This window comes from Proteus sp. HMSC14B05 (assembly GCF_001808035.1).
Lineage (GTDB): Bacteria > Pseudomonadota > Gammaproteobacteria > Enterobacterales > Enterobacteriaceae > Proteus > Proteus mirabilis.
The window spans coordinates 122,952-179,666 of the sequence record NZ_KV791961.1; the positions used below are offsets into that span (position 1 = coordinate 122,952).

Annotated in this window: 64 protein-coding genes and 1 pseudogene (2 of these 65 running past the window's edge); 48 read left to right on the plus strand and 17 right to left on the minus strand. The window is 39.9% G+C overall.

Annotated elements, in window-relative coordinates:
* From holB to umoD, 10 genes are all read left to right on the plus strand, one after another.
* On the plus strand, positions 1–571 hold the 3' portion of the coding sequence (holB, locus tag HMPREF3129_RS01095) for a DNA polymerase III subunit delta' (RefSeq protein ID WP_004247092.1). It extends 416 nt beyond the left edge of the window; only the last 571 of its 987 coding nucleotides appear in the window; its start codon lies beyond the left edge, outside the window; its stop codon occupies positions 569–571.
* A 67-nt stretch (positions 572–638) separates the two neighbouring features.
* Positions 639–1,424 carry a metal-dependent hydrolase gene (locus HMPREF3129_RS01100; RefSeq protein ID WP_004247093.1) on the plus strand — a complete coding sequence of 262 codons (786 nt, stop codon included), beginning with the start codon at positions 639–641 and terminating at the stop codon, positions 1,422–1,424.
* A gap of 64 nt (positions 1,425–1,488) precedes the next feature.
* Positions 1,489–1,839, plus strand: a complete 351-nt coding sequence (hinT, locus tag HMPREF3129_RS01105; protein ID WP_004247827.1) for a purine nucleoside phosphoramidase — start codon at positions 1,489–1,491, stop codon at positions 1,837–1,839.
* A 41-nt stretch (positions 1,840–1,880) separates the two neighbouring features.
* Positions 1,881–2,282: a YcfL family putative periplasmic lipoprotein gene (locus HMPREF3129_RS01110; RefSeq protein ID WP_004247095.1), complete on the plus strand. Its 402-nt coding sequence runs from the start codon at positions 1,881–1,883 to the stop codon at positions 2,280–2,282.
* Positions 2,283–2,296: 14 nt separating this feature from the next.
* On the plus strand, positions 2,297–2,878 hold the full coding sequence (locus HMPREF3129_RS01115) for a penicillin-binding protein activator LpoB (RefSeq protein WP_004247096.1): 582 nt from the start codon (positions 2,297–2,299) through the stop codon (positions 2,876–2,878).
* The gene (locus tag HMPREF3129_RS01120) at positions 2,871–3,782 is read left to right on the plus strand and encodes a phosphotransferase (RefSeq protein WP_036918193.1); all 912 of its coding nucleotides are present in this window, start codon (positions 2,871–2,873) and stop codon (positions 3,780–3,782) included. Before HMPREF3129_RS01115 ends, HMPREF3129_RS01120 begins: the two co-directional genes overlap by 8 nt.
* Positions 3,783–3,820: 38 nt before the next feature.
* Entirely contained in the window at positions 3,821–4,840 is a 1,020-nt protein-coding gene (nagZ, locus tag HMPREF3129_RS01125) for a beta-N-acetylhexosaminidase (protein ID WP_004247099.1), read from the plus strand.
* Complete coding sequence (gene ycfP / locus HMPREF3129_RS01130) at positions 4,837–5,382, plus strand: alpha/beta hydrolase YcfP (RefSeq protein ID WP_004247100.1); 546 nt, start codon at positions 4,837–4,839, stop codon at positions 5,380–5,382. Before nagZ ends, ycfP begins: the two co-directional genes overlap by 4 nt.
* A 395-nt stretch (positions 5,383–5,777) precedes the next feature.
* Positions 5,778–7,085 (plus strand): NAD(P)/FAD-dependent oxidoreductase, encoded by a 1,308-nt coding sequence (locus HMPREF3129_RS01135; RefSeq protein ID WP_004247101.1) that lies wholly within the window; start codon positions 5,778–5,780, stop codon positions 7,083–7,085.
* A gap of 889 nt (positions 7,086–7,974) precedes the next feature.
* Positions 7,975–8,475, plus strand: a complete 501-nt coding sequence (umoD, locus tag HMPREF3129_RS01140; protein WP_036908097.1) for a flagellar biogenesis regulator UmoD — start codon at positions 7,975–7,977, stop codon at positions 8,473–8,475.
* An 88-nt stretch (positions 8,476–8,563) separates the two neighbouring features.
* On the opposite strand, the gene mfd is transcribed toward umoD, so the two are convergent.
* Complete coding sequence (gene mfd / locus HMPREF3129_RS01145) at positions 8,564–12,019, minus strand: transcription-repair coupling factor (protein ID WP_036894688.1); 3,456 nt, start codon at positions 12,017–12,019, stop codon at positions 8,564–8,566.
* Between the two features lie 194 nt (positions 12,020–12,213).
* On the opposite strand from mfd, the gene lolC reads away from it, so the two are divergent.
* From lolC to pepT, 5 genes are all read left to right on the plus strand, one after another.
* Complete coding sequence (lolC, locus tag HMPREF3129_RS01150; RefSeq protein WP_012367767.1) at positions 12,214–13,416, plus strand: lipoprotein-releasing ABC transporter permease subunit LolC; 1,203 nt, start codon at positions 12,214–12,216, stop codon at positions 13,414–13,416.
* Entirely contained in the window at positions 13,409–14,113 is a 705-nt protein-coding gene (gene lolD / locus HMPREF3129_RS01155; RefSeq protein ID WP_004247832.1) for a lipoprotein-releasing ABC transporter ATP-binding protein LolD, read from the plus strand. Before lolC ends, lolD begins: the two co-directional genes overlap by 8 nt.
* The gene (lolE, locus tag HMPREF3129_RS01160) at positions 14,113–15,360 is read left to right on the plus strand and encodes a lipoprotein-releasing ABC transporter permease subunit LolE (protein ID WP_036918195.1); all 1,248 of its coding nucleotides are present in this window, start codon (positions 14,113–14,115) and stop codon (positions 15,358–15,360) included. Before lolD ends, lolE begins: the two co-directional genes overlap by 1 nt.
* Positions 15,361–15,450: 90 nt before the next feature.
* Positions 15,451–16,308: a Sir2 family NAD+-dependent deacetylase gene (gene cobB / locus HMPREF3129_RS01165; RefSeq protein ID WP_004247834.1), complete on the plus strand. Its 858-nt coding sequence runs from the start codon at positions 15,451–15,453 to the stop codon at positions 16,306–16,308.
* 51 nt (positions 16,309–16,359) lie between these two features.
* The gene (gene pepT / locus HMPREF3129_RS01170) at positions 16,360–17,604 is read left to right on the plus strand and encodes a peptidase T (RefSeq protein ID WP_004247111.1); all 1,245 of its coding nucleotides are present in this window, start codon (positions 16,360–16,362) and stop codon (positions 17,602–17,604) included.
* Positions 17,605–18,185: 581 nt separating this feature from the next.
* On the opposite strand, the gene HMPREF3129_RS01180 is transcribed toward pepT, so the two are convergent.
* From HMPREF3129_RS01180 to rluE, 8 genes are all read right to left on the minus strand, one after another.
* Positions 18,186–19,307: a ribosomal protein uL16 3-hydroxylase gene (locus HMPREF3129_RS01180; protein ID WP_004247836.1), complete on the minus strand. Its 1,122-nt coding sequence runs from the start codon at positions 19,305–19,307 to the stop codon at positions 18,186–18,188.
* Positions 19,308–19,501: 194 nt separating this feature from the next.
* Complete coding sequence (gene phoQ, locus HMPREF3129_RS01185; RefSeq protein WP_004251833.1) at positions 19,502–20,965, minus strand: two-component system sensor histidine kinase PhoQ; 1,464 nt, start codon at positions 20,963–20,965, stop codon at positions 19,502–19,504.
* A gap of 1 nt (position 20,966) precedes the next feature.
* Positions 20,967–21,641, minus strand: a complete 675-nt coding sequence (gene phoP / locus HMPREF3129_RS01190) for a two-component system response regulator PhoP (RefSeq protein ID WP_004247114.1) — start codon at positions 21,639–21,641, stop codon at positions 20,967–20,969.
* A 190-nt stretch (positions 21,642–21,831) separates the two neighbouring features.
* Positions 21,832–23,202, minus strand: coding sequence for an adenylosuccinate lyase (purB, locus tag HMPREF3129_RS01195; protein WP_004247115.1), 1,371 nt, complete (start codon positions 23,200–23,202; stop codon positions 21,832–21,834).
* Between the two features lie 32 nt (positions 23,203–23,234).
* On the minus strand, positions 23,235–23,864 hold the full coding sequence (gene hflD, locus HMPREF3129_RS01200) for a high frequency lysogenization protein HflD (RefSeq protein ID WP_004247840.1): 630 nt from the start codon (positions 23,862–23,864) through the stop codon (positions 23,235–23,237).
* A gap of 2 nt (positions 23,865–23,866) precedes the next feature.
* Positions 23,867–24,970, minus strand: coding sequence for a tRNA 2-thiouridine(34) synthase MnmA (mnmA, locus tag HMPREF3129_RS01205; RefSeq protein ID WP_004247117.1), 1,104 nt, complete (start codon positions 24,968–24,970; stop codon positions 23,867–23,869).
* Positions 24,971–25,075: 105 nt separating this feature from the next.
* On the minus strand, positions 25,076–25,528 hold the full coding sequence (locus HMPREF3129_RS01210; protein ID WP_070486577.1) for an NUDIX hydrolase: 453 nt from the start codon (positions 25,526–25,528) through the stop codon (positions 25,076–25,078).
* Positions 25,521–26,150 carry a 23S rRNA pseudouridine(2457) synthase RluE gene (gene rluE, locus HMPREF3129_RS01215; RefSeq protein ID WP_004247119.1) on the minus strand — a complete coding sequence of 210 codons (630 nt, stop codon included), beginning with the start codon at positions 26,148–26,150 and terminating at the stop codon, positions 25,521–25,523. The genes HMPREF3129_RS01210 and rluE overlap by 8 nt, the downstream gene beginning before the upstream one ends.
* A gap of 138 nt (positions 26,151–26,288) precedes the next feature.
* On the opposite strand from rluE, the gene icd reads away from it, so the two are divergent.
* A complete protein-coding gene (gene icd, locus HMPREF3129_RS01220) occupies positions 26,289–27,542 on the plus strand; it encodes an NADP-dependent isocitrate dehydrogenase (RefSeq protein WP_004247120.1) in 1,254 nt (417 codons plus the stop codon).
* 120 nt (positions 27,543–27,662) lie between these two features.
* Here icd and HMPREF3129_RS01225 read toward each other — a convergent pair whose 3' ends face one another.
* Positions 27,663–28,790 (minus strand): site-specific integrase, encoded by a 1,128-nt coding sequence (locus HMPREF3129_RS01225; RefSeq protein ID WP_049217409.1) that lies wholly within the window; start codon positions 28,788–28,790, stop codon positions 27,663–27,665.
* Positions 28,771–29,013 (minus strand): excisionase, encoded by a 243-nt coding sequence (locus tag HMPREF3129_RS01230; protein WP_036894694.1) that lies wholly within the window; start codon positions 29,011–29,013, stop codon positions 28,771–28,773. Before HMPREF3129_RS01230 ends, HMPREF3129_RS01225 begins: the two co-directional genes overlap by 20 nt.
* Positions 29,014–29,526: 513 nt before the next feature.
* Between HMPREF3129_RS01230 and HMPREF3129_RS01235 the strand changes: the two genes are divergently transcribed.
* Positions 29,527–30,000, plus strand: coding sequence for a hypothetical protein (locus HMPREF3129_RS01235; RefSeq protein WP_070486579.1), 474 nt, complete (start codon positions 29,527–29,529; stop codon positions 29,998–30,000).
* Between the two features lie 19 nt (positions 30,001–30,019).
* Here the strand turns inward: HMPREF3129_RS01235 and HMPREF3129_RS01240 are convergent, their stop codons facing one another.
* From HMPREF3129_RS01240 to HMPREF3129_RS01255, 4 genes are all read right to left on the minus strand, one after another.
* The gene (locus HMPREF3129_RS01240; RefSeq protein WP_070486581.1) at positions 30,020–30,223 is read right to left on the minus strand and encodes a hypothetical protein; all 204 of its coding nucleotides are present in this window, start codon (positions 30,221–30,223) and stop codon (positions 30,020–30,022) included.
* Between the two features lie 239 nt (positions 30,224–30,462).
* Positions 30,463–30,852 (minus strand): ASCH domain-containing protein, encoded by a 390-nt coding sequence (locus HMPREF3129_RS01245; protein ID WP_070486583.1) that lies wholly within the window; start codon positions 30,850–30,852, stop codon positions 30,463–30,465.
* Positions 30,830–31,909 carry an N-acetyltransferase gene (locus HMPREF3129_RS01250; protein ID WP_070486585.1) on the minus strand — a complete coding sequence of 360 codons (1,080 nt, stop codon included), beginning with the start codon at positions 31,907–31,909 and terminating at the stop codon, positions 30,830–30,832. The genes HMPREF3129_RS01245 and HMPREF3129_RS01250 overlap by 23 nt, the downstream gene beginning before the upstream one ends.
* A gap of 55 nt (positions 31,910–31,964) precedes the next feature.
* On the minus strand, positions 31,965–32,639 hold the full coding sequence (locus HMPREF3129_RS01255; protein ID WP_070486589.1) for an XRE family transcriptional regulator: 675 nt from the start codon (positions 32,637–32,639) through the stop codon (positions 31,965–31,967).
* 95 nt (positions 32,640–32,734) lie between these two features.
* Here HMPREF3129_RS01255 and HMPREF3129_RS01260 point away from each other — a divergent pair, with 95 nt between their 5' ends.
* From HMPREF3129_RS01260 to HMPREF3129_RS01320, 14 genes are all read left to right on the plus strand, one after another.
* The gene (locus tag HMPREF3129_RS01260) at positions 32,735–32,962 is read left to right on the plus strand and encodes a helix-turn-helix domain-containing protein (RefSeq protein WP_036900931.1); all 228 of its coding nucleotides are present in this window, start codon (positions 32,735–32,737) and stop codon (positions 32,960–32,962) included.
* A 38-nt stretch (positions 32,963–33,000) separates the two neighbouring features.
* The gene (locus HMPREF3129_RS01265; protein ID WP_036900998.1) at positions 33,001–33,459 is read left to right on the plus strand and encodes a YmfL family putative regulatory protein; all 459 of its coding nucleotides are present in this window, start codon (positions 33,001–33,003) and stop codon (positions 33,457–33,459) included.
* Positions 33,460–33,546: 87 nt separating this feature from the next.
* Positions 33,547–33,720: a hypothetical protein gene (locus HMPREF3129_RS18600; RefSeq protein WP_004251659.1), complete on the plus strand. Its 174-nt coding sequence runs from the start codon at positions 33,547–33,549 to the stop codon at positions 33,718–33,720.
* On the plus strand, positions 33,717–33,896 hold the full coding sequence (locus tag HMPREF3129_RS01270) for a DUF4222 domain-containing protein (RefSeq protein WP_004251656.1): 180 nt from the start codon (positions 33,717–33,719) through the stop codon (positions 33,894–33,896). Before HMPREF3129_RS18600 ends, HMPREF3129_RS01270 begins: the two co-directional genes overlap by 4 nt.
* A 12-nt stretch (positions 33,897–33,908) precedes the next feature.
* Positions 33,909–34,970, plus strand: a complete 1,062-nt coding sequence (locus HMPREF3129_RS01275; protein WP_070486592.1) for a conserved phage C-terminal domain-containing protein — start codon at positions 33,909–33,911, stop codon at positions 34,968–34,970.
* Positions 34,970–35,608, plus strand: a complete 639-nt coding sequence (locus tag HMPREF3129_RS01280; protein WP_036901006.1) for a phage N-6-adenine-methyltransferase — start codon at positions 34,970–34,972, stop codon at positions 35,606–35,608. The genes HMPREF3129_RS01275 and HMPREF3129_RS01280 overlap by 1 nt, the downstream gene beginning before the upstream one ends.
* A complete protein-coding gene (locus HMPREF3129_RS01285) occupies positions 35,605–36,006 on the plus strand; it encodes a hypothetical protein (protein ID WP_017827292.1) in 402 nt (133 codons plus the stop codon). Before HMPREF3129_RS01280 ends, HMPREF3129_RS01285 begins: the two co-directional genes overlap by 4 nt.
* Before the next feature lie 62 nt (positions 36,007–36,068).
* Positions 36,069–36,452 carry a RusA family crossover junction endodeoxyribonuclease gene (locus tag HMPREF3129_RS01290; protein ID WP_070486595.1) on the plus strand — a complete coding sequence of 128 codons (384 nt, stop codon included), beginning with the start codon at positions 36,069–36,071 and terminating at the stop codon, positions 36,450–36,452.
* Between the two features lie 18 nt (positions 36,453–36,470).
* Positions 36,471–37,274, plus strand: coding sequence for a KilA-N domain-containing protein (locus HMPREF3129_RS01295; protein ID WP_070486597.1), 804 nt, complete (start codon positions 36,471–36,473; stop codon positions 37,272–37,274).
* Positions 37,271–38,296: a DUF968 domain-containing protein gene (locus HMPREF3129_RS01300; protein WP_070486599.1), complete on the plus strand. Its 1,026-nt coding sequence runs from the start codon at positions 37,271–37,273 to the stop codon at positions 38,294–38,296. The genes HMPREF3129_RS01295 and HMPREF3129_RS01300 overlap by 4 nt, the downstream gene beginning before the upstream one ends.
* Positions 38,297–38,323: 27 nt before the next feature.
* Complete coding sequence (locus HMPREF3129_RS01305) at positions 38,324–38,995, plus strand: bacteriophage antitermination protein Q (protein WP_070486601.1); 672 nt, start codon at positions 38,324–38,326, stop codon at positions 38,993–38,995.
* Positions 38,996–39,162: 167 nt separating this feature from the next.
* A complete protein-coding gene (locus HMPREF3129_RS01310; RefSeq protein WP_049210579.1) occupies positions 39,163–39,357 on the plus strand; it encodes a hypothetical protein in 195 nt (64 codons plus the stop codon).
* A gap of 73 nt (positions 39,358–39,430) precedes the next feature.
* Positions 39,431–40,453 (plus strand): DNA-methyltransferase, encoded by a 1,023-nt coding sequence (locus tag HMPREF3129_RS01315; RefSeq protein WP_070486603.1) that lies wholly within the window; start codon positions 39,431–39,433, stop codon positions 40,451–40,453.
* A 113-nt stretch (positions 40,454–40,566) separates the two neighbouring features.
* Positions 40,567–40,788: a hypothetical protein gene (locus tag HMPREF3129_RS01320; RefSeq protein ID WP_070486605.1), complete on the plus strand. Its 222-nt coding sequence runs from the start codon at positions 40,567–40,569 to the stop codon at positions 40,786–40,788.
* Here HMPREF3129_RS01320 and HMPREF3129_RS01325 read toward each other — a convergent pair.
* A complete protein-coding gene (locus HMPREF3129_RS01325) occupies positions 40,763–40,999 on the minus strand; it encodes a hypothetical protein (RefSeq protein ID WP_070486607.1) in 237 nt (78 codons plus the stop codon). The genes HMPREF3129_RS01320 and HMPREF3129_RS01325 overlap by 26 nt on opposite strands.
* A 139-nt stretch (positions 41,000–41,138) precedes the next feature.
* On the opposite strand from HMPREF3129_RS01325, the gene HMPREF3129_RS01330 reads away from it, so the two are divergent.
* The 3 genes from HMPREF3129_RS01330 to HMPREF3129_RS01340 all read left to right on the plus strand — a co-directional run bounded on the left by HMPREF3129_RS01330 (position 41,139) and on the right by HMPREF3129_RS01340 (position 42,482).
* Positions 41,139–41,408: a hypothetical protein gene (locus HMPREF3129_RS01330; RefSeq protein ID WP_004250558.1), complete on the plus strand. Its 270-nt coding sequence runs from the start codon at positions 41,139–41,141 to the stop codon at positions 41,406–41,408.
* Complete coding sequence (locus HMPREF3129_RS01335) at positions 41,408–41,878, plus strand: lysozyme (protein WP_064506373.1); 471 nt, start codon at positions 41,408–41,410, stop codon at positions 41,876–41,878. Before HMPREF3129_RS01330 ends, HMPREF3129_RS01335 begins: the two co-directional genes overlap by 1 nt.
* Positions 41,879–42,020: 142 nt before the next feature.
* Positions 42,021–42,482, plus strand: a complete 462-nt coding sequence (locus HMPREF3129_RS01340; RefSeq protein WP_070486609.1) for a lysis protein — start codon at positions 42,021–42,023, stop codon at positions 42,480–42,482.
* Positions 42,483–43,146: 664 nt separating this feature from the next.
* Here the strand turns inward: HMPREF3129_RS01340 and HMPREF3129_RS01345 are convergent.
* Complete coding sequence (locus HMPREF3129_RS01345; RefSeq protein ID WP_070486611.1) at positions 43,147–43,695, minus strand: YfbU family protein; 549 nt, start codon at positions 43,693–43,695, stop codon at positions 43,147–43,149.
* 459 nt (positions 43,696–44,154) lie between these two features.
* Here HMPREF3129_RS01345 and HMPREF3129_RS01350 point away from each other — a divergent pair, with 459 nt between their 5' ends.
* The 14 genes and pseudogenes from HMPREF3129_RS01350 to HMPREF3129_RS01415 all read left to right on the plus strand — a co-directional run.
* Entirely contained in the window at positions 44,155–44,667 is a 513-nt protein-coding gene (locus tag HMPREF3129_RS01350; RefSeq protein WP_070486613.1) for a KilA-N domain-containing protein, read from the plus strand.
* Positions 44,668–44,679: 12 nt separating this feature from the next.
* The gene (locus HMPREF3129_RS01355; RefSeq protein ID WP_070486615.1) at positions 44,680–45,174 is read left to right on the plus strand and encodes a DUF1441 family protein; all 495 of its coding nucleotides are present in this window, start codon (positions 44,680–44,682) and stop codon (positions 45,172–45,174) included.
* A complete protein-coding gene (locus HMPREF3129_RS01360; RefSeq protein WP_070486617.1) occupies positions 45,171–47,273 on the plus strand; it encodes a phage terminase large subunit family protein in 2,103 nt (700 codons plus the stop codon). Before HMPREF3129_RS01355 ends, HMPREF3129_RS01360 begins: the two co-directional genes overlap by 4 nt.
* Positions 47,270–47,485: a hypothetical protein gene (locus tag HMPREF3129_RS01365; RefSeq protein ID WP_004247869.1), complete on the plus strand. Its 216-nt coding sequence runs from the start codon at positions 47,270–47,272 to the stop codon at positions 47,483–47,485. Before HMPREF3129_RS01360 ends, HMPREF3129_RS01365 begins: the two co-directional genes overlap by 4 nt.
* Positions 47,482–48,972 (plus strand): phage portal protein, encoded by a 1,491-nt coding sequence (locus HMPREF3129_RS01370; protein ID WP_070486623.1) that lies wholly within the window; start codon positions 47,482–47,484, stop codon positions 48,970–48,972. The genes HMPREF3129_RS01365 and HMPREF3129_RS01370 overlap by 4 nt, the downstream gene beginning before the upstream one ends.
* Positions 48,938–50,926 carry a ClpP-like prohead protease/major capsid protein fusion protein gene (locus HMPREF3129_RS01375; protein WP_070486625.1) on the plus strand — a complete coding sequence of 663 codons (1,989 nt, stop codon included), beginning with the start codon at positions 48,938–48,940 and terminating at the stop codon, positions 50,924–50,926. Before HMPREF3129_RS01370 ends, HMPREF3129_RS01375 begins: the two co-directional genes overlap by 35 nt.
* An 88-nt stretch (positions 50,927–51,014) precedes the next feature.
* Positions 51,015–51,356 (plus strand): DUF2190 family protein, encoded by a 342-nt coding sequence (locus HMPREF3129_RS01380; protein ID WP_070486627.1) that lies wholly within the window; start codon positions 51,015–51,017, stop codon positions 51,354–51,356.
* 11 nt (positions 51,357–51,367) lie between these two features.
* Positions 51,368–51,640, plus strand: a complete 273-nt coding sequence (locus tag HMPREF3129_RS01385; RefSeq protein WP_063073894.1) for an ATP-binding protein — start codon at positions 51,368–51,370, stop codon at positions 51,638–51,640.
* A gap of 9 nt (positions 51,641–51,649) precedes the next feature.
* A complete protein-coding gene (locus tag HMPREF3129_RS01390) occupies positions 51,650–52,213 on the plus strand; it encodes a phage tail protein (protein ID WP_070486662.1) in 564 nt (187 codons plus the stop codon).
* The gene (gene gpU, locus HMPREF3129_RS01395) at positions 52,213–52,608 is read left to right on the plus strand and encodes a phage tail terminator protein (protein ID WP_036973524.1); all 396 of its coding nucleotides are present in this window, start codon (positions 52,213–52,215) and stop codon (positions 52,606–52,608) included. Before HMPREF3129_RS01390 ends, gpU begins: the two co-directional genes overlap by 1 nt.
* Positions 52,609–52,619: 11 nt before the next feature.
* Positions 52,620–53,081, plus strand: a pseudogene (locus tag HMPREF3129_RS01400) (phage tail tube protein); the annotation flags it as partial.
* A 71-nt stretch (positions 53,082–53,152) separates the two neighbouring features.
* Complete coding sequence (gene gpG / locus HMPREF3129_RS01405) at positions 53,153–53,542, plus strand: phage tail assembly chaperone G (protein WP_070486629.1); 390 nt, start codon at positions 53,153–53,155, stop codon at positions 53,540–53,542.
* Between the two features lie 65 nt (positions 53,543–53,607).
* Positions 53,608–53,883, plus strand: a complete 276-nt coding sequence (locus tag HMPREF3129_RS01410) for a phage tail assembly protein T (RefSeq protein WP_239477051.1) — start codon at positions 53,608–53,610, stop codon at positions 53,881–53,883.
* Positions 53,852–56,715: the 5' portion of a phage tail tape measure protein gene (locus tag HMPREF3129_RS01415; RefSeq protein ID WP_070486633.1), read on the plus strand. It continues 154 nt past the right edge of the window; the window shows 2,864 of its 3,018 coding nt (coding positions 1–2,864); its start codon is at positions 53,852–53,854; its stop codon lies off the right edge, out of view. Before HMPREF3129_RS01410 ends, HMPREF3129_RS01415 begins: the two co-directional genes overlap by 32 nt.

A 56,715-nucleotide genomic window follows, 5' to 3' on the forward strand; every position in this document is an offset into this window, starting at 1 on the left:
CTATTTTTTATTGAATTGTCAACAACCTGAAATATTGCTAGCAACACTACGTAGTCGCTGTTTCTATTACCATTTAGCACCGCCTGAGATGAATTATGCGATACATTGGCTACAACAACAGCTACCTAATATGGCTTATGCCGATGGTGTCACAGCATTAAACCTATCTCAAGGTGCGCCCGTTTTAGCGTTATCATTACTAAAACAAGAATGGCAAGAAAGGGAAGCCTTCTGCCAAGCGTTATATGTTAGCTTACAACAACAAAATTTATATGGGTTGTTAGCTCAGTTCAATCAAGATAATGCTGAACGTAAGATCTATTGGTTATTATCATTACTGTTGGATGCTTTAAAACGACAAACTCATGCTGAAGTGTATTGTGTCAACCAAGATAAGCAGCCATTAATTATGGCGTTATCACAGTTGCCTTCTGCAATGTTGTTAGCGGTGAGCGAAAGTTGGAAACAGTGTCGCCATCAATTAGTTACCATTCCAGCAATCAATAAAGAGCTATTGTTGGCAGAACAGTTACTTGATTGGGAAGCCCAGCTAGTTGCTCTAGGGAAATAATTTCCCTTTCCATTTAGCAGACAAGTAAAAGAAATAATATAAAGTTATATAACGATGAGAGTACATTATGTTTTTAGTTGATTCACACTGCCATCTTGACAGCTTAGATTATGAAAAACTGCACAAAAATATTGATGATGTTGTAGAAAAAGCACAACAGCGTGATGTCAAATATATGTTAGCTGTCGCAACAACATTACCTGGCTTTAAAAATATGCGCGAACTGATCGGCAAGCGTGATAATGTGGCTTTTTCTTGTGGGATTCACCCATTAAACCTTGATGAGGGACACGATGTCGCTGAGCTTGCGCGCCTTGCAGCTGAGGCCGATGTTGTTGCATTAGGCGAAACAGGTTTAGACTACTATTATCAACAAGAAAATGCGTCACTTCAGCGTGAAATTTTCCGTGAACATATTCGCATTGGGCGCCAAGTTAATAAACCTGTTATTGTACATACGCGTAGCGCTCGTGAAGATACGCTAACTATTTTAAAAGAAGAAAAGGTTCAAGACTGTGGCGGTGTATTGCACTGTTTTACGGAAGACAAAGAAACAGCAATGGCGCTACTTGATCTTGGTATGTACATCTCTTTTTCAGGCATTGTGACATTTAGAAATGCCGAGCAAATTAGAGAAGCTGCACGTATCGTACCACTTGATCGTATTCTGGTTGAAACGGATTCGCCATATTTAGCGCCAGTGCCTCATCGTGGTAAAGAGAACCAACCCGCTTATGTACGTGATGTTGCTGAGTATATGGCCGTATTAAAAGGGGTGAGCATAGAAGAGCTTGCTCAGCAAACCACCCGTAATTTTGCAACACTTTTTCAAATACCAAACCTCGCAGACTAAGTTGTTCAATAGAAATATTGGCGAGTGATGGCTAGGAATTAAAATAAATAATAAGGTGATAAAAATGGCAGAAGAGACAATTTTTAGTAAAATTATTCGTGGTGAAATTCCTGCAGATATCGTTTTTCAAGATGATACTGTCACTGCATTTCGTGATATTTCACCCCAAGCGCCTACTCATATTTTAATTATCCCCAATAAACTTATTCCAACGGTAAACGATGTTACTGCACAAGATGAACAAGTTTTAGGTCATCTATTTGTTGTGGCAGCTAAAATTGCTCAGCAAGAAGGTATTGCAGAAGAGGGATATCGTTTAGTAATGAATTGCAATAAACATGGTGGGCAAGAAGTTTTCCATATTCATATGCATCTTTTAGGTGGAAAACCATTAGGGCCATTATTAAGCAAATAATCTAATGTGATAATAGATCATCATGGCAACAAGGTAGCAGCATGATAAAACAAGCTAAAAGGGTTTATTCATTACTTATAGTATTGTTGATGACAACGTTATTGGCTGGATGTTTTGCGTCTCATTCAGACAATAAACTCTATTTTAATCGTCAACAATCTATTGTGATGGAGCCGTCGGTTTTAGCTGTAGGTATTGTGGCAGGCAAACCATTATTGACGCGTTATGAACAGGGGAGTCGCGCCACGGTGACGTTATCGAATACGCGATCTTATCCTGTCTCTATTCGTTATCGTTTTTATTGGTATAACGAGCAAGGACTGGAAATTTCGCCGGCAGGCCGCGTAAATGATGTAATGATTTTGGGCGATGGTGATACTGAGATCAGTGCTGATATACCCAATAAAACAGTAAGTTATGTCAGAGTCTATCTCTTTACTTAGGATAAGGTAGTCATATGAAAAAAATGCTATTTGTGGTGGCAGCGGTATTTTTACTGGCAGGTTGTCCATCGATGTTACCACAACAACCCCCAGCACCTGTAGAGCCTGTTACTCCCACAGAGCCAACAGAGCCACCTAAACCTATCGAGCCACCCATAGAGGTTGTACCAACACCGCCAAAAATAACCAGTATTAATTGGAACGCGGCCATTCAGCCATTAATTAGAGAGATGTCTGTCACTGATGATTTAGCAACTGGCAAATTATTAGTGGTTGATAATGTAAAAAATAATTCGGGCGGAAACATCCAAGCTGTTAATGCTACTAACACAATTATCGACTCGGTAAATAGTATTAGTGCATTACAAACAGTTCCTTATGCACAAATGATGTCAGCAAGAAAAGCATTAGGACTATCCGGTGAAGATAGCTTAGGATTGCGCAGTGCGGCAATTGGTTTAGCGCGTTATTTGCAAGCAGACTATATTTTGTTTTCTACTGTCGATGGTAAGAAAGATAATCGTGTGATCAGCATGCAATTAATGTCGGTTGCGAGCGGAGAAATACTCTGGAGCGGGCGCCATAAGGTTGAGTAAGTCTTATCAACAACAGTTATTGAGCCTATTGCGGGAATGGTTTCCCGCAATACCCTTATCACAGTGGCAAATAACCGCCTTAGCGGGATTAGGGGGCGGTACTTTTCGTTTGCAAAGTAATGGGATAGATTGGGTCGCTCGTTATTATGGTTCTGAAAAAACGGCACTTTTTGTCAGGGCTAAAAAAGAGTCTTCGATTTTAAAACAGTTATTAAATACTCAGCTTGCACCAAATATTATTAAACGCCATGGTGCATGGTTTTTTTTCCAGTGGCTAGAGGGTGAGCATCTTACTCATCAGCAGTTATTTGGCTCCCATCTCAAATTATTAGCTCATCAAATTGCTAAGTTACATCAGCAAAAACCTTTTGGGCTTCCTCTTGATTTGTGGCATGAACTTTCAGTCTATTGGTATCATATTGACAGAAAACGATTATCACCAAAGTGGTTACGTTTACATCACGATTTTTTACGTCAACCTCGACGTACACTCATAAAATACGCGCCAGCTCACATGGATCTTCATCCTGAGAATATTCTTCTGAGCGATTCAGGTATAAAATTTATTGATTGGGAATATGCTGCTGATATTGATACGGCAGATTCATTAATGACATTTTTTGCCGCAAATCAGTTAAACAGCGCACAACAAACAGCATTTTTACATGAGTATTGTGCATATCATCACTATACTGAATTAAATAATGATCAGCAAAATAGGCAACACCCACAACAGCAGCCGTTTTATTCGGTTAACGTATTAAAGCAGCGTATTTTATCAAGAGAACCCTTTATCTTGTATATGATGCTGATGTGGTATGAGGTTCGTTGGCAACAAACCAAAGATAACGCGTTTTTGGCTATGTCTGAACCTTTACGTCGCTATTTTAGTCTGATGAATTGAAAAGATTTTATTATTGCAATAACAAAGAGAGGAATGTTATGGGTCCTGTAATGCTTGATGTTGAAGGATATGAGCTCGATAACGAGGAGCGTGAAATTTTAAAGCATCCCCTTGTTGGTGGTTTGATCCTCTTTACCCGCAACTTCCACGACGCTGAGCAGTTAAATGAATTAGTGCGCCAAATCCGTGATGCTTCCCATGAGCGTTTAGTGATTGCCGTTGACCAAGAAGGAGGGCGAGTACAGCGCTTTCGTGATGGTTTTACTCGCTTACCTGCTGCGCAATCTTATGCTGCGCTTAATGAGCGCTATCAAGCTAGCCGCTTAGCACAAGAGGCCGGTTGGTTAATGGCATCAGAAATGATCGCAATGGATATTGATATTAGCTTTGCTCCTGTCCTAGATCTTGGTCATGACTGTATTGCTATCGGTGAGCGCTCTTTCCATGAGTGTCCAGAAATTGCTATGGATATGGCGGAAAGCTTTATTAAAGGAATGCGCTCTGCAGGTATGAAATCAACAGGTAAGCATTTTCCTGGTCATGGTGCCGTCAGAGCCGATTCCCATAAAGAAACGCCACGTGATGAGCGCTCTTTAAACGATATTCGTCAACGTGATATGGCTATCTTTAAAGATTTTATCCAACGTCAATTATTAGATGCCATTATGCCAGCTCATGTTATTTATTCTCAGATTGATGAGCGTCCAGCAAGTGGCTCTCCTTATTGGTTGAAATCAATTTTACGTGAACAACTCGGTTTCCAAGGCGTTATTTTCTCAGATGATTTATCTATGGAAGGTGCCGCTATTATGGGAAGTTATGCGCAGAGAGCACAACGTTCATTAGACGCGGGTTGTGATATGCTTTTAGTGTGTAATAACCGTAAAGGGGCGGTAAGTGTGTTAGATAACCTGTCCTTTGTCAAAGCAGAACGCATTTCGGCGTTGTACCATCACCGAGGTCGTTACACATTAAGTGAACTGCAAGCATCTGATCGTTGGAAAAAAGCGAATCAAATGCTGACCCAATTACAGGAGCAATGGCAGGAGCGCGCATGATTATATATTTACATGGCTTTGATTCCACCAGTCCGGGAAATCATGAGAAGGTATTACAGCTACAGTTTATTGATCCTGATGTCCGTTTTCTCAGTTACAGTACGTTGCATCCACGTCACGATATGCAACACCTACTCAAAGAGACGGATAAACTGATTAAATCGACAAAACAGCCGGTGCTGATTTGTGGTGTAGGATTAGGTGGCTACTGGGCAGAGCGTATCGGTTTTTTATCTAATATTCGCCAAGTAATGATTAACCCCAATCTTTTTCCATATGAAAATATGACTGATAAGATTGATAGACCTGAAGAGTATTTAGATATTGCCACTAAGTGTATTCAAGATTTTCGCTCTAAAAATAGAGACAATGCATTAGTGATTTTATCCCGTCATGATGAGATTTTAGATAACCAGCGTTCTGCTGATGAGTTATCACCTTATTATTCGATTATTTGGGATGAAACGCAGACACATAAGTTCAAAAGCTTGTCAGAACATCTTTTTAAAATTAAAGCATTTAATAGCAAAATCCCCGCTTAAAATTGGCTTATGTAAGATGGACAGAGTGCATTTTGTCCATCTTTTTTTGATTTATATTTTTTCTTTTCTTTATTATTTTAAGCCCCTCTCATATTCCGACTGAATTATTCACTTATATCCTCTATCTAATTGATAGTTATGGTAAAAAATAGCCATATGTCAATAAGATGTTCTATTGGCGAATGAAAAACAACCTAAATGACTCGATTCATCAAAAAACAGGTATGAAAATTCAAATTTTTTTGATATAAATCAACTTTGGTATGACCATATTGCCAATGAGCTTTGGCTATTATCAAAATCATTGACTGAAACGTTTTAACTGTCGTTATTTAAGTGGATTTAACCAAGATGACTTAAATAACAACAGTAAATATCTTTAGGAGTGACGTTATATGTCATTAACAAAAATTGTTATAGTCGGTGGTGGAGCTGGTGGATTAGAACTAGCGACTAAATTGGGTGATAAGTTAGGGCGCAAAAAAAAAGCAGAAATTACCCTTGTTGATAGAAATAATAGTCACTTATGGAAACCTCTGTTACATGAAGTTGCCACAGGCTCATTAGATGATGGTGTTGATGCATTAAGTTATCTCGCTCATGGTTATAACCATCACTTTAATTTTCAATTAGGCACTTTAACAGGGCTTGATCGCCAACATAAAAATATCACTTTGGCTGCTATTTATGATGAAAATCAAGAGCTATTAGTTCCAGAGCGTCAACTCGATTATGATATTTTAGTCATGGCCTTAGGCAGTAAATCTAATGATTTTGGCACCCCAGGGATCAAAGAGCACTGCATTTTTTTAGATAGCCCACAGCAAGCACACCGTTTTCATAATGAAATGCTCAATTTATTTTTAAAATATTCAGCAGACTCCAACGCAGAAGCTGAAAATCGTAAAGTAAATATTGCGATTGTGGGTGGTGGTGCAACTGGAGTGGAATTATCTGCCGAATTACACAATGCTGTTCGCCAACTCAATAGTTATGGTTTAAAAAAATTAGCGCCATCAGCTCTTAATATCACGCTTGTTGAGGCGGGTGAGCGAATATTACCTGCATTACCCGTGCGTATTTCAAGTGCAGCACACCAAGAGCTGACTAAGTTGGGTGTGCGCGTGATGACGAAAACCATGGTAACAAGCGCCGATGAAAAAGGGTTAAATACCAAAGATGGCGAGCATATTGATGCTGATCTGATGGTTTGGGCTGCGGGGATCAAAGCCCCAGACTTTATGAAAGATATCGCTGGATTAGAAACCAATCGTATTAACCAATTAGTCGTTAAGCCGACACTACAAACAACATTAGATGATGCGATTTTTGCGATTGGTGATTGTGCATCCTGTCCGCGAAAAGAGGGAGGATTTGTTCCGCCAAGGGCACAATCCGCTCATCAAATGGCAAGCCGTTGTTATAGCAATATTTTAGCCATGTTAAAGGGTAAAACGTTAAAAGAATATGTGTTTAAAGATCATGGCTCGTTAGTTTCGCTCTCTAAATTTAGTACGGTAGGGAGTTTGATGGGCAACTTAATGAAAGGCGATATGATGATAGAAGGGCGTATTGCACGTATCGTTTATATTTCTTTATACCGTATGCATCAAATTGCGTTACATGGTTATCTTAAAACAGGTTTGATGATGTTAGTTGGATCAATCAATCGTGTGATTAGACCAAAACTAAAACTTCATTAGTGAATAATGGTTTATTTTTCTAACTTTTGTTTCTTTTAGCAAACAAAAGTTTATTTTAACCCCCCGCAGTATTTATATTGTCGGGGGGTTTTATCTATCTAAAGAGTAGTAATAATTGTGAACAGTCAAAATAAGAATCTCTGAATTAGATGATTAATTCAGTAGAAAATATTTATGTGGATATCGAATTAATTTTTTAATAATATTAAGCTTCAATTTCAAATAACTTTATGAAAAATATAGTGTTATTTCTATAAATTTAATTATTTATATATAAAAATAATCTTCAATAGAATAGGGGTTTTTCATAAATTAAGATTTTTCTTAAATAGAAATAGGCGCTTTTAAGAATTTATTTAGGTCATAAAATGTTATGGTATTTAAAGATACATATTAAAACTTATAAATAATATATGTGAATAAAAAACATGTATTTAATCTATTATTTTTATTATCTTTATGTACAAACCAGTCTGTTACGCATAGTGAAAAGCAAATCGACTATGTAAAGGTTAATGAAGAAGTTTCTTAAAAGAGATTACATTTGTTAACTTGATGTTATCATTACGCTATATTTATAAATATGTAAATGAAATCAGCTTTCATTGATGAGATAAGAAATATTTAAGTTCATTCTTAATATTTTTGAAAATAATTAGAAAATAGCGCGTATTTAATTAACTGATTAAAACAATAATTAGTGGTGTATTTACCATGTTATAAGTACATAGTTTACTTATGATGTTAATCAGCAAGGACGTAATAATATATTTTTTCATATAAGCTTATTCATTCAACATATTGAATTACAACATGGTGATAAAAGAGTGAAATCCGCTTATAACAAAAAAATAGTAAAATAGGGATAAACGCATAAAAAGGGGAAAAAGTGAGTGTTGATAGCAAAAAGTTCACACTAATAGGACTAATCCTTGTATTAGCTATTCTTTTATTTGTCGCTTGGAAGTGGATATTTCCACGGCCACAATTTGCCCATGTGGTTTCAGCAACACCGATTAAATCAACCGTTTTTGTGACAGAAGAGTATTGCCATCGTATTGGACTGCCTACACAATTTACACCAGAAAGATTATCGCGTTTTCATCCCGCAGAGCAAGAGTGCCGTGTTTTCTATATGATAGAAGCGCTAAACAATAAAAGTATTGCTCACTTCCCTTATGCTCAATTCAGAGAATGTATTCCCATTTACCGCCAAGAAAGGCGAGTTATCGGTTATGATGTGCTTTACACAATTGATGGTACACCGGGTAAAGTGAGAACGACATTTAAACCGGGCGATATCATCGCGCTAGATAGCGATGGCCGACTTGTTTTGGAGCAAGAGCCATATTGTTCTATGAATGAAAATATTCCTTGCCGTAAAGAGTAACGGTTTTCTTTTTAGCATTAACGCTGATAACTGATAAGATAAAAAAGGCCTAATATTTATTATGTTAGGCCTTTTTGCATTTTATTATCTAAACAGACAATGCGTTTATTTTGTGTTCACTAAAAGCGGTGAGCATATCGTCGATAAAAGTGAGTCGTTTTTCTCGATCGGTTAGGCTTATCATAAATTTCAATTTGGTAGGGCCATCTAAACGGAAGACGCTCGGTTGCTCTTGCAATAAACCGATTAAATAAGTCGGGTCGACATTATTTTTTTCACCAAACTCAATAAAGCCACCTTTGTCATGGGCTTCAATGCGAGATATACCTAAACTCATGGCGCTTAATCGAATAGCCGCATTACGTAATAAGTTGCGTCCTGCATCAGGTAAGGTGCCGAATCTATCAATAAGCTCTGCCCTTAGATCATTAAGTTCATTTAAGTCTTTGGCACTGGCAATACGTTTATAGAAAGAGAGTCTTACATTGACATCAGGAATATAGTCATCGGGCAATAGCACCGGCATTCTTAATTCAATTTCGGTTTGCTGATTGGTCAGATCTTCTAATGATGGCTCTCGACCCTCTTTTAATGCTTCAACTGCACTTTCTAGTAACTCCATATATAAAGAGAAGCCAACGGTATTCATTTGACCGCTTTGCTCTTCACCTAATAACTCTCCCGCACCACGAATTTCTAGATCATGTGTGGCTAAAGCAAAACCTGCGCCGAGATCTTCTAGGGAGGCAATCGCTTCTAAGCGTTTATGGGCATCTTTAGTCATTGCTTTGGGATGAGGGGTTAATAGATAAGCATAGGCTTGATGGTGAGAGCGGCCAACGCGTCCACGTAATTGGTGTAGCTGCGCTAAACCAAAGTGATCAGCACGTTCAATAATAATGGTATTGGCACTCGGAATATCAATACCCGTTTCTATAATGGTGGTGCAGAGCAATACATTAAATCGTTGATGGTGAAAATCGTTCATCACACGTTCAAGCTCACGTTCACGCATTTGCCCATGGCCAATACCAATACGAGCTTCAGGTACTAACTGTGCTAGCCTATCACGCGCTTTCTCTATATTTTCAACATCGTTATATAAATAGTACACTTGCCCGCCACGTAATGTTTCACGCAAGATAGCCTCTCTAACAACCAGATCATCATATTCGCGGACAAATGTTTTAACGGATAAACGGCGAGCGGGTGGGGTGGCAATAATTGACAGATCACGCATACCACTCATCGCCATATTTAGCGTACGAGGAATAGGGGTGGCCGTTAAGGTTAATATATCGACATTGGCACGCATTGCTTTAATACGCTCTTTATGACGTACACCGAAGCGATGCTCCTCATCAACAATTAATAACCCTAAGTCTTTCCATTGAATGCTCGGTTGTAATAATTTATGTGTACCAATAACGATATCAATGGTGCCTTCTGCTAATTTTTCGGTGATCTGCTGCTGCTCTTTGGCACTACGAAAACGTGAGATCATCTCAATATTGACCGGCCAATTAGCAAAGCGATCACGAAAGTTTTCAAAGTGTTGTTGAGCCAGTAGGGTAGTAGGCACCAAAATAGCCACTTGCTTATTGTTGCTTATTGCAAGAAATGCCGCACGCATAGCAACTTCTGTCTTACCAAAACCAACATCACCACATACTAACCTATCCATTGCAATGGCTTGGCACATATCACTTAATACGGCATTAATTGCCATCTCTTGATCGGGTGTGGTTTCAAAAGGGAAGCTTTGGCGGAAAGTGTGATATTGTTCTTTATCTAATTTAAACGCAAAACCAGATTTTACGGCTCGTTGAGCGTAGACATCTAATAATTCCGCCGCCACATCACGCACTTTTTCAGCTGCTTTTTGGCGCGCACGAGTCCAAGCATCACCCCCTAATTTATGAAGAGGTGCATTTTCATCCGCCCCACCAGAGTAGCGACTGATCAAATGCAGTGACGAAACAGGAACATAGAGTTTGTCATCTCCCGCATACGAGAGGATCAAGTACTCTGCTTTTACGCCACCCGCTTCTAAGGTGGTCATACCTTGATAACGACCCACCCCATGCTGAAGATGGACAACAGGTTGTCCGGGACTTAATTCTGCCAGATTGCGGATCAGTGTATCGGTATTGATGGTGCGACGATTATCTTGACGGCGACGGTGGACTCGCTCACCTAACATATCACTTTCGCAGATCAGCGCTAACTGACGATAATTGTCAATAAAGCCATGCTCTGCAGAGCCAATAATAAAATAACACCCTTTCTCTTTAGCATCCGCTAATTCAATAATTTGTTTGGGGGCAATTTTAATTCTAGATAAGAGCTCTTGAACGGTTTCCCGCCGGCCTTCACTTTCAACCGAAAAAACAATACTGCCAGAAAATTGCTCTTGGAAACGGCGTAGATTATCAAGCGGTGATTTACTTTGTGCATTGACTGATAAATCAGGCAGTGGTTGATAACCTAAATTGGTATAACCCGCTTTTTCCGGCAGTGCTTGCGTTTTAAGTTGAATACGTGGCCACTGTTTCAACTGTTGATTGAGCGTTTCGACATTAAGCCAAATATCATCTGGTGGCAGTAATGGCCGCATGGGATCAACACGACGGCTTTCATAACGTTGGTTGATATCTTGCCAAAATTTATCAGCGCAATCTTGCAGATCTTGCGTCACAATTAAGGTGTTTTGTGGGAAATAAGCAAATAAATTGGATAATGGCTGACTAAAAAAGAGCGGTTGCCAGTATTCAATCCCTGCGGGTAATACTTGCTTACTTACTTGTTGATAGATATGTTCAGGATCACGTCTTACTTCAAAACGTTCACGCCATTGGCTACGAAAGAGTTCAATCGCATTAGGATCAGTTGGAAACTCATGAGCCGGTAATAGTTTGATCTGCTCGACTTCTGTTAAGGTGCGTTGCGTATCAACATCAAAAGTTCTTAGGCTATCTATCTCATCATCAAAAAAGTCAATTCGATAAGGAAATTCACTGCCCATCGGGAATAGGTCAAGTAATGCGCCGCGTGTTGCATACTCGCCATGTTCTAACACTTGTTCTACATGACGATAACCCGCTTCATCAAATGTTTTGCGTAAATTGTCGCGAGAAAGTTGCTCTCCTTTACTCATTATTAATGCATGACTTGCGAGATAATCTGTTGGGCAGACTTTTTGCATTAACGTATTGACGGGTAAGATTAAAATTCCCTTGAGAAGTGATGGAATACGGTATAGCGTAGAAAGGCGGTTAGAGATTATTTCTTGATGGGGAGAAAAACTGTCGTAAGGCAATGTTTCCCAATCAGATAATGTCTCTACAGGATAATCACAAAACTGACGGATTTCATCTTGTAAACGCAGTGCATTTTGCATATCACGAGTGACAAGAACGACTAATCCAGCATGACGTTTGATGATTTCTGCACATTCTAGGGCGCAAGCGGCACCTGTCAGCTGACCCAGCTGGCGAGTATCCCCTTGTTTTACAGGAAGTTGATAACGATATTCTGAGGACATAAGCGTGTAATGTGAACTCTTGGTTGTAGTTAACTCCCAACACATCTTTAGCGACATCGCCAAAGCTTAAACTGGCGGGCAGGTTAAGATAAAAGAAAAAACCACAGTTTGGGAATAGAGTGGTTCCATTCAGTAAGACTACCCTTTATTATCCCTGAACACTTAGCATTAGCAACAGGAACAGCACAGTTTTCATGTACAATTCTGTCTCATTTTTTATAGGGCTCCGTTATATGCGGGGTCGCGCAGTCGACAAATTTGGTCGATTCGTCTCATGGCTATCCGCTTTAGGGATTATGCTGGGTGTTGCGGCATTGATCACAGTGACTTCTGTGATGAATGGCTTTGAACGCTCATTACAAAACAGCATTTTGGCCTATATTCCACAAGCTGTTATCACAACACCCAATGGGCAGCTACCCAAACAAGATAGTACTGCACAAATGTTATTAAAACGAGAAGATGTTATCAATGTCGTTCCTTTAGTTGAAGGGGATGTGGTATTACAAAGTAAAGATAATATCGGTGTTGGCGTGATGTTAGGGATTGATAAAGCACAAGATGAACCCCTAACACAGTTTATTCGCTATGGCGATTTCTCGTTATTAAAACCGGGAGAATATGGTGTGATCCTCGGTAGTGGTTTAGCTAAACAGCTAAAAACCAAAGAAGGGGATAGCATTCGCCTTATTGTTCCCGGCGTAAGCCAACTCACCCCAATGGGCCGAGTGCCTAGCCAACGACTGTTTACTGTCAAAGGTATTTTCCAAAGTGGTGGTGATGCGGATGCTTCTCAACTTCTGGTCAATCAACAAGATGCGGCGCGTTTGATGCGCTATCAACCCGGCAATATTACCGGATGGCGTCTATTCTTCTCAACTCCCCTTAATATTGAAAAATACAGTGCTGAACCTTTGCCAGCAGGTTTAAGTTGGAAAGATTGGCGTGAACGAAAGGGCGAATTTTTCCAAGCAGTGAAAATGGAAAAAAATATGATGGGCTTATTGTTAAGCCTAATTATTGCGGTAGCCGCGTTTAATATTATTACTTCGCTTTCATTACTGGTGATGGAAAAACAAGGTGAAGTGGCAATATTACAAACCATGGGCTTAAAGCGTTCGCAGATAATGTCTATCTTTATGCTACAAGGGGCAGGGGCCGGTATTTTAGGTGCTATTGCCGGAGGTTTGTTAGGGGCGTTACTATCAAGCCAACTAAATGTGATTATGCCTGCGGTAGGGCTTATTCCTCATGGGGTAGAATTACCCGCGACTTTAGAGTGGAGCCGAGTCTTTATGATTGGTTTTGCCGCTATTGTGATTTCACTATTATCGACTTTATACCCGTCTTGGCGGGCCGCAACTATTCAGCCAGCAGAGGCGCTACGTTATGAGTAATACCCCTTTATTACAATGTCATGCACTTTGTAAGCAGTATCAAGATGGTGCTATTTCAACACAAGTCTTAAAATCCGTCTCTTTCGCGATCAATCAAGGTGATTTTATGGCGATTGTCGGTAGCTCAGGTTCAGGTAAAAGTACCCTATTACATTTATTGGGTGGTTTAGACTCTCCAACCTCAGGTGAAGTGATATTTAAAGGGCAATCGCTCAATAAATTAACTTCAACGGCAAAAGCAGATTTACGTAATACTCAATTGGGTTTTATCTACCAATTCCACCATTTATTACCTGATTTTACTGCATTAGAAAATGTTGCAATGCCTTTAATGATTGGTGGAATGAGTGCAGTAAAGGCTAAACAGAAAGCGATGTCTTTACTTGATGCTGTAGGATTAACTGCTCGTGCACATCATCGTCCTTCTGAGTTATCTGGGGGAGAAAGACAACGTGTTGCTATTGCTAGAGCCTTAGTAAACGATCCGGCGTTAGTTTTAGCCGATGAGCCGACAGGTAATCTTGACCAAAAAAATGCGGAAGGTATTTTCGAATTACTCATGAAATTAAATAAAGAAAAGAAAACTGCCTTTTTGGTTGTTACTCATGATTTATCTCTCGCGGCACGCTTTCAACGTCAACTTGAAATGAAAGATGGTCAATTAGAGTCTCAAGAAGCGATTTCAGGAGTGGAATAATGGCGCAGTTGCCACTTGCTTTAGTTACCGCATTACGTTTTTCAAAAGGACGAAAACGTGCTGGTATGGTGTCATTAATTTCGATTATCTCAACGCTGGGCATTATGTTGGGTGTAGCGGTATTGATTATCGGATTAAGTGCCATGAACGGTTTTGAACGTGAATTAAAAAACCGCATTCTTTCTGTGGTTCCCCATGGACAAATTTATTCGGTAGAACAACCCTTTATATCTTGGCAACCGGCACTATCGCGGATTGAAAATACTGAGGGTGTTGTTGCTGCTGCCCCCTATATTTTATTAACCGGATTACTTGAAAAAGGAACAGAATTAAAAGCGGTACAAGTGATGGGGGTTGAACCGAATAAACAAAGTGATATCAGTTTATTACCGAGCTATGTGCAAAATAATGCATGGCAACATTTTCAAGCGGGTCAACAACAAATCATTATTGGCCAAGGTGTTGCCGATGCCTTAAAAATCAAACAAGGTGATTGGTTAACTATTCTGATCCCTAACAATGATGATCCGAAAAAGCTATTACAACCTAAACGCATTCGTTTACAAGTCAGTGGCATATTTAAACTCAGTGGTATGCTCGATCACCAATTAGCGTTAATTCCATTGGCAGATGCGCAACAGTATCTTGATTACGGCAAAGGAATTACGGGTATTGAAGTGAAAACAAGCGATCCATTTCTAGCTAATGAAATTATTCATAATGCAGGCTTAAATAGCCAAGCCTATGTTTATGCTAAAAGCTGGATCAGCGATTATGGTTATATGTATAGCGATATTCAGATGATCCGCAGCATTATGTATCTCTCAATGATTTTAGTGATTGGGGTTGCTTGTTTTAATATTGTCTCGACGCTGATTATGGCGGTAAGAGATAAGAGCGGAGATATTGCTATTTTACGAACGTTAGGTGCAAGGGATAGCCATATTCGCAATATTTTCTTATGGTACGGACTGTTGTCAGGCATGATCGGATGCGTGGCCGGTGTTATTATGGGGGTAGTTGTCTCACTAAATTTAACCCCTATTGTCTCGGTAATTGAATCCATGACAGGGCATAGAGTGTTATCAGGAGATGTCTATTTTGTCGATTTCTTACCTTCAGAAATACATGCAATTGATGTTTTCTCCGTATTTTTGACGACGGTTATTTTGAGTTTGATTGCCAGTTGGTATCCTGCTCGTCGAGCAACTAAACTCGATCCTGCTAGAATTTTAAGTGGACAGTAAGTTTATTGACATAAAATGGATATAAACGGAAATAAGACAGTAAAGTTATCAATTTTTATTGATTGTTAAATATAAAAACCAAGGATTGCCATGATGAAACTTAAACTTCGTCATCGTCGGCTTAGGAAGTTTCGTAAGATAAAAAGTTTACGTAGACAACACTCACGTTGTCGTTATTTTCATTTAACCCATAAAACGGAACATGAAATGAATTTACCCAAAGTAGTGGTGCTAACCGGGGCGGGCATTTCGGCTGAATCAGGTATAAAAACCTTTCGATCAGAAGATGGATTGTGGGAAGAGCATCGCGTTGAAGATGTGGCAACGCCAGAGGGATATCACCGCAATCCTAAGCTGGTTCAGCAGTTTTACAATGAGCGCCGTCGTCAATTACAACAACCCTCAATTCAACCTAATGAAGCACATTATGCATTAGCAAAACTTGAGCAATATCTTGGAAAGGACAATTTCCTGCTGGTCACGCAGAATATTGATAACTTACATGAAAAAGCAGGGAGTAAACATATTCTCCATATGCATGGTGAGTTATTGAAAGTCCGCTGTCCGCAATCAGGTCAAGTTTTTGAATGGAAAGGGGATTTATCAACGACAGATTATTGCCATTGTTGCCAATTTCCCTCTCCTCTACGTCCGCATATTGTTTGGTTTGGTGAAATGCCAATCGGCATGGATGAAATTTATCACGCTTTAGCACAGGCAGATCTCTTTATCGCTATTGGCACTTCGGGGAATGTCTATCCTGCGGCTGGGTTTGTCCATGAAGCACGGTTAACAGGGGCTCATACGGTTGAGCTTAACCTTGAACCTAGCTTAGTGGAGAGTGAGTTTGAAGAAAAACATTATGGCCCCGCAAGCCAAGTGGTTGATGCATATGTCCATAAATTGTTTGATTTAATTAATGATCCTAAAGCTGATTTGACGCAATAATTATTTTATAGAGTTCCCTATTATTGTTATTAGAGAGATTTAGGGGGCAAAATGGATAAATTATTAGAACGGTTTTTTGAATACATTAGTTTTGATACACAATCGAAACCATCATCGAAAATGTCACCAAGTAGCGATGGTCAGCTAAAATTAGCGAAGGCACTGGTACAAGAATTAAAAAAACTGGGTTTTTCTGATGTGACACTCAGTGATAAAGGATGCGTTATGGCGAGTTTGCCCTCTAACGTATCTTGGCCTGTACCTGTTATTGGCTTTATTTCCCATCTTGATACTTCACCTGATTTTTCAGGTAAACATGTAAAACCTCAAGTGCTTGAAGATTACCGTGGTGGTGATATCGCGCTAGGTATTGGTGATGAAGTATTATCACCGGTTATGTTTCCAATTTTACACTCAATGATTGGTAAAACATTAATTACAACGGATGGTAAAACTCTATTAGGTGCTGATGATAAAGCCGGTATCGCAGAGATAGTCACTGCGATGGTACGTTTAAAAGCACAAAATCGACCTCATGGTGATATCCGTATTGCATTTACGCCGGATGAAGAGATAGGGCGTGGTGCACATTATGTCGACCTAAAAGCATTTGGTGCTAACTGGGCATATACCGTTGATGGTGGTGGTGTGGGAGAATTGGAATATGAAAATTTCAATGCCGCTTCTGTGAGTATTAAAATCGTTGGTAATAATGTTCATCCCGGTAGTGCCAAAGGCGTGATGGTAAATGCGTTAGGACTTGCTTCGCGTATTCACCAAGAATTACCTGTTGAAGAGACCCCTGAAAACACAGAAGGCTATGAAGGTTTTTATCACCTACAAAGTATTAAAGGTACGGTGGAAAGAGCCGAAATGCACTATATTATTCGTGATTTTGATCGCAATCAGTTTGAAAAGCGTAAACAAAATATGATCACGATTGCTGAAAAAGTAGGTAAAGGTCTACATCCTGATTGCTATATTGAACTAACTATTGATGATAGCTACTACAATATGCATGATAAAGTGGTTCAGTATCCACATGTTATTGATATTGCAAAACAAGCAATGATTGATTGTGATATTGAACCTGATATTAAGCCTATTCGTGGTGGTACAGACGGTGCTCAGCTCTCTTACCGCGGATTACCTTGCCCAAATATCTTTACGGGTGGGTATAATTTTCATGGCAAACATGAATTTATCTCTTTAGAAGGTATGGAAGCCGCAGTAAGTGTTATTATGCGAATTGCTGAAATTACTGCCGAAAGAGAAAAAGCAAAAGTTATTTGTTAATAGAGCAGTTATGTAAAATAATTGCCCCATAATAGCCGACAATCTCGGCTATTATTTTATCTTTATATTTTAAATATAAGGTTTGTTTTCATATTATTTAAAATTAAACTTTAAAAATAAGTTTGTTTTTTATAAGTTATTGGCCGATTATTTCAAATAATATTCTTTATAATCTAAATAAAATGATATAAGGATATTTGCGTAATGGCTGTACTCTCCAAAATAATAATAAAACAAACAAGATCAGAATGTCTGTGTAAAAAAATACCGATAACCAGTGATAATACTTTTAGTAAACAAGAGTATAAAGCATCGTTTATTATCGTTTTCAGCTATTTTTTAATTACCCATCTTATTATATTTTCTTTATATTTATCAAATGATAAGCATACCTGGTTACTTTTAGGGCTACAGAGTGCGTTTTTTATCGTTTTGCCATGGTTATTTTATGGCACAAGAACGTTACTAAAAGAGGCAATATATTATTTAATAAGATAACAGTTACTGTTTATTAACATAGTTAAAATAACACCCAGCTATAATTAGCTGGGTGTGTTTGTATAAAAATAGTTTATTTATACTTAATCTTCAAAATACCAATAGCCTTGGTTAACAAGATGCGTCAATAAGCGTATAAATTTTGGATCTGCTAAAGCATCACCTAAATGTTGTTTATCAATACAATCATATTGGCAAAGGGCATCTGCAGCTTCAATATGATGAGTATCCATTAATTCACCATTAACAAAGCAACTATCACCAACACGCAGTGCGCGAATACCGTTTAAACGATGAAGTTGTTCACCTTGTTGCAGTAAATCGTGGATCTCAGCATTTTCATATAAAGGTTCAGGAATGGCCAAGTCAAGTTCATGGCGAGATTGAGAAATAAACTCCCCAAACCAATGACGGAATACTTCGGGTTGGGCAAGTAAGTCTTCCATCATATCATGCAACTTATTTAATTCTTGATGCTGGACTAATGCCGGATTATCTCGAGGAGTAAGATCAGGATCACTGTAACGGTAGCTTCCTAAGTCATTTGCTAAAACATAGTCAGCAAAACCGCTAAATAGCTCTCGTGCATTAGGTGCTCTAAAGCCAACAGAATAGTTTAGTGATTCTTCAATGGCATAACCTTCATGAGGAAATCCAGGTGGAATATACAGAATATCACCCGGCTCTAATTCTTCATCGATAATGGCGTCAAAAGGATCAACTTGAAGTAAATCCGGGTGAGGGCAGTGCTGTTTCATTGGGATTTTCTCACCCACACGCCAACGACGACGACCTTGCCCTTGAATAATAAATACGTCATATTGATCAAGATGAGGGCCCACACCGCCTCCGGGAACAGAGTAAGAGATCATCAAATCATCAATACGCCAATCGGGCAACACACGAAAAGGTTTCATCAATGCCGCACTTGGAAAATGCCAGTGATCGACCGCTTGAACTAATAACGACCAATCTTTATCACCCAAACCTTCAAAGTGCTCAAAAGGCCCATGTTTAACTCCCCACTGCCCATCTTGACAACTCACAAGACGGCTATCCACTTCATCTTCCATTGCAAGACCTGCAAGTTCATCAGGAGATAAAGGATCAACAAAACCAGAGAAGCCGTTTTTGATTAATAAAGGACGTTTTTGCCAATGGCTTTCTAAAAATGATTGCCAATCTAAATTAAGTTTATAGTCCATTGTGTATTTCCTGAATTTGGGAAGCCTAAAAATATCATATAATGAATTACAACTTCCTGCTAAACATTCCTTGGTGCAATGTGAGTAATAACGAGTAATATACTGACAACTGCGTAGTTATCATACATCTCGCAATCTTATTGTGATAAGACCTAAATTGAATCAGCAATAATATAAGTTGATAGAGAAGAGCGTTACTCTATTTCAGTAGTGAGTTGTTGCTCAGCAAAGGTGACGATGAGTCTCGCCCCCCCTAATGGACTATCGGTAATGGTGATATCACCGTTATACTGCTCAATAATATCAACAGCAATTGATAATCCTAAGCCTTGTCCTGGGCGCAATGTATCTGCACGTGTACCACGCTGAAAAATAAGCTCCCTTTTTTCTGGGCTGACTCCTGGGCCATCATCATCTACGGTGATAATCACACAATTGTCATCATGACTTACATTGATCTCGACAAACTCTAAGCAGTACTTACAAGCATTATCAAGTACATTTCCCATGACTTCCATAAAATCATTCTTTTCACCTAACCACATCATTTCAGGGGAAACATTTAATGTTATATCAACGCCTTTGGATTGATAGACCTTATTAAGTGCACTACAAAGATTGTCAAGTAAGCCTGATAAAGAGTGGAGCTTACGTGTTGTTATATCGTGATCGCCGTGAAGAGAAGCTCGATGTAAATAATAACCAACTTGCTGTGAAATTCGTTCAATTTGACTTTGCATAATTGGCTCAGCTTGTTCTATAGACATTTGTTTGCCAGCACGTAGAGCACGTAATGTTGATTGTAAAACAGCAAGGGGGGTTTTTAAGCTATGGGTCAGATCAGATAAACTGGTACGGTATTTACTATAACGGTTGCGTTCATTACGCAATAAAATGTTGAGATTATAAACTAATCCTTTGAGCTCTTTAGGAGGATTTTCATCTAAATTATCGCGAGTGCCTTTTTCCAACGCGCTGATCTGCTCAATAATGGATTTAATCGGCCTTAAACTCCAATGGGCTGCTAACCAAATTAATGGGATCACCAAAAGAAAATTAGCCAGTAATATATAGAGAAACCAATCCCAGACTCTACTTACATTTTGCAGACTTTGAGGAATAGGATCGATAACCGCAATGGATAGATAAGGCATATTATCCGCCGCAGGATAGTGATTAATAACCACGGAATGCGTTAAGGTATCATTACTTGAATATTCGTTGAGTTTTTTTAGATAGGCTCGATATTGAGGCAGTTGCTGTAACATAAAACGTGTCGTTTTAACATTCACACTAATTTCAAATAAGCCTTCTTTATTGCGCCATTTTGGCGCGATACTGTTTGGGATCACCTGAGGTAAATCCGTTGGCGTCCATAGCACATTGCCTTTCTCGTCGAAGATAACCACCAGCGATGTGTTGTTGTTATTGAGGTTAGTCGGAAACTCAATCTGCAATTGCCCATCTTTCCATTGCGCTAAGCTATAGTAGAGATTACTTTGGCTACGCATTAGCATAAAAGTCGTTTTATCAAAACTGACAATAGAACCGACTATGGCAACCAAACCATAAGAGAGTGTCAGTGCTAAAATAATGGCGCTGGTGGCAAGTAAAAATCTTGTTCGTAAAGAGAAGGGCGAACGTTGTTTTTTATGCATATTAAGCTTTCATATCAAAACGATAACCTTGTCCACGTACAGTTACAATGACATCATTATCATATTTTTGGAGAATTTTTTTGCGCAGACGCCCCATAAGCACATCAATGGTATGACTTTCTCGCTGCTCTGCATCAGGATAAAGTTGGCGCATTAGCACATCTTTGCTCACCACTTTGTTTTGATTACGCATTAATGTTTCTAAAATAGTATATTCGAATGCAGTGAGCTTGATTTGCTCACCTAAGATCATGAACTCTTTACGTGATAAATCCAACTCAAAAGGGGCAATAGTCAGTATTTGTGAGGCAATGCCCATGTTTCTTCGCATTAATGCCTGAACGCGTGCCACGATCTCTTCAAAATGAAAAGGCTTTGTCACATAATCATCAGCACCGGCATTTAATGCGGTCACTTTTTCCTGCCAGCTTTCTCGAGCCGTTAATACCATAATGGGAATAGTAATATTATTTTCCCGCCATCGACGAATAAGGCTGATACCATCTTCATCAGGAAGACCTAAATCAACAATGGCGACATCAGGTGTACTTTCTGCGATAAAGTGATCGGCTTCTTTCGCATCTTGTGCTGCATCAACTTGATGTCCTGCATCGCGAAACTGCACAGATAAATGATGGCGAAGTAAGATATTATCTTCAATAATTAAGATCCGCATATTCCACCTTGTGTACATCAGTAAAAATCAGTTGCTGTAAGAGAAATTAAGATAATGATAGTCAATCTAGCACTTAAAGAATACCGTAACGGACAATGTGTTTAAGTTATAGATAGTTTTTATCTTATTTAGGACGGGTAATCGATATAAAAAAAGGCAGAGATTATCTGCCTTTTAAGTATTGGATAAATTAATCTAATTTATCAACAAGTTGACTGGCAAAACCAATATAGCTTTCAGGTGTCATCGCTTTTAAGCGTGCTTTTTCTTGTTCTGGTAGCGCTAAACCGTCAATAAACACAATCATATCTTGTGCCGTGATCCGTTTACCACGAGTTAACTCTTTAAGTTTTTCATAAGGCTTTTCAATACCATAGCGACGCATAACCGTTTGGATTGGTTCAGCAAGAACTTCCCAGTTGCTATCTAACTCTTCACGAAGATGACTTTCATTAACTTCTAATTTATTTAAGCCTTTCATGGTTGATTGGTAAGCGATTAATGCATAACCGATACCGACACCTAGGTTACGTAGTACGGTTGAGTCAGTTAAATCACGTTGCCAACGCGAAACTGGTAATTTGCTGGAAAGGTGACCCATAACGGCATTAGCTAAACCTAAATTACCTTCAGAATTTTCAAAATCGATAGGATTCACTTTATGAGGCATTGTTGATGAGCCAATCTCACCGGCAATGGTCTTCTGTTTGAAGTGATTAAGAGCGATATAACCCCAAATATCACGGTCAAAATCAATTAAAATTGTATTAAAGCGGCTGATGCAATCAAAAAGCTCGGCAATATAGTCGTGTGGCTCAATTTGAGTAGTATATGGGTTCCATGTGATCCCCAATGAAGTAACAAATTCTTCACTAAATTGGTGCCAATCAACTTCAGGATAGGCAGCTAAGTGAGCATTATAGTTACCTACTGCACCATTAATCTTACCTAAAATTTCTACTTGAGTAAGTTGGCGATATTGACGCTCCATACGGTATGCAACGTTTGCAAACTCTTTTCCTACCGTTGAAGGTGTTGCCGGTTGTCCGTGAGTACGAGAAAGCAGGGGTAAATCACGATATGCTTGCGCCATTTTACTGATAGTATCAATAAGCTCGCGCCATGCAGGTAGTAGCACTTCTTGGCGTGCTGTTTCTAACATGATGGCATGGGATAAATTATTAATATCTTCAGAAGTACAAGCGAAGTGAATAAACTCAGAAACTTGCTGTAGTGCAGGGATAGCTGCCACTTTTTCTTTTAAGAAATATTCAACCGCTTTCACATCATGATTGGTGGTGCGCTCGATAGTTTTGATACGAGCAGCATCATCTTCATTGAAGTTAGCAACAATTGCGTCAAGGTAATCGATTGCGTTTTGTTCAAAGGCGGGAACTTCTTTAATGTCGGTGCAAGATGCTAGCTTTTGTAGCCAGCGAACTTCTACCTGTACACGGAATTTCAAAAGACCGAATTCACTAAAAATAGTCCGTAACGACGAGGTTTTACTACCGTAACGACCGTCAATCGGTGAAATCGCTGTCAGCGAAGATAATTCCATTGTTGGCAACTCCCAGGTTGAATTTTAAAGTATTAACATTGAGCGAGAAAATCATCAGTTTGTCGTAAGATGGTTTTTTGATGGAGTAAAAAATCAAAACGGCGACCACCTACTTGACGCCAAAGTACGGCACTACGAAGACCTGTCAGAAGTAATCCACGAACTTTGGCTTGAATAATAGGGTTTTTAAGCAACTCAATCGAACCATTAACTTGAATTTTTGGCCCTACAGGGCTGACCGCATCACTATAAACGCCAGCGAGAGCATTAAATAATCCGTCAGAAAGCGGTTCAAAATAATTTTTTTGTCGTTCAAGTTGAGATATTTTTTGTGATAAATGCGAACTATAATCGTTATTTTTGTTGATGATACGTTCAAGGTTAATCAGGCCTTGTTGATAAGTCATCAACTCAAACGTGAGTTTTTCTCTTCTTACCGCTTGATGGATAGCTTTTATAGTTTGAAAACCTAATTTCAAATGACTTATTTGATTACCATAAACATCCAAGGTTGAAGTTGGGTTGATATTAAAAATGCTGTTAACCATGACTTCAACATCTTTCTCGTCTGCATTCCCTTGATAAGCAATTTGCTGAACAAGACGACTTGCCTGGCAGATACCTGCCAGTGCAAGGGTAATATCACGAAAATCTTTAGCCACATCTACTCCTGAATACGTGTTTCAATAATACCGCCACCTAAACAGACTTCGTCTTGATAGAAAACGGCCGATTGCCCCGGTGTAACAGCAGCAACAGGATAGTCAAAACGGACTTCAATTTTATCTTCATCTAATGGTGTTACTGTACACGGAATATCAGCTTGGCGATATCGTGTTTTCACCGTGCAACGAAAAGCTTCGGTAATAGGCTCTCTTGCGACCCAATGAAGTTGTTGAGCAATTAAGCCTACGGACATTAATCGAGGGTGTTCATGACCTTGTGCGACAATTAATATGTTATTTGCAACATCTTTATCGACTACATACCAAGGATCTTCGCTACCTTCTTTTGTGCCACCGATACCCAGACCTTTACGTTGACCTAAGGTGTGGTACATCAACCCTTGATGTTCACCAATGGTTTCGCCATCTACGGTGACGATAGGACCCGGTTTGGCAGGTAAATAGCGCGATAAGAAATCAGTAAACTTGCGTTCACCGATAAAACAGATCCCCGTAGAGTCTTTTTTCTTGGCGGTGGCTAAATCAAGCTTCTCGGCAATTTTTCTCACCTCAGGTTTTTCCATTTCACCGACAGGGAAAAGGCTTTGGGCGATTTGCTGATGACTTAATGTATATAAGAAGTAGCTTTGATCTTTGTTGTTATCAACACCGCGCAGTAATTGGCTTTTACCATCAATATCACGGCGACGAACATAGTGGCCCGTTGCAATATAATCGGCCCCTAAATCTTCAGCTGCATATTCTAAAAATGCTTTAAATTTTATCTCTTTATTACATAGAATATCGGGATTAGGGGTGCGGCCAGCTTTATATTCAGATAAAAAGTGTTCAAATACATTATCCCAATATTCAGCGGCAAAATTGATAGTGTGAAGTTCTATGCCAAGCTTATCGCACACGGCTTGCGCGTCGGCAAGGTCGGCAGAAGCTGAGCAATATTCTGTATCGTCATCTTCTTCCCAGTTCTTCATAAACAGACCAACGACCTGATATCCCTGTTCCTTAAGAAGATAGGCTGAGACGGATGAATCTACGCCACCGGACATTCCAACGATGACTTTTTTTTGGCTGTTATCTGACATGAATGGATCTCACTGCGGAAAAATAAGCGCCATACTTTACCATATCACTATCAAGGGTGCATCAAACGAATACATTTTTTGCCTTCTTAACTATGAAAGTCATTGTTAAGAGGCAAATGTTGAACCAAAGCTATCCAGTAAAGAGAGTGGATAACGTTCATTTTGTTGATAACAAAGAATACTTTCTTTTACCAGCGGTGAACGTAATTGTTGGCTATTGATTATCTCTTGCGCGGTCACCCAGTAGCAGCCATTAATATCATCGTCATGTGGTTGTGTGGCTAATTGTTCTGGTGCTTCTATCAAAAATAAAAAACGCAAAAATGGCGTATTGTCCGGTGCCACCCACTGATGTAATTTTAGAAAATACTGTACCGGCAAGGTTAAACCGGTTTCTTCCCATAACTCTCGTTGTGCCGCTTGGATCAGGGTTTCATTTGCTTCTAAATGTCCTGCGGGTTGATTCCATGTGGCTCTGCCATTTACCGTTTCTTCAATAACTAAAAATTTATTGTTTGCATGAACAATACAAGCAACAGTGATATGTGGTTTAAACAAAATTAATCTCCTTCCATTGACCCGGTAATAGATTATCCAAGGTAATATTTCCCATGCTAAAACGAATTAAGCGTAATGTGGGATAACCAATATGGGCAGTCATACGTCTAACTTGGCGGTTTTTTCCTTCAAATAAAGTGATTTTTAACCAGCTAGTCGGAATAGATTGACGCTCTCTAATAGGTGGAAATCGCGTCCAAACCCACGTTGGCTGTTCTACCCTTTCAATTTTTGCAGGTAGTGTTTTCCCATCCTTTAGGTTAAGTCCTTCACGAAATTGTTGTAACGCTATCTCTGTGGGAATGCCTTCTACTTGAGCATAGTAGACTTTCCCTGTTTTTTTATTTGGTTGAGTTAATTTGGCCTGTAATTTGCCATCATTTGTTAATACTAACAGACCTTCACTATCTCTATCTAACCGTCCTGCCGCATAAATATCAGGAATGGGGATAAAATCTTTTAGCGTTTTTCTACCGCTGTCATCGGTAAATTGCACAAGGACATCAAAGGGTTTATTAAAGATAATCACTTTACGCTCACCTCTAGGGCGAGAAGGTTTTTTTTGTCCTGCTAGTGCGTGAGATTTGCGTAGTTTCGATCTATTGTTAAATTGATTTGCCATAGCTATTTTTTGTCAAAAATGGGAGATTGATTATACCTTAAAAGAGAAGCGATTGGCGTTAGCTGAATAATCAAGTAGTATTGACAGGTCTCTTACAAAAAATTAACAAAGCGTGCGCTTACATGAAAGGAGAGGTAAATGGAAAGCAAAGTAGTTGTTCCGGCTAATGGTGCTAAAATTACATTAGATGCTAAAGGTAAGCTTGTTGTTCCAAATAATCCGGTTATCCCTTATATCGAAGGGGATGGTATCGGTATCGATGTCACGCCAGCAATGTTAAAAGTTGTTGATGCAGCGGTTGAAAAAGCTTACGGCAATGAACGTAAGATTGAGTGGATGGAAGTCTACACCGGTGAAAAATCAACACAAATTTATGGTAAAGATGTTTGGCTGCCAGAAGAAACCTTAGATCTTATTCGTGAATATCGTGTTTCTATTAAAGGTCCTCTTACTACACCAGTAGGTGGTGGTATCCGTTCATTAAATGTGGCACTACGCCAACAACTCGACCTTTACGTTTGCCTGCGCCCAGTGCGTTATTACAAAGGCACTCCAAGCCCAGTAAAACACCCAGAACTGACGGATATGGTTATCTTCCGTGAAAACTCAGAAGATATCTATGCCGGTATTGAGTGGAAAGCCGGCTCAGCAGAAGCTGATAAAGTGATTAAGTTCCTGCAAGATGAAATGGGTGTAACCAAAATTCGCTTCCCACAAGATTGTGGTATCGGTATTAAGCCATGTTCAGAAGAGGGGACTAAACGTTTAGTTCGCGCAGCGATTGAATATGCAATTGATAACGATCGCGACTCCGTTACATTGGTGCATAAAGGTAATATTATGAAATTTACCGAAGGTGCCTTTAAAGATTGGGGTTACGAATTAGCCCGTGAAGAATTTGGTGGTGAGCTGTTAGATGGTGGTCCTTGGGTTAAAATTAAGAACCCTAAATCAGGCAAAGATATTATTGTTAAAGATGTTATCGCAGATGCATTCTTACAACAAATCCTGTTACGCCCAGCCGAGTATGATGTTATCGCTTGTATGAACCTAAATGGCGACTATATTTCTGATGCATTAGCAGCACAAGTTGGTGGTATTGGGATTGCTCCTGGCGCTAATATTGGTGATGAGTGTGCATTATTTGAAGCGACTCACGGAACAGCACCAAAATATGCCGGACAAGATAAAGTTAACCCAGGCTCTATTATTCTCTCCGCGGAGATGATGCTACGCCACATGGGTTGGACAGAAGCCGCTGATTTAATCATTAAAGGTATGGAAGGCGCAATCGAAGCGAAGACCGTTACTTATGATTTCGAACGTCTAATGGACGGCGCTAAATTGCTGAAATGTAGCGAGTTCGGTGACGCGATTATCAAACATATGTAATTGTTGATTTGATAAATAGTTAACGGGAGCTTATTAGTTCCCGTTTTTTATTGTCAATTTTGAAACGGTTATCAAAAAGTTATCAAAACGAGTTATCAAAACCACCTGAAATTTGAGCAATTAAATTACGATTTTTATCCAATCTTTCCCTCGATCATCATGGTATTTATCTGTTTGAATTTGGTTTTTATGACCCAGCAAATCTTTAGTGTTTATACCTTGTGCTCGATATAACCTTTCAGATAAAGAGCGCTGTTCGTGAAATGTTGCAGGTGTTCCTTCTCCCCAATCAATATCCGTTTTATTTCTCGCCTTTTTAAAGTTAGTCGTTAGTGTATTTGCTGTAACTTGTTCGCCACGTTTAGATTGTGAAGTGGTATGAAAATAATGAATAAGATAAGGGCTAATAACGCGATCACGACAACGAGCAACAACTTCACGTAATGACATATTTAATTGTTCAGAACGTAGTGATAATGGAATAGCTAATTTGGTGCCAGTTTTTTCTTGGATAATATGTAAATGATCATCCCAAATATCACTAAACTTCATTGCCGAGATATCACCTAATCGTTGGCCTGTAATAAGTGCAAGCAACATGGCATTGCCCATATAACGATGTTGTTTGTCAGCAATCTCAAATATCTTTTTCCATTCATCAAAATTAAGGCGTTGGCGTGTTACTTTTCGTTTCGGTTGTTTAGTGGCAAGGGCAGGGTTATAACCAGGAGGAACTTCACCTGCATGTTGTGCTTCTTTAAACACATCAATTAAAACAGAACGAATAACTTGTGCCATTCTATGCTGGCCATTAGATTTATATTCATCAAGGATCTCAGCAATATCTCTGGCATCAACTGCGGGTAATGGTTTCATGGATAAGGTTTGTCTCATTAAATCGACTGGCTTCCTTTTTTGTTTATATGTATTTGGCTTTATATCACCTTCTTTTAAACGTTCTTCTTGAATAGCCCAGTATTTATCTAACCAAGTATTAACCGTGATTTCTTTACCTTTAATTTTTGCCACCCGATCACTAATAGCCATAACTTGTCGGCTTCGTTGTTCTGCTAACCTTGTATTAGCTTCAATGGCTATTGCTTTGGCCTCGGCTTCATTGTCACCGAGGGCATGATATTTACCTGTTACAGGATGGCGGTAACGCCAATAAACCTTGCTGGCTTTACGACTAAGTAATGGGTAAAGATTAGGAATATTGACGTTATTTTTACGAGGTCTGGCAGCCATCTTTGAGGATCCTTTGTAAAATAGGGTTATCGTTGTTATTGATAACCGGTGATGTCAAATTACCGACAAGGTCGGCATCTTCTCTCACGCGCCAAATGCCACCTTCTTTCCTTGCTGGTGGGTAGAACAGGCCACCACGAGCATATCGTTGTAGCGTTCCTAACTTTGGTGGACGACTTTTATATCTTTCTTGAGCCCACTCCTCTAAAGTCAACATTTGCATATTATTCTCTCCACACAATATTTAGGTAATAAAAATCCCTCTCGAATTAATCGAGATTAAAATTCCCTGGTGTTGCTAATAAAAAATAAAAATGGATTTACACTTCACACAATAAGAAAGGGCACTAGCGAGTTGACATAATCCTGATAAGACATTTCACAAGTAATGCCAGCACCCTTGCTTATTGTTAGATATGATAAAATGGCTGACTGAGCAGAACATTATCACCACTCCTCCAGTGTTGGTTTAAGACTCAGCCAGCCATTGTTTCTCTTCACACTTCAAATATTGTGCCTGATTATTTTCCCACCTCAGGCGGTGGTGGTTTCTGCTATTCCCCAACAGACAGAAATTGGCTATTATTAATACACCCCAACAAACAGAAGGATGATTTAATGATAACTTACGAAGAAAAGCAGCTGCCTAGAAAACCTGCGCCACTCCATAAACCAGATAGCCAAGTACCTAGAAAGCCAGCACCTCAACCAAAACCACAAAAATAAAGGTATTACAATGAGCAACCAAGAAGATATTTTCAGAATCACATACTCTTACTATTTAAATGAAATGCAGAGTGTTTTATTGGATCGTATTGATAAACTCATTTCATTTTTACTAATTGTTCTTGGTAGCTCCGTTATGGCTTCTGGTTTCAATTTATTTATAACAGGACTATTTATTGCTTCCTTGTCTGCTTTTCAGTTTATCTATCAGCCCGGTAAGGCGTCTTACTTAGCTAATTCAAGAGCTAAACAGTATCTTTCTTTAAAGATAAATGCGGAAAGCCAAAAACTAAATGATGAAGAAGTCCATAAACAGTTAAGCGATCTTCTACAAAGCGATATTTCTACTTTTGGTACCTTATGTAATCCCGCATTCAAAAGAGCGTCCATTCAATTAAAGCTAGAGGACGATACTGAATTATCTAAACCCGAATCATTTGTTGCTTGGGTTGCTGGTGATTTACCCATATCCCAACGTAACTAATTCTCTTCACACATAAAAATCATTTAATTTGTATCTGAATAGCGCTTTTGATTCTGCACTTATCTATTTCAGCATCCAGTTTTTCTAGTTTATCCACCAGCTCTTCACGTCTTGCGTTTAACTCACCGAGGACTTTGATAGACGATAGTTTCTCTTTCATCCAAGCAACAACATCTGCATCAGTGAAATTGGCTGGCGGTATGATTACTGGTTCAGTTGTCATGATAGTTCCTACAATTCAATTCATTTTTCATCAACGAATGTTATCTTATAGATTTATTATATGCATTACGCGCAAATGCGTCAAGCGCATATATTGTTTTTATCAAAATAGGAATGGACGGATTTTATCCGTTTGACTTTTTATTTATGTCTTTAAAAATCTCATATTGGAATGCAGATCACTTCTTTGGAGGGGGAGATGGTACAAAAAAGCCCTCGCGAGGAGGGCTCTATATAAAACTAAGATGGCAAATAGCAATAAGATTGGGGGGCAGTAATTTTTTTTCCAACTATTTCGCTGAACTTTTTCAGTGATATAGGATCGTCGTATTTTATAACCTCACCTATCTCAATTGCATAGGCGGTACATCGTTCTTGAAAGTATTGATCAAAAAAATGTTTACTAATTCCAGAATGTGAGCTTGTTTTTTCCCAAATTGAATGTGGCTTGTCTTGAAGAACTCTTTTTATATAAAACTCTCCAACAACTCGTCCCACAGGTAAAGTGGAATATATCACAACCGATGTTACCGACTCATTTTTAAAAATACCTTTTCTAAATTCGTATCGTTTAGAACCTTCTAAAATTTTAGATACAAATTCTGGCTTAATTGATAATAATACTTTCATCGGCTTCACTTAATTTCAGAATATCATTGAATTGCTTATCACTTATTTTTAATATACCCCAGTATGCTTTTCTGTCAATACCTACATCATCTATAAGAGATGCCCTATTAGGCCTTTTGGGTAATGCCAAATTATATGTAAAACTTATGATATAAGGAAATTTTCTTTTTCTATAAAAATCAGAAAGTACTTTTTCTTCAAATACTGAGTACCTTATACAATATTGTATAAAATCATTTTCATCCTTGAAATCATCAATATTCTTTACATCTTCCACTATGCAAACTGATGTAACCACAGATCTATAATGAGCTTGACCTTCGATATCTGTAGTTCTATATATCACAATAATATCATTGGGTTTTATATCCTTAACTGCATCCATCTTGCATATATAAACTTTTCTTATGCTATTTGTATGGGATACATCTTGGAGGATATCATTAGATTCATTTTTCAATATAGAGTCAGGGAATAAAATTGAGTGAAATTCTGGGTAAATTGATAAAATATATTTATTTTGTTTTTTAGTACAAGTAAACCTAGGGTAATCAGAAAATATATTATTAGTAGATGTACTTGAAATCATATCTTTTAATAAAACGATTTCTTCCCCATTATCACTCTTTTTTTTCGCGTACTCTTTAAAACCATATTTTTTAAATAAATCAATTAAGTATTTATGCTTACTAAAAACAGTTACATAAATATCGTCAACTTTAAATGACAAAGCGTTATCAAATATTTTTTTTAAAAAACGCTGTCCTCTTAAAGTTCCTTTTCGATTAAATTTAAAGGTGCCTACTTTTAAATGTTTTCCATTTTTTATATTAGGGATTACATCCTTAACAATACCATCTTCTATTTTTAAATATAAGAATCCATCTATGTTTTCGCCTTTATCTTCATCATATAAGACGTAAGCTTTTTCATTCCTATCATTAGCTTTTTTATTAAACCACTCTATAAATCCATGTTCATAATCACATTTTAAGGATTTAAAAAAGACATCATCTAAATTAATATCCTTAAAAGCTAGATATTTCAAATTATCCATAATGAAGACCTTAAGTTAAAATGTTTCATTAAAACGTGTCATCGGGCCATTGTGACTAGTCAATCAATGGTGGAACAAGGGTTAGCTTTGTTTCACCTTCGCATTTATCAATATATTTTGTAGGCTTAACTATAGCTGATACATAATGCATAGTATCAACTTGACCTGGAGATAAAGTTATTGGCTTATGTGAGTTATTGATACTGGTAAACTGGTAGTCACCATCTCTTGTCTTGTTGAAGATTTTAATCATATTGTGTCCTTCAACGGTGCGAACAAATACTTCATCACCAGATCTGACATTGGTGTTTGGTTCAACGACAACAAATTCACCAGATTGAATGCGTGGCCACATACTGTCGCCTTTAACTTTTAGGCCGTATGCATCAGCATCGTCACTATATATTTTTAGCCAGCCGTTGTGGTCCTCAATCATATCAACAGCGCCATCAACACCCAAGAACGCCTCACCTCGAACTTGAACTAAACCAGAAGGTATCTTACCAATCAGTTCTATTCTATCTGGCTCTGGTGAATTTTCAGTAAATAAATCAGCAACAGATACGCCTAGTGCTTCAGCTATCTTTACTAAAGTGTTTTCTGTGTAGCCTTGTATATTTCTTTCAAGGCGAGAAATGTTACCCACATCGCTATTAATAGCGGTGGCCAGCTGAAGGATTGTTAATCCTTTTTTCTTTCTTAGTTCTCTAATTCTTGTTCCTATTTTCATTCCTCAATTCAACTTTATTTATGCGTACAACACAAAGCGTGTTGCGCATATTTGATTCTATGATAATATGCGTATAACGCATTTAAGGGGGCTATATGCAAACACCATTAAGGAAAATTCGGGTAGAGCTAAACCTAACAATTTCAGAAGTGGCTAATGCCATTAATTGTGATGTAGGAAATCTTTCACGATTAGAAAGAGGTATTCAAACAGCTTCTTTGGAGCTGGCTGAAAAATTAACAGCTTTTTATCGTGGGAAAATAACTGAGTTAGAGATCTTATACCCACATCGTTATCAGCAACAAAATAGCAAAACCGTTTAAGGCAGTTAACTACAAGAACTTATCAATGGTGGTAGGAAATGAGTAACCAATCAATAAAACAAGTTGTGAAAGAGATGTGTGAGGCAACAGCTGGTGGGCGTGAAGCGATGGCTGGGGCGTTGGGTTTATCTCTGACTTCATTCAATAACAAATTGTACGAGAAAAACGGCTGTCGTTCGTTTGATTTAAACGAACTATTAGCGATGCAAGATATTTCTCAGACTGTTTTATTTGCTGAATTTGTCGCTCGTGAATCAAACCGCTTACTCGTGGACAGAATTAGCCCTGCTGATTTAGATCAGACAGAACTATTCACATTACGTAGCAATGTTGACGAAATGCAGGGACGTTTAGCGTTATTGATGAAAGATAGCCTGGCTGATGGCGTTATTGATAACGAAGAAGAGCAGAAAATAAAAATGATGTTAGATGGATTAATTTCGCAGATCCGAACATTTATGAATGCGTTTGTTTCGTTACATCAAAAGAGAAATTAAAGATGGCTATATCCAGAAAGGGTGAAGCCAACGATGTACGGTCGCTGGCTTCGGTTGCAAATTTCAATTGTGTGAAGAGAAATTAGCATGAGTAGATTATCAAACTTAGCATGTCGCACGCAAGTGCGAGCTTCAATACGTGATGGCCGTTTTGTCTATGAAATTAAAGTACCAAATGGCTACCAAGAAACCAACTACCAATTTATGCGTTGGCTGGTAGATGATTTTAATTCAAAGAATGGGCTGAGGACGAGGCAATGAACAATGAGAACCCAAACCAACTTGATCGCTACTATAAAAATCACCGAGGTATCGTTGTTCATGTTGTTCGTTATGACAGAGAAAAACAGCGCGTTATTTTTATGCTGGATGGTTGTGACGACCCACAGTGTGAACCTGTACAGCGTTTTAAAGAGAAGTACACACGTATTAAGTAATGAGGTGGCAAGATGAGTTTATTATTACTAAAAAGTCGCCCTTTAGTCGTTATTCCTGAATTAGCGGTACGTCTTGGTTTAAATGAGGCGATGCTGTTACAGCAAATTCAATATTGGCTAACTGAAACTACTTCAGGTGTTGAATATGACGGTTCACGCTGGATTTATAACACAGTTGAAGAGTGGAAGAATCAATTTCCTTTTTTCTCTGAATCAACGATTAAACGTGCTTTTACTAATTTGAAAAAGCAGGGTGTTTTACGCATCGAGCAAATCAATAAATCGAACCATGACCGCACTAATTATTATGCGATTAACTACGATCACCACTTGCTGACCGATGAGGTCAATATGACCCAATCGAATGGTGATAATTCATCTGATCGAGCAGTTCAAAATGACCTTATCGATAAGCGCAAATTGAAACCGTCAAACAGTTCAAAATGCGCTGTTCTGAACGGGTCAAAATGGGCTGATCTTACAGAGAATACAACAGAGATTACTTCAGAGAGTACAACAGAGACTAACTCTTCTTGTCAGGTTCCTATTGAACCCGACAACGCTCCTGAAAAATTAATTTTGGATTATTTCAACAAGGTGACAAATTCCAAATATCGTGAAGGAAAAACAACAACAGGGCATATCAAGGCGCGATTAGCAGAAGGATTTACCTCTGAAGACTTGATATTAATTACGGATTACCTGACAGCTAAATGGCAAAAAGATCCCAAGATGCGTGATTACTTACGCCCTAAAACATTATTTGTTCCTGAAAACTGTATTGAATACCAAGATAAGGCGATCAAATGGCGTGATGCAGGACGTCCTGAATGTGTGAATGGTCGTTGGTTAAAGCCTGGAGAAGTTTCAGTGGAAATTAACACGGTTGAACGTGATGAAACTTTTAGAAAAATGTTCACCTCAGGCTGGAAACCTGAAAATCGTATTCAAGCATTAGCAGTCAAGCAAGCAAAGAAAAATGGTCTTGGCCGTATGAGTGAAGTTGCTGGTTTAGCTTCATTCCGTGGTATCTGGAAACAGGCGACAGAACAAGTTGCACTGGAGGCTAAGTGATGATTGATTACGCACTGAAATTACAGGAGTTAAAAAGCCAACCTGCTCATAAATTAAAAGAAATTGGTGACCAATGGCAATCACCAGATAACCTTTACTACGGTATCAACTCTAAATATGGACCGTTTACTTTAGATTTATTCACTGATGGTCAAAACAGTAAATGCCCGCATTTCTATACCGTTGAGGACAACGCACTCACTCAAGATTGGGCTGAAAAACTGAAAGAGATCGGCGGTTCAGCATTTGGCAATCCTCCTTACTCGCGTAGTTCATATCACGAAGGCCAGCCTTTAACAGGTGTTGGTCACATCATGAGTCATGCATTAGCTATGCGTGAACAATACGGTCGGTATGTTTTTTTATTAAAAGCAGCTACATCAGAAACATGGTGGCCAGAAGAAGCTGATCACGTTTGTTTTATCCGTGGACGTATTGGTTTTGACGTTCCTGAGTGGTTTGTTCCCGCAGATGAAAAACAGAAACCAACGGGCGCATTCTTTGCTGGAGCAATAGTTGTTTTCGATAAAACATGGACGGGTAAAAAATTCGATTACATTCATCGTGATGAATTAGAGCAAATTGGCAAAGCATTTATTGAGCAAATGAAGTGGCTGGCGTCGAGAGGTGTTGCATGAAAACGACGGAGCAAATACTGAACCAATATAAAGAGGGTGACAAGATTGATCGCCATATTGTGAGTCGTGATTTAGGCATTGCTCTATCTAGCTCATCGAGAGCATTGTCATACCTGAATGGATTAGGTGCATTAGTACGAGTAGGCAATGAAGATCGCCCTGTACGTTACATTGTGACCAATGAGGCGGAGCGCATTTACCAAGCGATAATTGAAGAGCGCAAACTAGGTGAATCGACCTACTTGCAAAAACTGAAAACACAAAAGGCCAAAAAGCGCGCATTACCCACAATCAAATGGGTAAAACATGCCACCTCTAATTTTGATCTCATGGGTAAATTGCCAACAGAACCTTATGACTCATTAGTCAGAACAGCAAGAGGTAATCATGCTAACTAAATATATTCTGTTCGTTGGGTTTTGGTTTGTAGTGACATTGCTAATTGGAGTGTGGGGGACTTATGCCTGAACTTATTCTCACATTGCCATTTCCACCTAGCGTTAACTCGTATTGGAGAAATATTAAGGGCCGAACGCTGATCAGTGAAAAAGGGCGTAAGTTTCGAATTAACACGATCGCCTCTGTCTATGAGCAACTAAAACGAAAACCTAAAGCTATTAAAGAAAATGTCTCTGTCCTAGTTCGTTTATACCCACCAACAAAACAGCGCAGGGATATTGATAACTTTTTAAAGGCCCCATTTGATGCATTAACACATGCGGGTATTTGGGAAGATGATCAGCAGGTAAAGCATATGGATGTGATGTTAATGGAAGTCGTAAAGGGTGGAAAGTTAGAAATCACTATCCGCTCATTTAATAACGTGATGTACGGTCACGAATAAAACGTGGAGAGAAATAGCATGAATGGATTAATTGTTATTGATGGTTTTCAGGTTCGTAGAGATATAGCCGGTCGCTATTGCTTAAATGATTTACATCGAGTGTCAGGTGGTGAAAAACGACACCAACCATCGAACTGGAGTTCATTGGCTCAAACGAAAGAGTTAATTGATGAAATTTCGACCGCTCCTGAGATCACAGGAGCGCCTATTGCCACTGTCGCTGGTGGATATAACCAAGGGACGTATGTTTGCAAAGAATTAGTGTATGCCTATGCAATGTGGATCAGCGCTTCTTTTCATTTAAAAGTGATCCGTACCTTTGATGCGATAGTATCACAACAGCACCAGGAGAAACTCAGTGATAAGGTTCAAGCGGGTGTGATACTACTGGAATCGATGTCTAAAAGTCTAAATTTTTCGAATTCATCAAAGTTAGGCGCTTATCAAAAATTACAGGTCATGGCAGGATTACCTGAATTAGCACCTGTGTATGCGATTGATGCACCCAGTGGATCTATGGATGGCTCCAGTCGTCCAACAGTTGCATTATCAACACTGATCAACAAACACAACCTACCTATTTCAGCACAGCAAGCCTATAAGCGATTAGCCGAACTAGGCATTGTTGAACGTCTATCACGCCCAAGCACGAAAACTGCTAGCAAAACGAAAGAGTTTTGGTCTGTTACGGCTAGAGGTTGTCAGTTTGGGAAGAATATGACGAGCCCTAATAATCCTCGTGAAACCCAACCGCATTTCTTTGAGAGTAAAACGGATGAGTTGATCCGTATGGTGATGTTGAATAAACAGGTGAGCGCATGAAGTTACTGTTAACGCCGTATATTCAAAAAGAATTGGGGGTTGTGTTGTTGAAACCTGGAGCTGAGTTGCTTGAGCAATTTAGAAACCATCAACGCGTAATTATTAGTGATGTGCCGAAAAGTTTAGATGTGTTGCCCTCAGGCGCATTAACCGGTGATGAACAGCCGATTTTAAATAATAAGCACATTGTTCAGTTTCTCAATAGCAAACCGGTGATCCACACCATAGATAAAGTTTCACCAATGGATACGTGGGTCGCTCATCATATTCATTGTTGTCAGATTAATAACGATGCAGATAACTATCATCATCATGAATTGGTGATCACATTTCATGAAGCGGGTGTGATCCGCACTTGTTGGTATCACGATAATCATATTCGAAACTCATCAGCAGGGTGGGTTGCTGAGTTGGCTCATAAAAATCGTATTGATTGGATGTTAGATACTATTCGTTTTCGTTTGAGATTAGATGATGGCCACCAGCTGACGATACCTGATTTTTTCACCTTTGCTGTTATGCATAACGTTATCGATGAATTACCTGATGCCATATTGCGGAGAGTGTTGGACTGGCCTGATAAACCCAAAGAACGAAGAGTGCACGGCGGATTTCCTGAGGCTGATATTGTTCCAAATGAAATATCAGCATTATCTGCAATGAGCGGGCGTTTAGAGGCGATAAAACCGGTTATTAAAGTTGCTGTCGATCCGGAGCCACCAGCCTCATTTCTGCTGAAACCTAAAATGCAACGTTGGGAAAATACCCAATGGTTGCAATGGGTAAAAACTCAACCGTGTTGCGTGTGTGGGCAACAGGCTGATGATCCGCATCACATCATCGGTCATGGTATGGGAGGCATGGGTACTAAAGCTCATGACCTATTCACTATTCCATTATGCCGCATTCACCATGATGAGTTACATCGAGACCCAAAACAATGGGAAGCGACTCACGGCAATCAACTCGAATTGTTATTTCATTTTTTAAACCGTTCTTTAGGTATCGGTGCATTTATTTAACGTGTGTACGGCACGAGTGGAGGAAATATGCCAATTTATGCGCATGACTTGAAATATTTAAGTGATATGGCATCGATAGCTACATCAAACTTAAGGGCTTCAACAAAAGGTCAGTTAGAAGCATTTGAAGATTTTGGGTTAACAGACACGAGAGCAACACCAAGAGTTAGAATACGAGATTTAAAATTAAATGGTCGTTTTGTTTGTCGTGATACCGATCCAATCTATGTATTAGAAACTCGCTGTCGTCGAACACCAAAGCCGATGATAGAGCCTGTGGATTTTTTATTATGCTCATGGCGTAGGGCTATCAATGCATTAAGTGAAGAGCAACACTCATGGATAATGTATTGTTATGGATATAGTTTGAAATTTGAGCATCAAGTTAATATCAGTGTTCATGTGTGGTCTGAATTTGAAAAACAGCATAAAGGTAAAAAGATAACTAAAAAAGTTAAAGAACGACTAAGATCATTAGTCTGGTTATCGGTTCAGGCTTACACTAGGCGTAATTATTCACAAACAGAGCTGGCTCGCTTGGTGGGTGTTAAACGTAATAATTGGAAAATGAATTATGATATATATTGGAATAGCCTTTTAGATATTTGTTGTGAGTTAGATAAGTCGGCATTACTTTCCATGAGGCGAGTTAGAATAGAGCTGATTAATAAAAATAGTCACGACAACTTGCAAAAATGAACAAAATAAGCGATATTTAAGTCTAATTTGGTATGTTGCCAAAATTGTTTATAACCTCGCCTTTGCGGGGTTTTTTATTGGCAATTAGTAGATAAGACTTGCTGTTCTCTTTGGTCAGAGTTACATGTGTAGTTATGCACAATAACTAACCAAAGGCATAAAATATCATGTTAAAACAGTGTGATATGACAACACAGGCAAGTTGTGTACTTGAAACAATCTCAAAAAATGATTGGCAAACAGTACAAGCAATTTCAAATCAAACTGGGCTAAGTAATGAAAATTGTGAGTTTTTATTAACTCAGTTTGAAATAGCAGGGTTTGTCGCAAAGCAAGGAAATAGCTATATGCGTACAGCCTAAAAAATATAAAGAATTTATAAAGCTGGTGGTTTAACCGTCATCGGCTTTTTTATTGCGTAGAAAAGGACTTCTGATGCAACTATTTAATGACGACGCGCTATCTGTATTGAAAACACTACCCGAAAATAGCATTGATTTAATTGCGACTGATCCACCGTATTTCAGAGTGAAATCGTGTGCATGGGATAATCAGTGGGATAGTGTTGAGGCATATCTGTCTTGGCTTGATGAAGTATTAGCTGAATTCTGGCGGGTATTAAAACCCAATGGCAGTTTGTATTTATTCTGTGGCTCTAAATTGGCATCAGATACTGAACTGCTTGTTCGCGGGCGATTTAATGTATTAAGCCATATTATTTGGGCTAAACCATCAGGACCATGGCGACGACAAAATAAAGAAAGCCTCCGTGCTTTTTTTCCCTCAACAGAGCGAATTCTCTTTGCTGAACATTATCAAAAGCCAGTCACGGCTAAAGGTCCTGAATTTTCTTTAAAATGCAAAGAGCTAAAGCAGAGCGTATTTAAGCCTCTGATTGATTATTTTAGAAATGCTCGTTTAGCACTGCAGGTGAGTGCAAAAGCAATAGACCAAGCAACAGGTAAGCAGATGTGCAGTCATTGGTTCAGCAATAGTCAGTGGCAATTACCTAGCGAGGAAGACTACAAAAAGTTACAAACACTGTTTACACACATTGCTGATAAACAAGAAAAGTTATCGCCGTTATCCCGCCAGTTTACCGAGTTAGAGCGAGAACAATTCACCTTACAAAAAGATTATCAAGAATTAATAAAAGAATATGGTTTATTAAGACGACCATTTTTTGTAACTGCAGATGTGCCTTACACCGATGTGTGGGCTTATCCACCTGTTCAGTATTATCCCGGTAAACACCCTTGTGAGAAACCATCAGCTATGATGGAACACATTATTCGCTCAAGTAGTCGTGAAGGGGATCTGGTTGCTGATTTCTTTATGGGATCAGGTGCAACACTGAAAGCAGCACTAAAACTTAATCGAAAGGTTTTAGGTGTGGAGCTTGAGAGAGAGCGATTTGAACAAACCGAGCAAGAAATAAAAGCATCAATCCGTAAGTAAGTCTTACAAGTTCAACTCTCCGGAATTTCCGGATAGTTCACATGTTCGGTTATTCCGAACAACCTATTTTGAAGATCGAGTAAGCGGTCTTTTTTCGTATAAGAGAGATAGTTATGAGTAATCAAAATTTAGAAGTGTTAGTTAATACGTTGTCAGCACAAGTAGTAAGTCAAGGTTATCAAATAGCAGAGTTACAAAAACAGCTCGCTAGTATGCAATTAACGAGCTGTGAGTTAGAGGTTATTAAGAATGCCATGCTCATGGCTATTTCTAATAACTCTATTGAAATAAAAGAAAGTAATGGTGCTACTACTTGCCAGTTAAAGCCTTTTTAGTTACTTGACCTACTAACGCAATTTGCTCTTTAACTGGTAGTTGTTCATTCCACTCTAGAGCTTTATCTAACATTCTGAATAGGCGTTCTTCTTTATTTTTATCATTATCAGTTATTAGTTTTGCTAACAATGAAAATAGCAGAGGTGTGGTATGCGCCATTTCTTCTGCCTTAATTCGTGGATCTTTTATTTTTTCAAATTCATATTCCATGATGTTTCCTTACCGAAGTTAATCAGCCATTCCTTCGGTTAATTACATTGGGCTGACCTATTAGTTTAACTTAAGTTTTATTTTCTCACGTTTAACTCACTCACATTAATCATCAACGGACACTCCGTAGGGGGTGTATATGCGCATGGACAAATTAACCAATGCTACCTACGGAACAGCTGGCTTGACTGCCTTTTTTGCAAGTCTCTCACTTTATGAGTGGGGCTTTGTAATAGGGATGGGATTTAGCATGCTTCTTGGATTAGCAACTTATCTGATGACACGGCGAGAACAGCGAAAACGAACAGCGTTATTTGCTGAATTAGTTCATCGAAATTGTTCTAGTGACCCGCGAGAAATCGAAAAAATCGTCGGTGAGATGCTGACTAAAGCTAAAAAGGACATCTAATGAACCTAAAACAAAAAGTGACAGCTGTTGCGAGTGCTGGTGCGGTAAGTATTGCACTAACAGTGATTGGTTATTTTGAGGGGGTGCGTTATGAACCTTACCGTGATGTTGCTGGAATTCTGACGGTTTGTTATGGACACACTGGAAACGACATCATTCAAGGTAAGACCTATACACAACAAGAGTGTGACGAGTTACTGCAGAAAGACTTTATCAGAACGCAACAGCAAGTCGATATCCTGGTTAAAGTGCCGGTCGATGATAAAACAAAAGCTTCTCTATATTCCTTTGCCTTTAATGTGGGTACCACAGCTTTTGCACGTTCTACATTGCTAAAGAAATTAAATGCTGGTGATCAGTATGGTGCTTGCGAAGAAATGAAACGCTGGGTTTATGCGGGTGGAAAAGTATGGCGAGGGTTAGTCAGTCGTAGAGAGGCGGAGTCAGCGTTATGCAATGGAAGTCTTTAATCATCATCGTCGGTTTTATTCTTACATTACTCATCTCGGTCGCTAGTGGCATTTATCTCTCAATTGATAATTCATGTATTAACGATAAAGCAAGCTTAGACAAGCGCTGTCAGGTAGCTCTCTCACATCATCGGTACTAATTATGAAACACTGGAAACTTTACATTGTCGTTGTGATGGTGGGGATTGTTGCTGGTGGTTGTGCGCTGATTAATGCACAAGCGAAAAGAATTAACACACTGACAGAAAACAACAAAGAACTTACTACCGCACTCGAAGAGCAGAAGGATATCAATACTGACTATCAAGTACGCATAGAGCGACTAAGTCAACTGGATACAAGGCACACACAGGAGCTTGTTAATGCAAAGAATGAAATTAGTCGCTTGCGTGACATTAGCGAGCGTAATCCTGAGCGGGTGTACATCAAAGCCGAGTGTCCAAAAAGCACTACCACTTCCACCTCCCAGCTGGATGATGCAACCACCGCCAGACCTACTGACACCGCTATCCGAAATTATTGGTTACTCAGAGAGCGAATTGCAGAGTCAGAACAGATGATTAAAGGGTTGCAGGATTATATCAAACAAGAATGCATGGAATAAAAAAGCCCAGCATGGGAAGCTGGGCAATATTAGCAAGATATCAATTAAAGTATAGCGATAGCTACTTAGTATAGCTTAAGTAGGTATATATACCAGATTGATTATTCTTATCTATCTCCCACTTAAATAAACAGCACAATATAAAAATAACCCTGTGAGTTTGATTTCACAGGGTGGCTGAATTTAAGCAAAAAATAAATACTCATTAATCATACTGCTATTTTTATTTCGTGCCAATAGAAGAAGGCGTAGCGTTGTCGCTGTCTCCTATGTTAGCTATGACCTGTTTTATTCTCGACAGAGAGCACATAGTGAGAATCAAAAACAACGAATACCACCGTTTTGTTATTTATCGGTCATTATCAGCAACGTCAGCTGTAGGTAGAAGGAGGGGCGTGACGATGGAGAGACATAAACCTATTTAATTCTACAAACGTCATTCATTGAGTGGCGTACTTATCAGTAATAAGTCAGAGCAGGATCTCAAGGCTCAACTAGCAGATTTACGTATGCGAGCGGATCGACAAGATAATGATATAGCTGAACTCATTAGATTAAGACATGCAGATCAACAGGCATGGTCTGACGCTATTAATCGAACATGGTGCAGTCAGAAGTAAAGGGGCTGATACATATAACCCCTTAGTAATTAAATAGTTAATGGTTAAATGCTGTATGGTGCACTATCTAATATATCCTGAAATTCGCTTTCAGTAATATCCCAATTTCTATCTAGTATTTCGTAGTTGTTATAACTACTTATCATACGGCGATATCCATCAATTGTTTGGGTGTGAGTGTTGGATATAGGTTTTTTTTGTTCAGGAAATTTATCTATCATTAAAAATCCTTCGAGAATATTTATATATTTATATTCATTATTCTCATCGAAACCAGGAATTTGAATATAATTATCAATTAATTTGAGATTATTTTTCTTGATTAATTCCTGTTGTTTATCCTTAGAAAATTTTCTCAAGCAAGCAGACAGTCCTCTATACATGTTTAATATTTCCACAAGAAAATCACGATCTTCTTTGGTATGTTTAGATGATTCATCATCTAATAAAATTGAATACTTGGCACTGATAACCCATTCATTATTTGATGTAATTGCATATTTAATAATATCTGGATCTATATCCGAATCTATACCTAAGTGTTTAGCAATGTCACAAAGAAGTATAGTGTTTACTTTTTCTTTGATATTCATGATATTACCTTTTAGTTTATTCATAAATCAGTGATTGATTAATATATTTAATGCTTATTAGGTGTTTAGTAAAGGATGTGTGTCTCAATTTATAGTTTTATTAATCTAAAAGGTACTCCCAGCGGGGCACCCTTTCCACGGGGCGACGCGCACGCGGGAAACGGCGCATTTTTCAATTTTTATCGGTCGTCACCACCAGTGTAATTATTTGATAAATATATGTTAAAAAAATAACAGTGATGAATTTGTTTGTTTTTTGTTCATCACTAACTCAAACTTTTAACTCTCACTTTTATTGTTGTACATCTCATTTCACTGCGCATTCACAGCGCAATCACTAAAACGTCGGATCCAATCACTTTGATATGAGCCTTCGAGGAAGTCAGTTATAGCTGGCGAGCTTCGACGGGCTGATTTTCTATGTGAACGAGGGTTCATTTCAAATGTAGGAAATACGTTATGCAATATCCAAGAGTCAGTATTAATGGTGTATCTGTCCGTGTTGATAGTGAGGGTAGATATAACTTAAATGATCTGCATGCAGCCGCTGTTGCGGATGGTAAAGCAACGGAATCACAAAGACCCGGTGCATTTTTGAAAAGTCGTCAAGTAAAGCGGTTTGTTCAAGCTTTAAGCGATGCAACAAAAAGTGCATCGGTTAAAGTAATTAAAGGTGGACTTAATCAGGGAACTTGGGCTTTAGAGTTAGTTGTTATTCGATATGCAGCTTGGTTAAAGCCTGAGTTTGAAATTCTTGTCTACAACACGTTTAAAGATGCGACGAGAAAAGGTTTAGATGTTATGTCTAAATTGAACAAGCTAGATCATGCCATTAATGCGGAAACTAAAAACGTCAGTCACTGTGCAAGGACAATGGCTAATTGGGGAGTTGGTGGTAGAAAACAATTACTGCTAATGGCAAGAGAGCGAATTATTAATGAAGCTCAAATCTATCTTCCGGGAGTGGAATAAAACAAATGAAATATGGACAAAGAACTCAAACAATTAAAGCTCAATATCAGCCAGATAGCAGCACTTTCTGGCGTCCATCGACAAACAGCTTCCGCCCGTCTTAACCATTTAGAGCCTGTTGCGGGCAATAGTTCAAATCTAAAACTCTACGCACTCACTGATATTTTATCTGAAATGATGAAGGCGCCAGCCCCTGTCGAAAATCAGGAAATGCTACCTCAAGATCGGAAGGCGTGGTATCAGTCTGAGCGGGAGCGTTTGAAGTTTGAACAAGAAGTGGGGGAGCTATTGCCGGCCTCAGACGTTGCACGAGAATATTCAGCACTGGCTAAAGCGATGGTGCAAGTGTTAGAAACGCTACCTGACATATTAGAACGTGATTGCGCGTTAACACCGACAGCTGTATCTCGCGTACAAGGTATTATTGATGATCTCCGCGACCAGATAGCACATCAAGTTTTAAGTGATAACTCGGATGATGAAGAGAGCGGTGAGGATGAGTTATGACAGCAACAGTGTCAGCAACCACATTAAGAAAAAATGTAGCTCAACTCATTAAAGCACCGAGGCGAATGCCAGTTGCGGATGCTGTGGCAAAATATATGCGCGTACCTGTGGGAGCGGGTAACTCGGTTCCTTGGGATCCGGCAGTATCCCCTTACATTGTTGAACCTATGAATTGTTTATCGTCACGGCTCTATGATGCCGTGATATTTGTGGGTCCTGCAAGAACAGGAAAGACGGTCGGGTTAATTGATGGCTGGGTGATTTACAATATTGTGTGCGATCCTTCTGATATGTTGCTGGTGCAAATGACGCAAGATAAAGCACAAGAGCACAGCAAAAAACGGCTTTCTCGCACCTTTCGTTGCAGTCCTGAAGTCAGCAAACAACTCAGCCCTCGTCGTAACGATAACAACGTGTTTGATAAATACTTTTTATCGGGCAGTTTTTTAAAAATGGGGTGGCCATCGATTAATGTGATGTCCTCATCTGACTTTAAGTGTGTGGCACTCACCGATTATGACCGTTTTCCCGAAGATATTGATGGTGAAGGAGATGGCTTTTCTTTAGCCTCAAAACGGACAACCACTTTTATGTCTGCGGGTATGACGCTGGTAGAAAGCTCTCCGGGGCGTGATATTACCGATACTAAATGGAGTCGTTTATCCCCTCACGAAGCCCCGCCCACAACGGGTATTTTATCACTTTATAATCGGGGTGATCGCCGTCGCTGGTACTGGCAATGTCCTCACTGCCACGAATATTTTCAGCCTATTTATGATGCGGTGAAGGGATATCGTGATAATCCTGATCCCGTAGAAGCAAGTGAATCTGCGTATGTGGAGTGTCAGCACTGTTTAGGTCGTATCGAACCCCATCAAAAACGGGAGCTCAATAATAAAGGGGTGTGGTTGATTGAAGGACAGTCCATTGATAAGCAAGGAAGGATATCAGGTACAGGGCGTCGTTCGCGTATTGCCTCTTTTTGGATGGAAGGCCCAGCAGCTGCTTATCAAACGTTGTCTCAGTTAGTTTATAAGTTACTAACTGCAGAACAAGAATACGAATCAACCGGCAGTGAAGAAACCCTAAAAGCGGTCACCAATACAGACTGGGGTTTACCTTATTTACCCCGTACAGCACAAGAACAGCGCCGGAGTGATGAACTGATTAATCGTACGGAAAGTTGGGATGAGTCAGTGGTACCAGAAGGCGTGCGGTTCTTGGTCGCCACGGTTGACGTGCAAGGTGGTAAAAAACGTCGCTTTGTGGTGCAAGTGGTCGGTTATGGCGAAAAAGGCGAACGCTGGGTGATTGACCGCTTTGAAATCACTCAATCCCTACGTTATGACAATAACGGTGAATGCCGGCGAATTGATCCGGGCTCTTACCCTGAGGATTGGCAGGTATTAATTACCGATGTATTAGAGAAAACCTACCCATTACAGCACTATCCTCACCATGAGATGGGGATCATGATGTTGGGGGTAGACTCCGGCGGTGAAGATGGCGTTACTGATAATGCCTATAAATTTTGGCGTCGCTGTCGAAAAGAGGGACTGCATCGTAAAGTCTATCTCTTTAAGGGTGACGGGCATAAACGCAGTAAGTTAATCACCAAGTCATTCCCCGATAACACCAGTCGTTCTGAACGGCGCGCCCAAGCCAAAGGGGATGTGCCTCTTTATTTACTGCAAACTGACCAACTTAAGGACCGGATCAGTTCTGCGTTATCGCGCGATACCGTAGGGCCTAACTATATCCATTTCCCTGATTGGTTGGATGAATCGTTCTATGACGAGTTGACGTATGAAGAGCGTGATGAAAAAGGGCATTGGGAAAAACCGGGTCGAGGCGCTAATGAGGCATTTGACCTAATGGTTTACGCCCATGCCTTGGTAATATTAAAGGGGTACGAAGGGATCAATTGGGAAAAACCGCCTAAATGGGCAAGGTTACCTGATGTGACACTTTCCTCCTCCTCGCCAATTACCGATATAGCCACAGAGCCTGAAATAAAACCCTCACCCGAAACCCCAAAACAGGAAACGCCTGCGGTATCAGCATGGGCACCGGTATCAAACAGCGGAGGCTGGATATGACGAAAGAAGAAATTGAACACATGATTGAGCAATACCGTTTAGCGGAAGAGGCGGTATTAAAAGGCAAATCCATCACTTTTAATGGACAAGCCATGACAATGGAAAATCTCAACGAGATCATAAAAGGTCGTGAGCGTTGGGAATCTCGTTTGTCGGCATTGATATCGAGAAAACGAGGCAATCCAATGTATAAACTTGCGAGGTTTAGATGACATTATTAGACAGCGCCATTGGTTATTTTGCCCCAAACTGGCAAGCCTCGCGTCTCCGCTCTCGCTTACAAATTAAAGCTTATGAAGCCGTTTTACCCACTCGTACTCATCCCGCTAAACGTGAAAATCGTAATGCAAACCAATTGACGCAATTTGGTGGTACTTCCTTACGCGAGCAAGCGCGATGGCTAGATAACAATCATGATATCTCTATCGGTATTCTCGATAAGATGGAAGAGCGCATTGTCGGGGCAAAAGGCATTATTGTTGAGCCTCAGCCTCTCGATGGTGCAGGGCAAATTCATGAAGATTTAGCCTCACATATTCGTCAAGCGTGGGCGGAGTGGTCAGTATTGCCCGAAGTAACCGGACAATTTAGTCGCCCTGTATTAGAGCGTTTACTGGTCAGAACGTGGTTACGTGATGGCGAAGTGTTTGCTCAACTGGTCAAAGGTAAAGCGAAAGGATTAGAGGCTCAAGCTAATATCTATTTTTGGCTCGAAGCCTTAGAGCCTGACTTTGTGCCGATCCACATGAATATGCCAGAAAGTAAGATTATCCAAGGTATTAAATTCAATGAATGGGGGCGCCCCACTGGGTATCAGGTATATAAAAACCTCCCTCAATTTAGTGCCAATTTAGGGGATATCAAAACCATTGATGCCGAAAATATGTTGCACCTGAAATTCACTCGTCGGCTCCATCAAGCGCGAGGTGTCAGTTTGTTTTCGGGGATCTTAATGCGCTTAAGTGCGTTAAAAGATTACGAAGATGCGGAATTAACCTCCGCACGTATTGCAGCTTCATTGGGCATGTACATCAAAAAAGGCGATGCCGGCTCTTTCCCTGAGGGTGACTATGACGAAGATGAGCAACGTAATATTGATATTCAGCCGGGCATGATTTACGACGGTTTAAAACCGGGTGAAGAAGTCGGCATGATCAAATCAGACCGACCCAACCCCAACCTACAATCGTTTCGCAATGGACAATTACGTGCGGTTTCTGCGGGCAGTCGGGGGAGTTATTCCAGTATCGCCCGTGACTATAACGGTACGTATAGCGCTCAGCGACAAGAGCTGGTGGAGTCATTTGAAGGTTATAACATTTTCCAAGATACCTTTGTGGCAGGCATCACACGTCCGATGTATCGCAATTGGTTAAAAATGGCGATAGCCAGTGGTGTGGTAACCGTTCCACCTGATGTTGACCCTAAATCCTTGTTTAATGCGGTTTACAGTGGCCCTGTAATGCCATGGATTGATCCGAAGAAAGAGTCTGAGGCTTGGAAAACCTTGTTACGTGGTGGTGCGTCAACAGAAAGTGACTGGATACGCGCCAAAGGGGGCAACCCTGCGGATGTGAAACGTCGTCGTAAAACCGAAATTGACGAAAATAAACGATTAGGACTGGTATTTGATACTGATCCTGCTAATGACAAAGGGGCACAAGATGCTAAACAACAAGAAATCGATGATGATGCCTAAAATGTCGGGGCCAGTAAATCAAAAAAGCTGGTTTCGCATGCAGGCTAAAGAAGACCAAACGGCGGATATCTATATTTATGATGAAATCGGTGGGTGGGGAATTAGCGCAAGACGCTTTATGGAAGATTTAATCTCGCTGGGTAATCTCAGTCATATCAATCTGCATATTCACTCCCCCGGTGGTGAAGTGTTTGATGGTATCGCCATTTATAACCAACTTAAAAACCACTCTGCAACAATTACGGTTTATATCGATGGTTTGGCCGCCTCAATGGCCTCAGTTATTGCGATGGTCGGGGATACGGTCATTATGCCGAAAAATGCCATGATGATGATCCACAAACCGTGGGGTGTCTCATGGGGAGATGCGAATGATATGCGTGAATATGCTGACTTACTCGACAAGTTAGAAAACGTATTAATCCCTGCTTATGTGGCGAAAACAGGGAAAACAACCGAAGAAATTACCGCCATGTTAGAGCAGGAAACATGGCTTGATGGTGACGAGTGTGTTGAACACGGTTTCGCCGATAAAGTGATTGAGCCAGTGAAAGCAATGGCAAGTCTTACATCTAAACGAATTGAGGAATTTTCATCTATGCCAAGTGCAATTAAAAATCAAATTACCCCCAAAAACACTACTAAACCTACGCAACAGCCTCAACCAAATTCTTCACCAGAGCCACAGCCTAGCGCCACCTATGCGGATGAGCAAATACGCTTAAATGGCATTAAAGATTTATTTGCCATGTTCGGTGGTCGTCATAATGAGCTAATGATCACGTGTTTAGCAGATGCGAACTGTTCTGTTGAAAAAGCGCGTGAGCAATTGCTCAATACGATTGCACAGCAACAAAATCCTGAGCCATCCAATAAAGATAATGCGCATATTTACGCAGGAAACGGCAATATCGTCGGTGACAGTGTGCGCGCCTCTGTGATGGCGCGTGCGGGTTATCAGGATTATGAAAAAGATAACGCCTATAACAGCATGACACTGCGTGAGTTAGCACGCGCATCACTGACGGAGCGTGGTGTTGGCGTGGCTACGTATAATCCGATGCAAATGATTGGTATGGCCTTTACGCACAGCACCTCTGATTTCGGTAATATCCTGCTGGATGTCGCGAATAAAGCGATTTTGCTTGGTTGGGAAGAAAATGACGAAACCTTTGGAAAATGGACGAAAAAAGGACAACTCAGTGACTTTAAAACTGCACATCGTGTGGGGTTAGGGGCGTTCCCTTCATTACGTAAAGTGCGTGAAGGCGCTGAGTATAAATACGTTACGTTGAACGATAAAGGCGAAACCATCGCGCTGGCAACTTACGGTGAATTATTCAGTATTAGCCGTCAAGCTATTATCAATGATGACATGAATATGTTGACGGATGTACCAAAGAAATTAGGTGAAGCAGCGAAAGCCACCATCGGTGATTTGGTGTATGCGGTACTTATCGACAATGAAAAAATGAGCGATAAAAAAGCACTATTTAGTACCGATCATAAAAACATACTCACGGGCGGGATGGATGTAGAAACCATCAGTGCGGGTCGTACTGCTATGCGTCAACAAAAAGAAGGCGAACGAACACTCAATATTCGTCCGGCATTTATGTTGGTACCGACCACACTGGAAACACAAGCAACCCAAGTGGTTAAATCAGGTAGCGTGAAAGGTGCGGATGTTAATTCTAATATTATTAACCCAATCCGTGATTTAGCGGAAATTATCGCTGAACCTCGTTTAGATGATGCGAGCGAGAAAGATTGGTATATGGTTTCACGTCAAGGTAGCGACACCATTGAAGTGGCGTACTTAAATGGGATTGATGTGCCGTATATTGATCAACTAGAAGGCTTTACCTCTGATGGTGTCACGACAAAAGTGCGTATTGATGCGGGTGTAGCGCCAGTTGATTATCGCGGTCTACTGAAAGTGACGGGTAAGTAAGACGTCTTTTTTCTTCGTTTTATCCTGATGCCCTGATGGGCTTTTTTTATATCTAAAATCCGGTGCTTCGGCATCGGAAGGAGTTTTTATGGCTAAGAATTATGTACAACAGGGTAGCACGATTGCCCTAATTAACAGCACAAAAGAGATCATAAAAAGTGGCCAACTGGTACACGTTGGCGCTATTGCTTGTGTTGCGATCACGGATATTCAACCTAACGAAACCGGTGATGGTTTTGCAGAAGGTGTTTTCTTGCTGAACAAGAAAGCCGGTATTGCCTTAAAAGCCGGTACGACGGCGTCCGTTAAAGACAATGTCGTGGTGGATACCGGTGGTACACCTGCCGGTGTGGTTTGGGATGATGCGGATGCATCGAGTGAACATGTCACGATTAAACTCAATGTGTTCGCACCAGCGGGTACGCCATAAGGTAGGAAACGATGAATCCATTTGAACGGTTGGTAAAAAGAATGGATAACGTGACCGAAGAACGGATGGGGGTTCCCATCCGTATAAATGGTGTTTTTTATCAAGCACTCGAATCTCACTTTATCCCTGAATTGGGACCGATGAGTGGTGACGGGGTGAGCTATGTTGTTTTTTCTTCAACATATCACCCTAAGCGCAGTGACGCCGTAGAAATTGAGGGGGAAGCCTATCAAGTCACTCGACACCAAAAGTTTAATGGGAAACCACATATTTGGATCAAATAGGTGGGTGATATGAAAGGGTTAGCGCAAGCCATTAAAAACCTGAATAGCATTAATGATGAAATGGTCCCGAAAGCAACGGCAATGGCGATTAACCGTGTTGTTCGCCGTGTCATTAGCCATAGTGTTAAACGGGTTTCAGCCGAAACCAAAGTACCTCAACGCCTGATCCGTCAACGTGTTCGACTTAATCGAGCGAGTAGCCGTTATAAAACGCCTCGCGCTCGATTAGTGATAAATCGGGGTAATTTGCCGGCCATTGCCCTAGGTAATGCGCGCGTTCAGCTATCAAGAAAACGAGGTAATCAGAAAGGCGCTGGAAGTGTTTTGAAGGTGGGGAGATTTTCTTTTCCTCATGCTTTTATTCAACAGCTTGATAATGGCCGTTGGCATATTCTTCAGCGAGTTGGTCAAAGCCGTTATCCCATCGAGGTGGTGAAAATTCCGCTCGTCACACCGCTAACAACAGCTTACACCGAAGAATCAGAGAAATTGCTTCAATCTGATATGCCCAAAGAAATGGCGTCGGCCTTAAAGCAACAGTTACGGCTTTATATAAAAGGGAGGGGTTGGTGATCAAACATACACAGATCCGACATGCAATTAAAGAGGCGATTGAGCCTCATGCCAATGGGGTGACAGTCTTTGATGGTCGCCCTTTTTTTGTGGATGAAAACGACTTTCCAGCCATTGCGGTGTACATCACCGATGCTATTTCAACAGGTGAAAATCTCGATGAAGATAGTTGGCAAGCAATTGTTCACATAGAAGTTTTTCTCAGTGCGAATAACCCTGATGCTGAGTTAGATAAATGGGTTGAAGCCGTGATTTATCCTGCGCTGACCTCCATTCCCGCACTGTCCGAGCTTATCGAGAATATGACCCCTAACGGCTACGACTACCATCGTGATGAAGAAATGGGGTTGTGGGGGTCGGTCGATCTCCATTATCAAATTAATTATTCAATGTAAAAGGAATCATTATGCCTACACCAAACCCATTGGCACCCGTAAAGGGTGCTGGTACCACGCTTTGGATTTATAGCGGTACCGAAGACCCATTAAAAGATCCGTTTACTGATACGGATTGGACACGACTGGCGAAAATTAAAGAGCTACAGCCGGGTGAAATTACCGCAGACAGTTATGACGATACCTATCTTGATGACGAAGATGCGGACTGGAAAGCCACTGCTCAGGGGGAAAAATCAGCGGGTGAGGCCAACATCACGCTGGCATGGAAACCGGGTGAACAAGGTCAAAAAGATCTGGTTGATTGGTTCCAACTAGGGGATGTTCGTCACTACCGCATTCGTTACCCCAATGGGGCCGTCGATATTTATCGAGGTTGGGTTAGTTCGCTTGGAAAAACGGTACCTGCGAAAGAAGTGATCACCCGTACCATTAAGATCACCAACAGTGGCCGTCCTGCGCTTGCAGAAGAAATTAAATCAGCTTCAGAGCAAGGAAAAAGTGCACCCGTTATTAAAAAAGACACTGAATAAAAGGTAATAATATGTTTTTAAAGAAAAAAGAATTTACTTATAGTGATAACACTATTGAGTTGTTTGAGTTATCAGCATTACAGCGTATTGAATACTTTGATTTTTTGGTCGAACAATCTCAAAAAAACGAAGATGTTGAAAAGGCTGAAGGCATAAAAAAAACAGCACTCATTATTCGTGCAAACACAGAATCGAATGCCTGGTTAGTGTCTCGATCATTAGCACACGGTGAAACGCGTGATATTGAGCAGGTTTATCATGAAGTGCTTTCGCAGTGGCCACCAGAGGCGCTTGGCAAAGCAGCAAAAGAAGTCCTGGTCATTAGCGGGATGGCACAAACTGAAAACGCGGAAAGGGAAAACCATCAAGATGATGTTCAGGAAGAGTCACTGGAAAAGTAGTTGCCCGTGAACATCAATTTATTCTGCGCCTATCACATGAATTTAAACGTGCTGATTGGCGCAGAATGCTCAGTGAGATGACAGCGACCGAGCTCGCTGATTGGTTACACTTCTTTAATGAAACTCCCTTCACCATTCAACTTATCGATCATGCTTTTTCTGGTCTTAATTTCACGGTTGCCAGTGTTTTTGGTGGTGGTAAAGACTTATCACCAGAGGATTTTAGTGTGTTGTTACGTAAACCTGTTGTTGATATGGACGATGAAACCATGATGGCGGTAAGTGAAGGGATAGCGGGCGGAATACGATATGAGCCAACAAATAGCGGATCTAACGATTAATTTAGGGGCTGAAACAGCCGATTTTAAAGAGCAAATGGGGCGAGTAGAACGTCAGCTCCAAGAAACCGCAGAAAAAGCCGAAGCCAGTCAACGACGCATGGCTCAACTGGTTGAACAACAAGCGCAATCTGCTCGCAGTTCAGCAGAGAGTACCGCGCAGTCTCTTCAAGAACTTAACAATCAACAAGAAATTACTCAACAACAACGAGCAGAGTATTACCAACGCATTGCGCAAGAAGAAGCGCGCTCAGCTATTGAATCACGCAAACAAGCTGATGCTTTTTTAGAGCAAGCTCAAAATGTTGGGCAAACGAGAGATGCACTTGAACAACTCACAGAGGTTTTAGATAAATCAACAAAGGCTTATGACAAGCTAAAAATTACAGGTGAGCAATTCGCTGAAATTCAGAATGTCACTAAATCAAGAATAAAGGCGATACAAGATCAACAAGATGCAAATACTGAAAAATATTTTAAGCAGATTGAAGCAGTTAAAGGACTTTCTGGAGGAACGTCGGCATTAAGAACCATTCAAGCTCAGCTTAATCAAGAGGTAAAAAAGGGCACTATCCATCAACAAGACTATCGGACACTGATTTCTGCCATTACCTCAGAGTCAATGAAGTTGCGCCGAGAAGAAGAGTCTCTAACGCAACAAAAAACGCGATTTATTCAGCGACTAAAAGAGCAAGTTGTTATTCAAAACTTGAGTCGTGAACAGATGTTGCGTTATCAAGCGTCTCAGTTAGGTGTCAGCTCTTCAGCAGAAATTTATATTCGTCGATTATTTGAATCGAGCAAAGAAACCAAAGAGTTTGATAAAAACAGCAAGTCATTAGCTGGTCGTCTTCAGGGTATTGCCAACTCATTTAATATGGGCTCACTGGTTCGTGGTGGTATCTGGGGAGGAATTACCGCAGGTTTAACAGGCGTTGCAAAGCTAGCCTATGATGCAGAAAGAGAATTTTCTCAGTTTAATAAACAACTGATTTTAACCGGTAACTACGCCAATAAATCAGCGAGCCAATTAAACGAAATGGCGAAAACCCTTGCGGGTGGCGGGATCACGCGTGGTGAAATGGCATTATCAATTTCAAGCGTCGTCGGTACTGGGGTATTTTCGAATAATGAGATTTCCCGTGTTTCAAAAGCGGCCGCACAGATGAATTACATCACAGGTCAGGCGATTGATATCACTATTGATCAGTTTAAACGTCTGCAAGATGAACCGCTTCAAATGTCGCTTGAATTAGAAAAAGCGAATCATCACCTCACTGCATCCCAATTAGAACAAATTCGAACTCTCGAATTGCAAGGTAATAAAACCGAAGCAGCTAAGCTGGCGATTGATGCTTATGCGCAATCTATTAATGACGGTGCCAATGAAATACCTAACAAACTGCTAACGATAGAGGATGCTTGGGTTCGAATTAAAAATGCGACTAATCAGGCTAAAGATGCTGTACTTCGTTTTAAACTTGGGAGTTCTTTACAGGATGAGATCCGTGAACATGAAGAAATGTTGGTCAATTTTCAGTTAAATCCATTTACTGTAAAACTACATCATGACAGAACAGGGCAAACGGTTGAGGATGTTAAGGCTAATTTAAGTAAACTTAGGGATCAGCTCTACGATTTGGAAAAACCTGAAAAAGAAGCTCAAGCCTTAAAATCTAATGAGCAATTAGAAGTAAATAGATTAAAGATAAGAGATGAATTAGAGAATAGATACGCAGATCGGGAAACCAGAAGAAACAAAGAACGGGCTCAATTGGAAGCACAAAAATGGGCATTAAGCACTGAAGAATTTAAAAAATATGAAACAGAAATAAATCGTCGTTGGAGGGATCATAAACCGCTACAACCACCAAAAGTAAAACCCTATAAAGTTTCTGCTGGTGATCGTGAAGAAGAAAAAGCTTCTCGTGATTTACTTGCATTGCAAGCACAGTTAGAAATGCTTAAAAAGCATCAAAGTGCTAATGATGTTATTAGTCAACAACGTAAAGAATTCCAAAAAGAGCAGGCACAATTTGCAATTTTAGAAGAAGCACAATTGACACGTCGATTAACTAACGCTGAAAAGTCTTTATTATCAAATAAAGAAAATATTCTGGCTCAAAAGGAGAAACTCGCATTAGTGGGTGATGAAGTGGCTTTGCAAGAGCGTTTAAATAAGATGCAAGATCAGGCTGATAAATACATTGCTCAACAATCGGAAAAACGTAAAGCGATTGAAGAAAGCATGGGTAAATCAGCAAGGGAACAACAACGTTATTTAGAGCGCGCTCAACTTCTTGCAGGCCAAAAAGAGAATCCACAGCTAAATAATATGTTAGCCGAGCAACAGAAAACATGGGAAGTTGAAGATCAGAAACGGGCTGATTGGTTAGCGGGTGCCCAAACAGCATGGGGCAATTATAAAGACACCGTGCTTGATGTTAACTCTCAAGTGCAAAATGCCACTTCTATGGCTCTCAATGGGTTTAGTAGCCAGTTAACCAACGTATTATTTGAAGGTGAAGCCAATTTCAAAGACTTTACGAAATCGATTCTTAAGATGCTAACGGATATTTTACTTAAAATGTCATTAGTTAAAGGAATAGAGGCGATGGGCTTTGGTTTTGGCGCCCCAGTCGCGAATGCTAACGGTGGTGTTTACAACTCAACCAGCCTAAGTGCTTACAGTGGACAGATTGTTCATAAACCTACCATGTTTGCGTTTGCAAAAGGTGCAGGGTTGATGGGAGAAGCTGGGCCAGAAGGCATTTTCCCTTTGCGCCGTGGTGCTGATGGGAAGCTGGGCGTTATTGCGAAAATGCCCAATCAGGG

Bases quoted from the DNA above. Each gene is read 5' to 3' on its own strand.
- HMPREF3129_RS01270 (WP_004251656.1), top strand. From the start codon at position 33,717: ATGAACAATGAGAACCCAAACCAACTTGATCGCTACTATAAAAATCAC.
- HMPREF3129_RS18600 (WP_004251659.1), top strand. From the start codon at position 33,547: ATGAGTAGATTATCAAACTTAGCATGTCGCACGCAAGTGCGAGCTTCA.
- HMPREF3129_RS01115 (WP_004247096.1), top strand. From the start codon at position 2,297: ATGAAAAAAATGCTATTTGTGGTGGCAGCGGTATTTTTACTGGCAGGT.
- HMPREF3129_RS01345 (WP_070486611.1), bottom strand. From the start codon at position 43,695: ATGAATATCAAAGAAAAAGTAAACACTATACTTCTTTGTGACATTGCT.
- HMPREF3129_RS01340 (WP_070486609.1), top strand. From the start codon at position 42,021: ATGAAACACTGGAAACTTTACATTGTCGTTGTGATGGTGGGGATTGTT.
- HMPREF3129_RS01380 (WP_070486627.1), top strand. From the start codon at position 51,015: ATGGCTAAGAATTATGTACAACAGGGTAGCACGATTGCCCTAATTAAC.
- HMPREF3129_RS01360 (WP_070486617.1), top strand. From the start codon at position 45,171: ATGACAGCAACAGTGTCAGCAACCACATTAAGAAAAAATGTAGCTCAA.
- HMPREF3129_RS01295 (WP_070486597.1), top strand. From the start codon at position 36,471: ATGAATGGATTAATTGTTATTGATGGTTTTCAGGTTCGTAGAGATATA.
- HMPREF3129_RS01260 (WP_036900931.1), top strand. From the start codon at position 32,735: ATGCAAACACCATTAAGGAAAATTCGGGTAGAGCTAAACCTAACAATT.
- HMPREF3129_RS01390 (WP_070486662.1), top strand. From the start codon at position 51,650: ATGAAAGGGTTAGCGCAAGCCATTAAAAACCTGAATAGCATTAATGAT.
- HMPREF3129_RS01335 (WP_064506373.1), top strand. From the start codon at position 41,408: ATGAACCTAAAACAAAAAGTGACAGCTGTTGCGAGTGCTGGTGCGGTA.
- HMPREF3129_RS01255 (WP_070486589.1), bottom strand. From the start codon at position 32,639: ATGAAAATAGGAACAAGAATTAGAGAACTAAGAAAGAAAAAAGGATTA.
- HMPREF3129_RS01350 (WP_070486613.1), top strand. From the start codon at position 44,155: ATGCAATATCCAAGAGTCAGTATTAATGGTGTATCTGTCCGTGTTGAT.
- HMPREF3129_RS01355 (WP_070486615.1), top strand. From the start codon at position 44,680: ATGGACAAAGAACTCAAACAATTAAAGCTCAATATCAGCCAGATAGCA.
- HMPREF3129_RS01365 (WP_004247869.1), top strand. From the start codon at position 47,270: ATGACGAAAGAAGAAATTGAACACATGATTGAGCAATACCGTTTAGCG.
- HMPREF3129_RS01250 (WP_070486585.1), bottom strand. From the start codon at position 31,909: ATGGATAATTTGAAATATCTAGCTTTTAAGGATATTAATTTAGATGAT.
- HMPREF3129_RS01180 (WP_004247836.1), bottom strand. From the start codon at position 19,307: ATGGACTATAAACTTAATTTAGATTGGCAATCATTTTTAGAAAGCCAT.
- mnmA (WP_004247117.1), bottom strand. From the start codon at position 24,970: ATGTCAGATAACAGCCAAAAAAAAGTCATCGTTGGAATGTCCGGTGGC.
- lolD (WP_004247832.1), top strand. From the start codon at position 13,409: ATGAGTAATACCCCTTTATTACAATGTCATGCACTTTGTAAGCAGTAT.
- HMPREF3129_RS01305 (WP_070486601.1), top strand. From the start codon at position 38,324: ATGCCAATTTATGCGCATGACTTGAAATATTTAAGTGATATGGCATCG.
- HMPREF3129_RS01280 (WP_036901006.1), top strand. From the start codon at position 34,970: ATGATTGATTACGCACTGAAATTACAGGAGTTAAAAAGCCAACCTGCT.
- hinT (WP_004247827.1), top strand. From the start codon at position 1,489: ATGGCAGAAGAGACAATTTTTAGTAAAATTATTCGTGGTGAAATTCCT.
- HMPREF3129_RS01230 (WP_036894694.1), bottom strand. From the start codon at position 29,013: ATGCAAATGTTGACTTTAGAGGAGTGGGCTCAAGAAAGATATAAAAGT.
- HMPREF3129_RS01310 (WP_049210579.1), top strand. From the start codon at position 39,163: ATGTTAAAACAGTGTGATATGACAACACAGGCAAGTTGTGTACTTGAA.
- ycfP (WP_004247100.1), top strand. From the start codon at position 4,837: ATGATTATATATTTACATGGCTTTGATTCCACCAGTCCGGGAAATCAT.
- HMPREF3129_RS01245 (WP_070486583.1), bottom strand. From the start codon at position 30,852: ATGAAAGTATTATTATCAATTAAGCCAGAATTTGTATCTAAAATTTTA.
- nagZ (WP_004247099.1), top strand. From the start codon at position 3,821: ATGGGTCCTGTAATGCTTGATGTTGAAGGATATGAGCTCGATAACGAG.
- purB (WP_004247115.1), bottom strand. From the start codon at position 23,202: ATGGAATTATCTTCGCTGACAGCGATTTCACCGATTGACGGTCGTTAC.
- HMPREF3129_RS01315 (WP_070486603.1), top strand. From the start codon at position 39,431: ATGCAACTATTTAATGACGACGCGCTATCTGTATTGAAAACACTACCC.
- HMPREF3129_RS01410 (WP_239477051.1), top strand. From the start codon at position 53,608: ATGCTCAGTGAGATGACAGCGACCGAGCTCGCTGATTGGTTACACTTC.
- pepT (WP_004247111.1), top strand. From the start codon at position 16,360: ATGGATAAATTATTAGAACGGTTTTTTGAATACATTAGTTTTGATACA.
- icd (WP_004247120.1), top strand. From the start codon at position 26,289: ATGGAAAGCAAAGTAGTTGTTCCGGCTAATGGTGCTAAAATTACATTA.
- HMPREF3129_RS01290 (WP_070486595.1), top strand. From the start codon at position 36,069: ATGCCTGAACTTATTCTCACATTGCCATTTCCACCTAGCGTTAACTCG.
- HMPREF3129_RS01110 (WP_004247095.1), top strand. From the start codon at position 1,881: ATGATAAAACAAGCTAAAAGGGTTTATTCATTACTTATAGTATTGTTG.
- HMPREF3129_RS01370 (WP_070486623.1), top strand. From the start codon at position 47,482: ATGACATTATTAGACAGCGCCATTGGTTATTTTGCCCCAAACTGGCAA.
- HMPREF3129_RS01285 (WP_017827292.1), top strand. From the start codon at position 35,605: ATGAAAACGACGGAGCAAATACTGAACCAATATAAAGAGGGTGACAAG.
- HMPREF3129_RS01225 (WP_049217409.1), bottom strand. From the start codon at position 28,790: ATGGCTGCCAGACCTCGTAAAAATAACGTCAATATTCCTAATCTTTAC.
- phoQ (WP_004251833.1), bottom strand. From the start codon at position 20,965: ATGCATAAAAAACAACGTTCGCCCTTCTCTTTACGAACAAGATTTTTA.
- HMPREF3129_RS01330 (WP_004250558.1), top strand. From the start codon at position 41,139: ATGCGCATGGACAAATTAACCAATGCTACCTACGGAACAGCTGGCTTG.
- HMPREF3129_RS01385 (WP_063073894.1), top strand. From the start codon at position 51,368: ATGAATCCATTTGAACGGTTGGTAAAAAGAATGGATAACGTGACCGAA.
- HMPREF3129_RS01235 (WP_070486579.1), top strand. From the start codon at position 29,527: ATGAGCAACCAAGAAGATATTTTCAGAATCACATACTCTTACTATTTA.
- gpG (WP_070486629.1), top strand. From the start codon at position 53,153: ATGTTTTTAAAGAAAAAAGAATTTACTTATAGTGATAACACTATTGAG.
- HMPREF3129_RS01375 (WP_070486625.1), top strand. From the start codon at position 48,938: ATGCTAAACAACAAGAAATCGATGATGATGCCTAAAATGTCGGGGCCA.
- HMPREF3129_RS01135 (WP_004247101.1), top strand. From the start codon at position 5,778: ATGTCATTAACAAAAATTGTTATAGTCGGTGGTGGAGCTGGTGGATTA.
- rluE (WP_004247119.1), bottom strand. From the start codon at position 26,150: ATGGCAAATCAATTTAACAATAGATCGAAACTACGCAAATCTCACGCA.
- HMPREF3129_RS01300 (WP_070486599.1), top strand. From the start codon at position 37,271: ATGAAGTTACTGTTAACGCCGTATATTCAAAAAGAATTGGGGGTTGTG.
- HMPREF3129_RS01240 (WP_070486581.1), bottom strand. From the start codon at position 30,223: ATGACAACTGAACCAGTAATCATACCGCCAGCCAATTTCACTGATGCA.
- HMPREF3129_RS01325 (WP_070486607.1), bottom strand. From the start codon at position 40,999: ATGGAATATGAATTTGAAAAAATAAAAGATCCACGAATTAAGGCAGAA.
- phoP (WP_004247114.1), bottom strand. From the start codon at position 21,641: ATGCGGATCTTAATTATTGAAGATAATATCTTACTTCGCCATCATTTA.
- cobB (WP_004247834.1), top strand. From the start codon at position 15,451: ATGATGAAACTTAAACTTCGTCATCGTCGGCTTAGGAAGTTTCGTAAG.
- HMPREF3129_RS01100 (WP_004247093.1), top strand. From the start codon at position 639: ATGTTTTTAGTTGATTCACACTGCCATCTTGACAGCTTAGATTATGAA.
- mfd (WP_036894688.1), bottom strand. From the start codon at position 12,019: ATGTCCTCAGAATATCGTTATCAACTTCCTGTAAAACAAGGGGATACT.
- HMPREF3129_RS01275 (WP_070486592.1), top strand. From the start codon at position 33,909: ATGAGTTTATTATTACTAAAAAGTCGCCCTTTAGTCGTTATTCCTGAA.
- HMPREF3129_RS01265 (WP_036900998.1), top strand. From the start codon at position 33,001: ATGAGTAACCAATCAATAAAACAAGTTGTGAAAGAGATGTGTGAGGCA.
- lolC (WP_012367767.1), top strand. From the start codon at position 12,214: ATGTACAATTCTGTCTCATTTTTTATAGGGCTCCGTTATATGCGGGGT.
- lolE (WP_036918195.1), top strand. From the start codon at position 14,113: ATGGCGCAGTTGCCACTTGCTTTAGTTACCGCATTACGTTTTTCAAAA.
- HMPREF3129_RS01320 (WP_070486605.1), top strand. From the start codon at position 40,567: ATGAGTAATCAAAATTTAGAAGTGTTAGTTAATACGTTGTCAGCACAA.